This is a genomic window from Polaribacter sp. WD7, assembly GCF_003335085.1.
Classification (GTDB): domain Bacteria; phylum Bacteroidota; class Bacteroidia; order Flavobacteriales; family Flavobacteriaceae; genus Polaribacter.
Map to the genome: position 1 here is coordinate 57672 of NZ_QPEJ01000012.1, position 56302 is coordinate 113973.

Annotated in this window: 50 protein-coding genes (1 of these 50 running past the window's edge); 27 read left to right on the forward strand and 23 right to left on the reverse strand. The window is 31.2% G+C overall.

Annotated features, from left to right (window positions below):
• Positions 1 to 2105, reverse strand: partial view of a TonB-dependent receptor gene (locus DUT90_RS00870; protein WP_114424826.1) — the 5' portion only. 511 nt of this gene lie to the left of the window's left edge; only the first 2105 of its 2616 coding nucleotides appear in the window; the start codon lies at positions 2103 to 2105; its stop codon lies off the left edge, out of view.
• A 177-nt stretch (positions 2106 to 2282) separates the two neighbouring features.
• Between DUT90_RS00870 and DUT90_RS00875 the strand changes: the two genes are divergently transcribed.
• The 3 genes from DUT90_RS00875 to moaD all read left to right on the forward strand — a co-directional run bounded on the left by DUT90_RS00875 (position 2283) and on the right by moaD (position 6162).
• Positions 2283 to 3299 carry a LacI family DNA-binding transcriptional regulator gene (locus DUT90_RS00875; RefSeq protein WP_114424827.1) on the forward strand — a complete coding sequence of 339 codons (1017 nt, stop codon included), beginning with the start codon at positions 2283 to 2285 and terminating at the stop codon, positions 3297 to 3299.
• A 136-nt stretch (positions 3300 to 3435) separates the two neighbouring features.
• Positions 3436 to 5910, forward strand: a complete 2475-nt coding sequence (locus DUT90_RS00880) for a DUF5686 and carboxypeptidase regulatory-like domain-containing protein (RefSeq protein WP_114424828.1) — start codon at positions 3436 to 3438, stop codon at positions 5908 to 5910.
• 9 nt (positions 5911 to 5919) lie between these two features.
• On the forward strand, positions 5920 to 6162 hold the full coding sequence (moaD, locus tag DUT90_RS00885; RefSeq protein WP_114424829.1) for a molybdopterin converting factor subunit 1: 243 nt from the start codon (positions 5920 to 5922) through the stop codon (positions 6160 to 6162).
• Positions 6163 to 6165: 3 nt separating this feature from the next.
• Here moaD and DUT90_RS00890 read toward each other — a convergent pair whose 3' ends face one another.
• Complete coding sequence (locus DUT90_RS00890; protein ID WP_114424830.1) at positions 6166 to 6438, reverse strand: DUF3817 domain-containing protein; 273 nt, start codon at positions 6436 to 6438, stop codon at positions 6166 to 6168.
• Between the two features lie 62 nt (positions 6439 to 6500).
• Between DUT90_RS00890 and DUT90_RS00895 the strand changes: the two genes are divergently transcribed.
• A complete protein-coding gene (locus tag DUT90_RS00895) occupies positions 6501 to 6923 on the forward strand; it encodes a molybdenum cofactor biosynthesis protein MoaE (RefSeq protein ID WP_114424831.1) in 423 nt (140 codons plus the stop codon).
• A gap of 159 nt (positions 6924 to 7082) precedes the next feature.
• Here DUT90_RS00895 and DUT90_RS00900 read toward each other — a convergent pair whose 3' ends face one another.
• The 5 genes from DUT90_RS00900 to DUT90_RS00920 form a co-directional block, all read right to left on the reverse strand.
• Positions 7083 to 8576: a thioredoxin-like domain-containing protein gene (locus DUT90_RS00900; RefSeq protein ID WP_181858115.1), complete on the reverse strand. Its 1494-nt coding sequence runs from the start codon at positions 8574 to 8576 to the stop codon at positions 7083 to 7085.
• Between the two features lie 120 nt (positions 8577 to 8696).
• Positions 8697 to 9200: a TlpA disulfide reductase family protein gene (locus tag DUT90_RS00905; protein ID WP_114424833.1), complete on the reverse strand. Its 504-nt coding sequence runs from the start codon at positions 9198 to 9200 to the stop codon at positions 8697 to 8699.
• An 89-nt stretch (positions 9201 to 9289) separates the two neighbouring features.
• Complete coding sequence (locus DUT90_RS00910; protein ID WP_114424834.1) at positions 9290 to 9763, reverse strand: DUF4369 domain-containing protein; 474 nt, start codon at positions 9761 to 9763, stop codon at positions 9290 to 9292.
• A gap of 235 nt (positions 9764 to 9998) precedes the next feature.
• On the reverse strand, positions 9999 to 11018 hold the full coding sequence (locus DUT90_RS00915) for a heme A synthase (RefSeq protein WP_114424835.1): 1020 nt from the start codon (positions 11016 to 11018) through the stop codon (positions 9999 to 10001).
• Between the two features lie 96 nt (positions 11019 to 11114).
• On the reverse strand, positions 11115 to 11306 hold the full coding sequence (locus DUT90_RS00920; RefSeq protein ID WP_114424836.1) for a cold-shock protein: 192 nt from the start codon (positions 11304 to 11306) through the stop codon (positions 11115 to 11117).
• Between the two features lie 393 nt (positions 11307 to 11699).
• Here DUT90_RS00920 and DUT90_RS00925 point away from each other — a divergent pair, with 393 nt between their 5' ends.
• The 3 genes from DUT90_RS00925 to DUT90_RS00935 all read left to right on the forward strand — a co-directional run bounded on the left by DUT90_RS00925 (position 11700) and on the right by DUT90_RS00935 (position 16398).
• A complete protein-coding gene (locus DUT90_RS00925) occupies positions 11700 to 12974 on the forward strand; it encodes a ribonucleotide-diphosphate reductase subunit beta (protein ID WP_114424837.1) in 1275 nt (424 codons plus the stop codon).
• A gap of 3 nt (positions 12975 to 12977) precedes the next feature.
• Positions 12978 to 14762, forward strand: a complete 1785-nt coding sequence (locus DUT90_RS00930; RefSeq protein WP_114424838.1) for a ribonucleoside-diphosphate reductase subunit alpha — start codon at positions 12978 to 12980, stop codon at positions 14760 to 14762.
• Between the two features lie 298 nt (positions 14763 to 15060).
• Entirely contained in the window at positions 15061 to 16398 is a 1338-nt protein-coding gene (locus DUT90_RS00935) for a deoxyguanosinetriphosphate triphosphohydrolase (protein WP_114424839.1), read from the forward strand.
• 24 nt (positions 16399 to 16422) lie between these two features.
• On the opposite strand, the gene DUT90_RS00940 is transcribed toward DUT90_RS00935, so the two are convergent.
• Both DUT90_RS00940 and DUT90_RS00945 read right to left on the reverse strand, forming a co-directional pair.
• Entirely contained in the window at positions 16423 to 16887 is a 465-nt protein-coding gene (locus DUT90_RS00940; protein ID WP_114424840.1) for a hypothetical protein, read from the reverse strand.
• A gap of 55 nt (positions 16888 to 16942) precedes the next feature.
• On the reverse strand, positions 16943 to 21655 hold the full coding sequence (locus tag DUT90_RS00945; protein WP_114424841.1) for an Ig-like domain-containing protein: 4713 nt from the start codon (positions 21653 to 21655) through the stop codon (positions 16943 to 16945).
• A 339-nt stretch (positions 21656 to 21994) separates the two neighbouring features.
• Between DUT90_RS00945 and DUT90_RS00950 the strand changes: the two genes are divergently transcribed.
• A complete protein-coding gene (locus DUT90_RS00950) occupies positions 21995 to 24772 on the forward strand; it encodes a T9SS type A sorting domain-containing protein (protein WP_114424842.1) in 2778 nt (925 codons plus the stop codon).
• Positions 24773 to 24820: 48 nt separating this feature from the next.
• On the opposite strand, the gene dxs is transcribed toward DUT90_RS00950, so the two are convergent.
• Positions 24821 to 26593, reverse strand: a complete 1773-nt coding sequence (gene dxs / locus DUT90_RS00955) for a 1-deoxy-D-xylulose-5-phosphate synthase (protein WP_114424843.1) — start codon at positions 26591 to 26593, stop codon at positions 24821 to 24823.
• A 56-nt stretch (positions 26594 to 26649) separates the two neighbouring features.
• Here dxs and DUT90_RS00960 point away from each other — a divergent pair, with 56 nt between their 5' ends.
• Positions 26650 to 27099 (forward strand): nucleoside deaminase, encoded by a 450-nt coding sequence (locus DUT90_RS00960; RefSeq protein WP_114424844.1) that lies wholly within the window; start codon positions 26650 to 26652, stop codon positions 27097 to 27099.
• Here the strand turns inward: DUT90_RS00960 and DUT90_RS00965 are convergent.
• The 4 genes from DUT90_RS00965 to DUT90_RS00980 are packed head-to-tail and all read right to left on the reverse strand — an operon-like array spanning position 27096 to position 29756.
• The gene (locus DUT90_RS00965; RefSeq protein ID WP_114424876.1) at positions 27096 to 27530 is read right to left on the reverse strand and encodes a LexA family transcriptional regulator; all 435 of its coding nucleotides are present in this window, start codon (positions 27528 to 27530) and stop codon (positions 27096 to 27098) included. The two genes, DUT90_RS00960 and DUT90_RS00965, sit on opposite strands and share 4 nt — an antisense overlap.
• A 10-nt stretch (positions 27531 to 27540) precedes the next feature.
• A complete protein-coding gene (gene bioD, locus DUT90_RS00970; protein WP_114424845.1) occupies positions 27541 to 28149 on the reverse strand; it encodes a dethiobiotin synthase in 609 nt (202 codons plus the stop codon).
• 1 nt (position 28150) lies between these two features.
• The gene (locus tag DUT90_RS00975; protein ID WP_114424846.1) at positions 28151 to 28555 is read right to left on the reverse strand and encodes a DUF2007 domain-containing protein; all 405 of its coding nucleotides are present in this window, start codon (positions 28553 to 28555) and stop codon (positions 28151 to 28153) included.
• 1 nt (position 28556) lies between these two features.
• On the reverse strand, positions 28557 to 29756 hold the full coding sequence (locus DUT90_RS00980) for a pyridoxal phosphate-dependent aminotransferase family protein (RefSeq protein WP_114424847.1): 1200 nt from the start codon (positions 29754 to 29756) through the stop codon (positions 28557 to 28559).
• A 37-nt stretch (positions 29757 to 29793) separates the two neighbouring features.
• Here DUT90_RS00980 and DUT90_RS00985 point away from each other — a divergent pair, with 37 nt between their 5' ends.
• The 7 genes from DUT90_RS00985 to DUT90_RS01015 all read left to right on the forward strand — a co-directional run bounded on the left by DUT90_RS00985 (position 29794) and on the right by DUT90_RS01015 (position 36596).
• Entirely contained in the window at positions 29794 to 31053 is a 1260-nt protein-coding gene (locus DUT90_RS00985; RefSeq protein WP_114424848.1) for a Y-family DNA polymerase, read from the forward strand.
• Positions 31054 to 31099: 46 nt separating this feature from the next.
• Positions 31100 to 31198, forward strand: a complete 99-nt coding sequence (locus tag DUT90_RS13545; protein ID WP_408962300.1) for a GIY-YIG nuclease family protein — start codon at positions 31100 to 31102, stop codon at positions 31196 to 31198.
• 299 nt (positions 31199 to 31497) lie between these two features.
• The gene (gene bioA / locus DUT90_RS00995; protein WP_114424849.1) at positions 31498 to 32763 is read left to right on the forward strand and encodes an adenosylmethionine--8-amino-7-oxononanoate transaminase; all 1266 of its coding nucleotides are present in this window, start codon (positions 31498 to 31500) and stop codon (positions 32761 to 32763) included.
• 177 nt (positions 32764 to 32940) lie between these two features.
• A complete protein-coding gene (locus DUT90_RS01000) occupies positions 32941 to 33222 on the forward strand; it encodes a GIY-YIG nuclease family protein (RefSeq protein ID WP_114424850.1) in 282 nt (93 codons plus the stop codon).
• A gap of 42 nt (positions 33223 to 33264) precedes the next feature.
• Positions 33265 to 34470 carry a beta-ketoacyl synthase N-terminal-like domain-containing protein gene (locus DUT90_RS01005; protein WP_114424851.1) on the forward strand — a complete coding sequence of 402 codons (1206 nt, stop codon included), beginning with the start codon at positions 33265 to 33267 and terminating at the stop codon, positions 34468 to 34470.
• A 49-nt stretch (positions 34471 to 34519) separates the two neighbouring features.
• Positions 34520 to 35617: a biotin synthase BioB gene (gene bioB, locus DUT90_RS01010; RefSeq protein WP_114424852.1), complete on the forward strand. Its 1098-nt coding sequence runs from the start codon at positions 34520 to 34522 to the stop codon at positions 35615 to 35617.
• 112 nt (positions 35618 to 35729) lie between these two features.
• Complete coding sequence (locus DUT90_RS01015) at positions 35730 to 36596, forward strand: cupin-like domain-containing protein (protein ID WP_114424853.1); 867 nt, start codon at positions 35730 to 35732, stop codon at positions 36594 to 36596.
• Positions 36597 to 37129: 533 nt separating this feature from the next.
• On the opposite strand, the gene lpdA is transcribed toward DUT90_RS01015, so the two are convergent.
• Entirely contained in the window at positions 37130 to 38530 is a 1401-nt protein-coding gene (gene lpdA, locus DUT90_RS01020; RefSeq protein ID WP_114424854.1) for a dihydrolipoyl dehydrogenase, read from the reverse strand.
• A gap of 135 nt (positions 38531 to 38665) precedes the next feature.
• On the opposite strand from lpdA, the gene DUT90_RS01025 reads away from it, so the two are divergent.
• Together DUT90_RS01025 and DUT90_RS01030 are read left to right on the forward strand one after the other, a co-directional pair.
• Complete coding sequence (locus DUT90_RS01025; protein ID WP_114424855.1) at positions 38666 to 39136, forward strand: heme-binding domain-containing protein; 471 nt, start codon at positions 38666 to 38668, stop codon at positions 39134 to 39136.
• On the forward strand, positions 39137 to 40375 hold the full coding sequence (locus DUT90_RS01030; RefSeq protein ID WP_114424856.1) for a glycosyltransferase: 1239 nt from the start codon (positions 39137 to 39139) through the stop codon (positions 40373 to 40375).
• A gap of 149 nt (positions 40376 to 40524) precedes the next feature.
• Here the strand turns inward: DUT90_RS01030 and DUT90_RS01035 are convergent, their stop codons facing one another.
• Entirely contained in the window at positions 40525 to 40992 is a 468-nt protein-coding gene (locus DUT90_RS01035; RefSeq protein ID WP_114424857.1) for a GNAT family N-acetyltransferase, read from the reverse strand.
• An 18-nt stretch (positions 40993 to 41010) separates the two neighbouring features.
• Positions 41011 to 43026: a M3 family metallopeptidase gene (locus DUT90_RS01040; RefSeq protein WP_114424858.1), complete on the reverse strand. Its 2016-nt coding sequence runs from the start codon at positions 43024 to 43026 to the stop codon at positions 41011 to 41013.
• Between the two features lie 295 nt (positions 43027 to 43321).
• On the opposite strand from DUT90_RS01040, the gene DUT90_RS01045 reads away from it, so the two are divergent.
• The 3 genes from DUT90_RS01045 to DUT90_RS01055 all read left to right on the forward strand — a co-directional run bounded on the left by DUT90_RS01045 (position 43322) and on the right by DUT90_RS01055 (position 48857).
• A complete protein-coding gene (locus tag DUT90_RS01045; RefSeq protein ID WP_114424859.1) occupies positions 43322 to 45799 on the forward strand; it encodes a LamG-like jellyroll fold domain-containing protein in 2478 nt (825 codons plus the stop codon).
• A gap of 179 nt (positions 45800 to 45978) precedes the next feature.
• Complete coding sequence (locus DUT90_RS01050; protein ID WP_114424860.1) at positions 45979 to 47910, forward strand: T9SS type A sorting domain-containing protein; 1932 nt, start codon at positions 45979 to 45981, stop codon at positions 47908 to 47910.
• A 107-nt stretch (positions 47911 to 48017) separates the two neighbouring features.
• Positions 48018 to 48857 (forward strand): T9SS type A sorting domain-containing protein, encoded by an 840-nt coding sequence (locus DUT90_RS01055; RefSeq protein WP_258848475.1) that lies wholly within the window; start codon positions 48018 to 48020, stop codon positions 48855 to 48857.
• A gap of 21 nt (positions 48858 to 48878) precedes the next feature.
• Here DUT90_RS01055 and purE read toward each other — a convergent pair whose 3' ends face one another.
• From purE to DUT90_RS01070, 3 genes are read right to left on the reverse strand one after another with little or no spacing between them, the layout of a single operon-like run.
• On the reverse strand, positions 48879 to 49358 hold the full coding sequence (gene purE / locus DUT90_RS01060) for a 5-(carboxyamino)imidazole ribonucleotide mutase (protein ID WP_114424862.1): 480 nt from the start codon (positions 49356 to 49358) through the stop codon (positions 48879 to 48881).
• A 46-nt stretch (positions 49359 to 49404) separates the two neighbouring features.
• Positions 49405 to 50568 (reverse strand): 5-(carboxyamino)imidazole ribonucleotide synthase, encoded by a 1164-nt coding sequence (locus DUT90_RS01065; protein ID WP_114424877.1) that lies wholly within the window; start codon positions 50566 to 50568, stop codon positions 49405 to 49407.
• A 53-nt stretch (positions 50569 to 50621) separates the two neighbouring features.
• On the reverse strand, positions 50622 to 51047 hold the full coding sequence (locus DUT90_RS01070; protein WP_114424863.1) for a phosphoribosylaminoimidazole carboxylase: 426 nt from the start codon (positions 51045 to 51047) through the stop codon (positions 50622 to 50624).
• A 111-nt stretch (positions 51048 to 51158) separates the two neighbouring features.
• On the opposite strand from DUT90_RS01070, the gene greA reads away from it, so the two are divergent.
• The 3 genes from greA (at position 51159) to DUT90_RS01085 (ending at position 52376) form a co-directional block, all read left to right on the forward strand.
• Positions 51159 to 51632 carry a transcription elongation factor GreA gene (greA, locus tag DUT90_RS01075; protein ID WP_114424864.1) on the forward strand — a complete coding sequence of 158 codons (474 nt, stop codon included), beginning with the start codon at positions 51159 to 51161 and terminating at the stop codon, positions 51630 to 51632.
• A 161-nt stretch (positions 51633 to 51793) separates the two neighbouring features.
• Entirely contained in the window at positions 51794 to 52183 is a 390-nt protein-coding gene (locus DUT90_RS01080; protein ID WP_114424865.1) for an HIT family protein, read from the forward strand.
• A 1-nt stretch (position 52184) separates the two neighbouring features.
• Positions 52185 to 52376, forward strand: coding sequence for a hypothetical protein (locus DUT90_RS01085; RefSeq protein WP_114424866.1), 192 nt, complete (start codon positions 52185 to 52187; stop codon positions 52374 to 52376).
• Here the strand turns inward: DUT90_RS01085 and DUT90_RS01090 are convergent.
• Positions 52373 to 53524: a HAMP domain-containing sensor histidine kinase gene (locus DUT90_RS01090; RefSeq protein WP_114424867.1), complete on the reverse strand. Its 1152-nt coding sequence runs from the start codon at positions 53522 to 53524 to the stop codon at positions 52373 to 52375. The genes DUT90_RS01085 and DUT90_RS01090 overlap by 4 nt on opposite strands.
• Positions 53525 to 53602: 78 nt before the next feature.
• Here DUT90_RS01090 and DUT90_RS01095 point away from each other — a divergent pair, with 78 nt between their 5' ends.
• Together DUT90_RS01095 and DUT90_RS01100 are read left to right on the forward strand one after the other, a co-directional pair.
• The gene (locus DUT90_RS01095) at positions 53603 to 54463 is read left to right on the forward strand and encodes a flavin reductase family protein (RefSeq protein ID WP_114424868.1); all 861 of its coding nucleotides are present in this window, start codon (positions 53603 to 53605) and stop codon (positions 54461 to 54463) included.
• Positions 54464 to 54468: 5 nt separating this feature from the next.
• Positions 54469 to 54837 carry a DUF3127 domain-containing protein gene (locus tag DUT90_RS01100; protein WP_114424878.1) on the forward strand — a complete coding sequence of 123 codons (369 nt, stop codon included), beginning with the start codon at positions 54469 to 54471 and terminating at the stop codon, positions 54835 to 54837.
• Positions 54838 to 54948: 111 nt separating this feature from the next.
• Here the strand turns inward: DUT90_RS01100 and DUT90_RS01105 are convergent, their stop codons facing one another.
• Both DUT90_RS01105 and DUT90_RS01110 read right to left on the reverse strand, forming a co-directional pair.
• On the reverse strand, positions 54949 to 55188 hold the full coding sequence (locus DUT90_RS01105; protein WP_114424869.1) for a DUF1456 family protein: 240 nt from the start codon (positions 55186 to 55188) through the stop codon (positions 54949 to 54951).
• Between the two features lie 20 nt (positions 55189 to 55208).
• Entirely contained in the window at positions 55209 to 55832 is a 624-nt protein-coding gene (locus DUT90_RS01110) for a YqaA family protein (protein WP_114424870.1), read from the reverse strand.
• A gap of 122 nt (positions 55833 to 55954) precedes the next feature.
• Between DUT90_RS01110 and DUT90_RS01115 the strand changes: the two genes are divergently transcribed.
• Positions 55955 to 56203, forward strand: coding sequence for a hypothetical protein (locus DUT90_RS01115; RefSeq protein WP_114424871.1), 249 nt, complete (start codon positions 55955 to 55957; stop codon positions 56201 to 56203).
• Positions 56204 to 56302: the final 99 nt, after the last annotated feature.

Here is a 56302-nt window from a genome sequence, read left to right on the forward strand (position 1 = left end):
GTGTTTGCAAAAAATACTGTAGCATATAAAGAACCTTTATCAAATCCTCTCTTATAACCAAATTCTGCTTGAGTAATAAAATCTAGTGCGTTTATAGTATTGCTATTGGTGTAGTCTAAACCAGAAAATAAAATTCTGTCTGCTTTAGCAGCTGCTCCTCTACTTAATCTACCAAAAACGGCTTGTCTGTCTGCCAATTTGTAGTTAAGCCCTAATGAGTATGAAAAGTAATTATAATCATAGTTAACAGTAGTGGCATTTGCATTGTCTATTGCAAAAACATTTTGTTCAGGTACAGAGATTACACCATCATTGTTTATATCAAATTCTCTAGACGTACCTCCAGCAAAAGAACCATCAACTTTTCCGCTATCAAAACGAATACTTGCATCTATGTTAAATGTTTCTGATGCTTCTATAGCTATACTTGCGTAAGGTGCAGATACATTGTATTTAGTGTCATAGTTTCTATGCAGATTTCCCCAAAAAGGTGTTCCGTATGCGTATAAACCATTTTCACTTAGAGGAGTATTAGCTGCATCAAAAACATCAATTAAACGAGCGTTGTTATCAGAAACTTCTTGCAAGTAAGAGTTCCATAACCAAGACATAGATACGTTTTGTATCGATTTAAAATAACCTACAGTAACGTCTACGTTGTCAAAAGATTTTGATAATTTAAAGTCATTCATAAAGTTATTGAAGTTGTTTAGTTCTACATCAAACATATGTATTCTAGATACTAAACTATTAGTTGGTACAACACCTCCTGTTGTATACTCTAAAGTAGCACCAGCACCAAAAGAGTTGGCAATATCTGAAGCTGTTGCCACTTGCGCAGGAAATGGTGAAACAAAACTACCACTGTTTAAAGAAAATCTACCATTGTTTTTAATTTTCCATCCTTCTGCTAAATCAAAAGAAGCTTCTAAACCAATAGATCTAGATACTGGATTCATACCATCTGAAACATTAGATCTTCTTAATTGACCATCTGCACCCAAACCAACATTTTGTGTTAAAAATGGAGTATGAGAAGTACCTCTTGTTGCACTAAAATTTGGAGCATTTCCCCAAGTAGGGTTGCTGTTTGTTCCAGAAACTTGAATAGGCATTGGTAAATAAGCAACGGCTCTATCATTTAAAAGTTTTGCGTTTAATCTAACATATCCGTTTTTAAATTCTTTGGTTAAATTAAATTTAAATTGACCACCGTTGTTAGCTGTAAAACCAGTTTCTCTTAAGCCTTCTCCAACTCTATAAAATCCGCCTGCATGAAAATACAATCCTTCAGCTATAGGAGCTCCATAATTAAAATCGGTTCTAAAAGAATCATAGTCTAAACCAAAAGTTGTACCTATTGCACCACCTTCTACCTTGCCAGTTTTACTAATTAGGTTGATGATAGCTCCTGGCGAGTTTGACGATACTGTAGAAGCAGAACCACCTCTAATAGCTTCTATTCTACCAATATTATTATCAAATCTTGTAAAGATATCTGCTGTGGCAAAAGACATATCACCAAACAATAAAACAGGTAAACCGTCTTCTTGTAGTTGAATGTATTTAGATCCTCCAGAAGATACAGGAACCCCTCTTACGGCAATGTTAGAATTACCCTCTCCTCCAGAAGATTCTGAACGAATACCAGGTATTGTTCTAAAAATTTCAGCTGTTGTTCTTGGTGCAGATTGTGCAATAACACTTGGTTTAATAGTAGTTATAGAAACACTAGATTCTATTTTAGATCTTGGATTAGCAACACCTGTTACAATAATCTCATCTAAAGACTCTGCATTTTCTTTAATGACAATATTCAATTTAAGGTTGCCGTTTACTGTAATTTCTTTAGTAAAATTGTCATACCCAATATAAGAAGCTATAATGGTGTAAGAACCATTAGCAACATTTGCAATTTCGTATACACCATCAAAATCTGTGTTGGCACCCTGAGTTGTTCCTTTTAAAAAAATATTAACACCAGGAATTAAATTACCGTTTGTATCTTTTACAATACCTGAAATTGTTGATTGCGCAACAAGTCCTGTTGATGATAGCATAACTAGTATCAACAGTAGATTTTTAAAGTTTAATTTTTTGTTCATTTTATGTGAATTTGATAAAAAAGTTAATTGTTTTTTGTCAAATATATTTTTATATGCAATTGAAATGTTAATTAAATAAATCGAAAACGTTTTCGATTTAACGAAAACGTTTTCGATTTGATGAATTTATGTATATTTATGTTAAATTTTAGCATTCAATTTTTTAAAATTAATTAAATTTTGGTAACACTTAAACAAATAGCAGAAGAATTAGGAATTTCTATTACAACCGTTTCTAAGGCACTAAAAGATTATCCTGATGTAAGCAAAAAAACAAGAAAATTGGTTAGAGAAACAGCGTCTTTGCTAAACTATAAACCCAATGCTTTTGCTGTAAATTTAAGAACTAAAGAATCAAAAACTATAGGTTTAATAATTCCAGAAATTGTACATCATTTTTTTTCTAGTGTAATTAAAGGTATTATTTCTCAAGCAGAAAAGAAGGGGTATTTGGTAATTACGCTTCAATCTAATGAGTCTTACGAATTAGAAAAGAAACAAATAGATTTATTACTAAATAAAAGAGTAGATGGTATTTTAATTTCTTTAGCAAATGGTACAGGAGATTTTAAGCATTTAACAGAAGTTGCAGAAAATGATGTGCCTCTTGTTATGTTTGATAAGATTGCTAAAGTTGTCAAATGTTCTAAAGTGATTATAGATGATAGAAAAGCAGCTTACAAGGCAACAGAATATTTAATAAAAATTGGATGCAAAAGAATAGCTCATTTTAGAGGTCCGTTATTGCCTCAAAATTCAATAGATAGATTTTTAGGATATAAAGAAGCACTAGCCAATTACAATATTGCTTATGACAGTAGTTTGGTTTATCTTTTAGATAAAATGAGTTTTGAAGAAGGAAAGTTTTTTGCCAAAAAATTGATAGAAGATCATAAAGATGTAGATGGAGTTTTTATAAACACAGATTTGGTGGCTATTGGTGCAATAGCAGAATTTAATAACCAAGGTATACAAATACCAGAAGCGTTAAATATTGTTGGTTTTAGCAATTGGTTTATGTCTTCTGTCATTTCTCCCTCATTAACTACAGTTGATCAGCCAGGGTTTGAAATGGGAAAAAAAGCTTTTAAATTGTTATATAAAGAAATAAAAGATAGAAAAAAGAATAAAACAATTACGTTTAAAAAAGTGGTTTTAGATACAGACTTAATTCTAAGAGATTCTACAAAATAATCCATATAAACGTGCAACCTTTTGTATTTTTGATGCGTCTTATAAATTAAGATTTTATTATATCTTGTTTAACATATTTTAAAGCACTGTTTTTAACAGAAGTTTTAAGTTTGTCAGCATCAACCAACAACAACTTATGAAAAGAATACCTTTCTTAATTTTATTATGTATCTCGTCTATACAGATTGCTCAAGTAACAGGTAAAATTACAAATCAAAAAAACGAACCACTTCCTTTTGTAAGTGTGTATTTAGATAAAGCTGCTATTGGTACTACTTCTAATAATAATGGAGATTATATTTTAGACATAAAAGACAAAGGAAATTATAGTCTTGTATATCAATTTTTGGGTTACAAAACTGTAAAAAAGCAAATAAAAATTACCAATTTCCCATATGTTTTAAACATTACTTTAGAAGAAGAAAAAATAGAATTAGACGGTATTTCTATCTCTACTAATGACAACCCTGCAAATAATATCATTAGAAAAACCATAGATAATAAGGATAAAAATACAGATAAATATGCAAATTTTACGGCAAAATTTTATTCGAGAGGATTAACCAAAATTAAAAATGCTCCAAAAAAATTTTTGGGACAAAGCACAGGAGATTTTGGAGGAGGCTTAGATTCTACAAGAAGCGGTATTGTGTATTTATCTGAAACATTTTCAAAAATTGCTTTTCAGAAAAAGCCCAACAGGTTTAAAGAAAAAATTGTAGCATCAAAAGTTTCAGGACAAGATAATGGGGTTAGTTTTAATAGAGCAGAACAATCTAATATAAACTTATACGACAATAGTGTTGCAACATTTAACGATTTGATTTCTCCAATATCTACAAATGCCTTTGCTTATTATAGGTATAAATTAGAAGGTACTTTTTACGACACCAATGGTAAACTTATTAATAAAATAAAACTGAATCCTAAACGCAAAAATGATCGAGTTTTTGAAGGTTTCATTTACGTTGTAGAAGATGATTGGGCTTTATATGGTGCAGATTTAACTACTTCTGGCGCTCAAGTCAATTTACCTTTTGTAAATACTTTGGTTTTAAAACAAACTTACATTTATAATACTAGTGTTGATGCTTGGATTTTGTCTACACAAAGCATAGATTTTGATATTAATTTTTTAGGCTTTAAACCAAGAGGTCGTTTTTCTTATGTGTATTCAGATTATGATTTTAAACCAGATTTTACAGAGAAAACATTTACAAACGAGGTATTGTCTTTTGAGGAAAATGCCACTAAAAAAGACTCTGTGTATTGGAATACTTTAAGACCTGTACCGCTAACAAAAGAAGAAATTAAAGATTATCTTTTTAAAGATAGTTTAAAAGTAGTTAGAAAATCTAAAAAATATTTAGACTCTGTAGATCGTAAAGGCAATAAATTTGGTTGGTCAGATCCACTCATAGGGTATTCATATAACAACTCTTATAAGAAAAAAACATTTTCTTATCAAGGTCCACTTTTAAACACAAGTTTTAATACTATACAAGGGTTTCATACAAATGTAGGAATCAACTTTTTTGAAAGATTAAATGATGATGGAAAATGGTGGAATGCAGGTGCTAATGTTAGTTACGGATTTTCTGAAAAACGTGTAAGACCTACTTTTTATGTTACTAAAAAATGGAACAACACCAACAAAAGAAGACTTTCTGTTTTTGGGGGAGTTACCACAGCACAATTTAATGATAGAAACCCAATAACCAATTTAGATAATTTAATACGCTCTTTACTTAGAAGAGAAAATTATTTAAAAATTTATGAAAAAGAATTCGCATCAATTCGTTACGCAGAAGAAATTAAAAATGGTATCTACTTTTCTTCTTCATTAGAATATGCCAATAGAAAACCACTTTTTAATACAAGTAATTATTCTTTTGTAAGCGAAAGCAATAGTGAGCAACCCTATACGTCAAATAATCCTTTAGATCCTACAGATTTTACAAATCCGGCATTTACAGCACATAAAATAGCTACATTAAATATAGGAGCAACGTTTACTTTTAATCAAAAATATTTATCTTACCCAAATAGTAAGGTAAACTTAGGAAACGATAAGTATCCTACGCTAAATCTTCAATACAGAAAACGATTTGGAGCAACCAATAATGAACTAAACTCAGATGTATTTATAGCTAATATTAGGCAAAATATTAGTGCAGGAAACTATGGTGATTTTGGTTACAACTTTAGAGGAGGTATTTTTCTAAAAAAGAAAAACATTGCTTTTATGGACAATTTGCAGGCCAACGGAAATCAGTTGTTTTTTGTAACGAGTGATAAATCTTTAAGTAGGTTTAATTTGCTAGATTATTATCAGTATTATACAAACGACAGGTATGCAGAGGGGCATTTAGAACATAATTTTAGAGGGGCTCTTTTAGGTAAAATTCCGTTATTAAATAAATTAAATTTTCATTTAATAATAGGAGGTAAAGGTTTGGTTATGGCAGATAGAAACCCTTATACAGAATATTCTGTAGGTCTTGGAAACTTAGGTTTTGGTAAATGGCGTTTTTTACGAATAGATTACATTAGCGCAAGATATAGTAATGTAAATCAAAGAGGATTTGTTTTAAGGCTTAACCTTCCATAATTTTGTAAGATGATTATTAAGATACTTTTTTTTGGAATTACTGCAGATTTAGTTCACACAACTCATCTTACTTTAGATATTGATAAAGATGTAAAAGTAGCAAGTTTTAAAGCTGTTTTAGAAAGCAAATATCCTCAATTAAAGAATGTAAACTCTTATGCAATAGCTGTAAATGAGGCATATGCAAGTGATGATTTAATTTTAAAAGAAAATGATACTGTTGCTATCATTCCACCTGTAAGTGGAGGATAATTTTTAGCGTAAATACTTCCAATCTACATAAAAAGTTCCAAAAGGAATAATAGAACCAAGCAACACTATACCCAAAGTTTTATTGCTCCATTGCATTTCTTTTTTAATCAAAAAAGCCAAAATAATGTAGAGCATAAAAAGCAATCCATGAGGCATTCCAAAGAGTTTTACAAAACTAGGGTCATTTAAAACATATTTATAATACAAGCCCAAACTCATTAAAAGTAGGTAAGAAATGCCCTCTAAAAAACTTACAATTCTAAAGATATTTTTCATCTTACAAAGTATTGATAATTCAATAACAAAGATAAGGTTTGAATTAGTATTTTTGTTACGTAATGAAAAGAACTTCTATAAAAATTACATCAGAAAAATTAGATTTACAAGCATGTTATCGTTTTGTAGAAGATGATGCCTGTGGTGGTATTACCGCATTTATAGGTACCGTTAGAAACGATACCCAAGGAAAAGAAGTACATCAGCTAGATTTTTCTACCTACAAACCTATGGCAATTAAAGAAATGCAAAAAATTGCAGACACAGCCTTAGCCAAATTTGATATCAAAAAAATAGCCATTCATCATGCAGAAGGAATGTTACAAATTAGAGACATTCCAGTAATTATTACTGCATCTGCAAAACATAGAAAAGCTGCTTTTGAGGCCTGTGAATTTGCTATTGATACCTTAAAAGAAACGGTACCTATTTGGAAAAAAGAATACTTTTCTGATGGTGAGGTTTGGGTAAATGCACATCCGTAGATAGATTCGTTTAACGGTTTTATGTATTGAATGTTTCGGCTTTGTGAACGAGGAATTTCCTATGGAAATTCAGGAGTTTGCAAAGAAATAACAAGTTTTAGTTTAGCCAAATACAGCAATATTTAATACACGGTGTTGGCAACTGTAATTTTTTAATTCCTAATTTTTATCATATATTTTATCAATAATTCCTTCAAAAGTTTCTTTATCATATGGAGAAGGTGCGCTATTTAATACTATTTTATTGTTTTTGTTAAAAATAATATATCGTGGAATCTCTTTAATATTAAAGGAACTTGATAATGCAGATTTAAATCCTTTTAATAGAAAAAAAGAATTATTGAAATTTAAAACGTGTTCAAATTTCTTATTTGTTTCTAACCATTTTCCGTAATCTTTTTCTGGTGAAATGTAAATCCATTCAACATTGTTTTCAACCTGAAGTCTATCTTTAAAAGGTTTCCCCTCCTTAATTTGTTTTATACATGGAGGGCACCAGGTTGCCCAAAAATCAATAACCTTTATTCTATTTTTTGAACGAGCAAAAATTTTCATTAGCGATAAGGTGTCTCCATTCATATTAATAAATTTGGAATTTATAGCAGATTCTGATATCTCAAAATTATACGATTTTAAATCTTCTTTTATATCATTCATAAACTCTATATAAGATGGCTTTGTGAATTTATCTTCATATTCATCAATTGATTTTTTTAGGAGTTCAATAGTGTTCATACTTTTACCAAACCCTTTTAAATGATAGTCCCGAAACATTCTAGCCATGGCATAATTTTCTATTTCACCTTCAAAATTGTTTTGAATAAATTCTTTTTCTGCTAAAAATTTTTCTTTAGAATACGCTAAATATTTAGAATCGAGAAAATAATACCTTATATATGGGTTAATATTATCTTTAAAATAAACGCTATTATATAGACCATTTACATTTTTGAATTCTTCAATAGATATATTTCCAAAATAGTTAGGTAAATCAATAATAAGCTCAGAGTCTTTAGCCGCTTCTTTTTGAATTATTGGCATTAAACCATCAATATCTCCAACATAAATATCGTTAAATCCTGATTTTAAATTTTTTGGTGAGACAAGTGCCGCTAAATACTCTTGTTTTATATGAGTTTTAAAGGTGTTAATAAATAATTCAGATTGAATATTATTGTCTTTCACGTATTGATCTAAAAAAGCAACTTTTTTATTATAGATAGATGCTACATTTTTTTTATACAGATTTATATTTCCTAAATATGGGTTTTTACCATAGGCAGGTGTGTACTTATCCATTTCAGACCAAAAATTATTTTTAATTGCATTTTTGCCCAAAAACTTCATTGCACCATCTTTTATTTTAATACTTATAGTATCTCCTGGAATTAGAAAGGCATACCCTTGGTAAAAGGCTTTACTAGCGGTAATAATCTGGGAGAATAATGGTTTCTCGATTGAATTTAAAACAATATGTATTGAATCAGAAATAGTCTCTTTTGTAAAATCTAGATGAGGTCTTCCAAATAAATAAGTATTATTTATAATATTTAAAACTTTAAACGCAGGTATATCATCAGTTGTGCCAGTTATAACAACTTTATTTAATTTAGGGCTATCATCTTTTTTTTCAATAATGCTAATTGCTTTCATTTGATGAAGTGAATTATTTGTTGTCTTTTTGCAAGAAGAAAATACTATTATAAATAGTAAAATTATTTTTTTCATAGTGTTGCAATTTCTATTTTTAATTATACATGGTGTTACCACCTCTTATTTTTTTAATTTTTCCGATAATAATTCACTCAATTCCTTAGGCTTAATATTTATTTTAATAATTTTTCCACTTGAATCTAGTAAAATGTTATAAGGAACTCCTTTTAGTAGAAATTTTTCAGCACTTGTATTTAAAGAATCAATTACTTGAATCCAATCTAAATCATCCTCATTAATTGCTTTTTTCCATTTTTCAATATCTTTATCAATGGAAATTCCTAATATTTCAAAATTTTTATTTTTAAATTCATTGTATAAATTTTTAAATTCAGGGTTAGTTTGCCTACAAGGAACACACCAAGAAGCCCAAAATTCAAATAAAACATATTTTGATTTTATAGTTCTGCTATCAATTAATTTATTGTTTTGATTTGGAAGAATAATATTAGGTGGAATCTTTCCTATATTTAATAATTTTATTCTTTTTATTATATATTTAATAGTGGTCAAATCTTTTTTGGATTGATAATTTGTATCAATTAATTTATATAAATTCTCCATTTGATTACTGTCTAAATATCCGTAAAAGCTATTTAAAGAAGCAAGGTTATTTCCACTTAACGCTGATTTTGGGTTAGTTTCAATAAATTCTAACAGGTTTTCATAAAGGAGTTTTTTTTAATACTTTCTTCTTTTTCATTATGAAAAGTACTTTTCATTTTTGAATTAAAAGCTACACTTAATTCTTGACTTTTTGACCCTGAAATACTATCTAGTTTTAAAAAATCAGTTAACTCTCCTCTATAATCAGACTGGTCATTTTTTAACGAAATAAAAATCTTATTATTTTCTAGCATAAATGATACTACTCCCATCATTTTTTTTGAATTAGGAGAGGAAGGGTAAAATGTAGCTTCAACAGGATTTTCATTTTCTCCTACAAATGAGAATTCATTATCTTCAACTAATGTACTATCTATATTGTCATTGTATTTTAGGTAGATATATTTTTCAAAATTACCCTCAATTTTTCCTTTTATTTTAAATCCTTCATTTTCTTTCTTTGTACAATTGATTAAAAGTATTGAACTAAATATAGTTAATATATAATTAGAAATTTTCATAGGTATTAAGATTTCTTATTGTTGCCAACTTGTTATATCCGAACATTTAATTCTCCTATCAAGATGAATTAAATGAAGTATGTAATTTTTTAATTAAGGTTGAGGTCAAAATTACCTCTAAAAACATAGCGTGTCAATCCCCGAAAATAGTATATTTTTTTATAACAGAAAATAGTAAAAGGACTCACGGTTATCCGTTAATCCAAAATGGAAAGTTTAAGAGAACGAAAAAAAATTAACGGTTAACGGTTTTTCTACTTTGTAACCACAAATAAAATTGAAATCCAAATAATAATGCACCAGCCATTAAATGTATGGATTGTGTACCAAAAGGGATTTCTGCATAATACATTAAAATTCCGGTTATAGTTTCTAAAAATAGTAAGAAAACAATCCAATTCACCAATTTGTAGCCCAAATTTTTCGTTTGATTGATATAAAACAAACCTAGGTTTACCAAAACAATGGCAATTGTAAAAGATCTATGAAAGTAAAATTTAAGGCTAGGGTTCATTAAGCTATAGTTCTTATTTTCAAAACCAAACAGTTTTACTTGTTCGTCTATAAATTGTCTTACTTGGGTTCCCATGGCAATTTGTATCAAAGAAAAAAGTACAGAAACAATCAGTAATTTGTTAAACAAAGAATTATAAGGGTAAGTTTTGGTTTTAGAAACAATATATTTTAACCCTAATAAAAGAGCAATAATTATTAGACCAACCACCATATGAATGGTAATTTTTGTTGGAGATAAATTAGAATCTACAACGGTTTTGCCTAACCAAGCTTCAAACAATAATAAAAAGAATGCTAAAAAAGCTAAAATAGGAATACGTTTGTCTGTTTTTCTGAGTTTAAAAGCACCATAAATTAAAAAGAGAAAAACAAAACCAGCTAGCACAGAAACAAGTCTGTTAATATACTCCGTCCAAGTGTGGTATTTGTTAAATACATTGTAATTGTGTTTCGTATAAGGTGTCCAATAATCAGCATTAAAAGTCGATGCAGTTTTTAAATCTTGTTGAGCCACAAATAAAGCTTCATCTTTAATAATAATAAAGCCCTTTTTAAATTCAGTATTAGGTTTCCAAGTAATTTGATCTTCAGAAGTTGGTGGTATATAATATCCAAAACATTTTGGCCAATCAGGACATCCCATTCCAGACCCAGTCATTCTAACTACAGAGCCTGCTAAAAATATTAAATAAATAGAAATAATAGCAATTTGAACAATTTTAGGAAACTTAGCTTTCATTTAATTTAAATCTTTACACAAAAATACGGCAAAAAAAAAGTCGCTTAAAATATTTAAGCGACTTGTTACTATGTAAAAAAATTCTAAATAATATAATTAGATAACTCTAACGTCTACCGCGTTTAAACCTTTTCTACCTTCTTTAAGATCAAATTCTACTGCATCACCTTCTCTAATCTCGTCTACTAATCCAGATACATGCACAAAGTGCTCTGTTTTTGAACCATCTTCAACTATAAATCCAAATCCTTTTGATTCGTTGAAGAATTTTACTGTTCCGTTTTTCACTATAATATAAATAAATGTTAATAATACCGCAAAGGTACACTTATATATGCTTGGTTTTACAAAAGATATTTTTTTAACAGTTTTGTTTAACGTTTTTATTGCTCAAAAATTGAATTTTGATTGTTTTTTTAAGAGAAAATACTACAAATAAAAATTTTTGAAAAGCGGGTTTTAAGAATCTCAATAAAAATAAAGGTTGTAGCGTTTTCTTAATTGTAAATAACTGATAAACAATTTATTAAAAAAATAATTTTTATACTTAAAAAATGATAAAATCACAAATTTGTTAAAAACTTCAGGGGTTTTGTGAATAAGTAGGTCTTTCATTTTGAAACAAAAATTACAATCTTTGTTAGGCTGGAAAATTAACATTAACTTAATACTTATTAGATCGTGGAAATAACTCATATTATAAAAAGAGACTATCAAACAACACCTTTTGAATTAGAAAAAATAACAAATGCCATAGAAAAAGCAATGCAAACCGTAAACAACGGTACAAGACAAGATGCTGTTGCTATTTCTAATATAGTTAATGGTGCATTGTTAGAAAGGAAGTTGAATGAACCTTTATATATACCAACGGTAGAACAAGTACAAGATATTGTAGAGGTAAAATTGATGGACAGCCCTTTTCGTGATGTTGCCAAGGCATACATCTTATACAGAAATGAGCAAGCCAGAAATAGAAAAACAAATATTTTTGAAAAACGAGTTAATTTAAAGCCTTACGAATATCCAAATTTATATGAGTATGTAGATGCCATTAGGCACTCATATTGGATCCACACCGAGTTTAATTTTACCAGCGATATCCAAGATTTTAAGACGCATCTTTCTGAAACAGAAAGACACGCTATTAAAAATACCATGTTAGCAATTTCTCAAATAGAAGTAGCTGTAAAATCTTTTTGGGGAGATATTTATAAGAAAATGCCCAAACCAGAAATAGGTTCTGTAGGCTCTACATTTGCAGAGAGTGAGGTACGTCATCATGATGCCTATTCACATTTATTAGAAGTTTTAGGATTAAACAACGAGTTTGAAAATCTAAAAAAGAACCCTGTAATGATGCGTCGTGTTAATTATTTAGAATTGGCATTGCAAAACTCTAAAAGTAAAGACAATAAAGAATTCTCTGAGTCTGTATTGTTATTTTCATTATTTATAGAACACGTTTCTTTATTTTCTCAGTTTTTAATCATAATGGCATTTAATAAGTTTAAAAATGCTCTAAAAGGAATTTCTAATGTAGTAGAAGCAACTTCTAAAGAAGAACAAATTCATGGAGATTTTGGTATAGATATTATCAAAATTATTAAAGATGAAAATCCAGATTGGTTTGATGAAGATTACACCTTAATGATACAAGAAATGTGTAATGAAGCATTTTACGCAGAAAGCAAAATTATCGATTGGATTTTCGAAAAAGGAGAATTAGACTTTTTACCTAAAAAGGTAATTAATGAATTTATAAAGAACAGATTCAATAAATCTTTAGAAAGCATTGGGGTGCCTAAGATATTTGATATTGATGAAGATTTACTTTCTGAAACAGAATGGTTTGATGATGAAATTATTGGAACCAAACACGGAGATTTCTTTGTAAAAAGATCAATAAACTACAGCAAAAGAACAAAAAGTATAACTAGCGACGATTTATTTTAAACTATGAACTCAAACACAACAAATCAAACCACACAATCTAAGACAGACCACGAAAAGATTATTGAAGCAAGAAACTCATCTAGAAAAGAGATTCTTGACAAAATGAATACACCAAATTATACATGGTTAACAGAAAATAGTCGTAAATTCTTAGAATCTGGATACTTAACAGAAGGCGTTACACCAGAAGGAAGAATAAGAGAGATTGCAGAAAATGCAGAAAAAATTCTTAACAAACCTGGTTTTGCAGACAAGTTTGAAAACTATATGGCAGCAGGGTTTTATTCTTTAGCGTCTCCAGTTTGGTCAAATTTTGGAAAAAGAAGAGGTTTGCCAATTAGTTGTTTTGGTTCGCACGTTGCAGATGATATGGGAGATATTTTGTTTTCGCAGTCAGAAGTGGGTATGATGTCTAAATTAGGAGGTGGTACTTCTGGTTATTTCGGAAAACTACGTCCAAGAGGAGCAGAAGTAAAAAATAATGGGTCGTCTTCTGGTTCTGTGCACATTATGCAATTGTTCGAAAAAATGGTTGATGTGGTTAGTCAAGGTTCTGTAAGAAGAGGAAGATTTTCTCCGTATTTGCCAATAGATCACCCAGATATTAAAGAGTTTTTAGAAATTGGTACAGAAGGAAACCCAATACAAGAGTTAACACATGGGGTAACTGTGGGTAGCCAATGGATGGAAGAAATGATAGAAGGTGATGTAGAAAAAAGAAGTATCTGGGCAAAAGTTTTACAATCTAGAGGAGAAATTGGGTATCCTTATATTTTATTTAGAGATAATGCAAACAACGGAACTGTAGATGTATATAAAGACAAAAAACTAGAAATATACGCTAGTAATTTATGTACAGAAATAATGTTACCATCTAATGATGAGTGGTCTTTTGTTTGTTGTTTATCATCCATAAACCTTTTGCATTACGACAAGTGGAAAGATACAGACGCGGTAGAAACACTAACGTACTTCTTAGATGCAGTTATGGAAGAGTTTATTACCAAATTAGAAGTGTATAGAGATTCTGAAAACAGAGACGATCAGTTTACATTCCGTTTTATGGAAAAAGCATACAACTTTGCAAAATCAAATAGAGCTTTAGGTTTAGGAGCCTTAGGTTGGCACTCTTTGTTACAATCTAGAATGTTAGCTTTTGATAGTCAAGAAGCTTACAATTTAAACAATGAAATCTTTAAATTAATTAAAGAGAAATCATATGCAGCCTCAGAAGCAATGGCTAAAGAATACGGAGAGCCAGCAATTTTAAAAGGTTATGGTAGAAGAAATACTACTTTAAATGCAATTGCACCAACAACCTCTTCTGCATTTATTTTAGGGCAAGTTTCTCAAGGTATAGAACCAATCTGGTCTAATGTATATGTAAAAGATATTGCTAAGATTAAAACCACAATAAAAAACCCAATCTTAGAAGTGTTATTAGAAGAAAAAGGGAAAAGTACACCAGAAGTTTGGAGAAGCATTAGAGACAACGATGGTTCTGTACAACACTTAGACTTTTTAACAGAAGAAGAAAAAGATGTATTTAAAACCTATTCAGAAATAGACCAAAACGTAATTGTATATCAAGCAGCAAACCGTCAAAATTATATAGATCAAGGACAATCCATCAACATTATGGTGCATCCAGATATGCCAATTAAAGACGTAAACAAAGTTTACGTTAACGCATGGAAATTAGGTGTAAAATCTATGTATTACCAACACAGTATGAATGCAGCACAGAAATTTAAGCAGAAAAAAGAATGTGCTTCTTGTGAAGGATAATATTAAAATAAAAATTAGTGCAAAGAGAAGTCGAAAGATTTCTCTTTTTTTTTGAAGCTATTTCCAGCTTTCCATTATATCTTTTTTTGCCATAAACGGAAGCAAAAAAAGGATGCCATTTCAATCTGGGCTAAACCTATTTGTTAGCGTTTTGCTTACCGTTATTTATTTAAACTCAAAATGCTTTTTAGAAGTCAATAAAATGAAGATTCTTTTTGTATTTTCGAACTTTCGTCATTCTGAACATGTTTCAGCATAACATCTAAAAAAATAATTACCGCACTAAATTTAGCATAACATGAACTGGCAACAACTTCTTTCTTTAAAACGATTTGGAGATACGCAAAAACGTCCAAGAATAGCACAAGATGAAACACGTTTGGGTTTTGACGTAGATTTTGATAGAATCATATTTTCGTCAGCGTTTAGAAGTTTACAAGACAAAACACAGGTAATTCCGCTTTCTGAGACCGATTTTGTGCATACCAGACTCACCCACAGTTTAGAAGTTTCTGTAGTAGGCAGAACATTAGGAAGAAGAGTAGGAAAAGTACTGTTAGAACGTCACCCTCACTTAAAAGAATTAGGCTATACCTTTAATGATTTTGGAGCTATTGTAGCAGCTGCGTCAGTAATGCATGATATTGGAAATCCTCCTTTTGGGCATTCCGGAGAAAAAGCGATTGGAGAGTATTTTAAAACAGGAAAAGGCTTACAATACAAAGAAGAACTTTCTGCAAAAGAATATCAAGACTTAATAGATTTTGAAGGAAATGCCAACGGATTTAAAATTTTAACAGAAAGTAGGCAAGGTATTTCTGGCGGTTTACGCTTAAGTTATGCTACATTAGGTGCCTTTTTAAAATATCCTAAAGAAAGTTTACCCAAACAACCTACCAAACATATTGTAGATAAAAAATATGGTTTTTTTCAAGGCGATAAAGCGGCTTTTTTGGATGTAGTAGAAGACTTAGGTATGTTGTCTAAATCGTCTACAGATATTTCTTTTTACAGACATCCTTTGGCGTATTTAGTAGAAGCAGCAGATGATATTTGTTACACTATAATCGATTTTGAAGATGGCATTAACCTTGGTTTAATAGAAGAAGAATTTGCCTTAGAATACATGATAAAATTGGTAAAAGATACCATAGATATCAAAAAATACCATTCTTTACAGCATAAAACAGACAGAGTAAGTTATTTAAGAGCCTTGGCTATTGGTGTTTTAATAAACGAAGTGGTAACAATATTTTTAGACAATGAACAAGAAATTTTAAAAGGTGCTTTTGAGAAACCTTTACTAGACAGGTGTAAATATGAAGCTCAAATTAAAGACATCATAAACATAAGCATAGACAAAATATACCATAGCAAAGAAGTTATAGAGAAAGAAGTAGCAGGATATAGAATAATTGCAGATTTACTAGACGTCTTTGTAACTGCTTTAAACAATAAGTTTAGTGGAAATCTATCTAATTTTGACAAACTTATCTTGAATTTATTACCTAAAGAGTACCACACTAAAACAGATAATTTGTATCACAGAATTATGCAAGTGTGTAGTTATGTTTCTAGAATGTCTGATAGTTACGCTATAAGAATGCATAAAAAAATAAACGGTCAGATTCTTTAGAAGTATAAAGAATAAGAAATCATATTAGATTTCAAACTCTACAACTAGTTTTTCAAAAGTACGTACGTTTTCTGATGCACCGTAATTAAAGATAACCCTATAACGTCCAGATTCCATTGGTGTACTTATTTGCTTACCACTTGTACAACTTATAATGTTCTTATTCCATGTAAAAGAATGGCTGTTATTTGGTAAAATACTCATGGTTTCTGGCGGTGGTGGACAACTACCACAAGGGCAATAGGCAACTCCTGTTTTTACCCATTGTTCACCATCAAATTTTTCAATTTTCTTTAAAAAAGGATCAAAAATTACAAGGTTAGTTTTTGTGTTATTTACAAGTTGAATGTTAACTTTATCTGTATTTAAATAACTTTTTTCTGATGTTATAGACCAATCTGAGTCTTGAGTAGTTGTATTTTCTTTCACTTGTTTATTGGCTTTACAACCAAGAAATGCTATTATTACTAAAATTGAGAGGTATTTCATTCTTATTCATTTAAAAAAACGGGCAATTGCAAAATTACCCGTTTTTTATAATTATTTACTCTTTTATAAGTTTAAATGTTTTGGTTTTGCCTTCACCTAAGATTTTCATAAGGTATATTCCACTAGAACTGTTTTGTAAATCAATAGAAAAACGAGACTGACTTGCTTCTACAGATTGGTTTAAAATCATTCTACCTGTAACATCATAAACCTCTATGCTTAGGTTATCATTAAATACAGAACCTAACTGAACTTCAAATAATCCGTTAGTAGGATTTGCAAGAAGTTTTAGTTCGCTATCATTAAAACTAGCAGTGCTTAATACTTGCTTGCTTTCACCATCTAAACTAAAAATTAATGCTCCGTTGTTTCCACTGATTTCCCATGTAGCAGCCCAAGCACCAGCAAGTAATTGACCAGGATCTTGTCTAGCATAGTCTTCTGTTGGCGTTGATGTCGCGTAAGACCAAACCCATTGATTATTTCCAGGACTGAATGCTTGAGATGTTTGTACAGAAATCCAGTATGTACCTGAAGATAATGTTGTTGGCACATCAAGCGTAAGCCTAAAATCTGAACTGTCATTTGTAGGTTCTACAGTTAAATTTCCTGAATTGTATATTTCATTACCAGGTAATCCATTGTTGTCTTCATAAATTTTAAAAAATGCCAATTGCGGAGCACCATTTGTAATTGTTCCTACAACATTAACTCTAAATAAATCCCAATCTTCTCCGCCAGGAACAATAAAGTTATCTGCAGACTCTAAGCTAGCTCCAAAATCTGGGAACAATTGAGACGGACTCCCTTGTACAGCAGTATCTATTTGAGCAAACAACTCTTCAAGAACACTTACGTTAAAAGAATCTTCTATACTTAAACCGTTAGAAGTAGCTCTAATGGTAATTTCTGAACTACCAAAACTAGTAAAGTCTAAAGATAGATTTTGTTCAGATATTGTAGCAGCAACAACAGAAGAGTTTGTATTACTAACAATTTCTAAAGTTATCAAACTATCATCATTATCTGAATCTGTAAATGTTGATGATAAATCTATTATCATTGGATTTGGATCAGGAATATCAGACAACTCTATATCTGCAATAGGATTTGCTATTTCTGGGGCAGCGTCTGTAATAACAGCACTACCATCAACAGTAAATAAAAGTTCAAATCCTTCTGCGGTGAAAGTTCCAGAACCATTACCAGCATGACTATTTCCAGGGTTTGCACTAGTAGACCATGCATACAGTGCAGTAGTAGCATCAGTTCCAAAATTTACATTAAATGTTGGAAAAATACTAACCCAATAAATACCAGATGTTAAGTTAACAGTATTATTTAGCCTTACTGTTAGGGAAGCATTACCTGTTTCTCCTCCAATAATTTGTCCTTGATCAGCAAGAACAGATTGTTGTTGCACAATATCTCCTGGAGCACCATCATTATCGTTATAAATGATAACATTTACATTTTGTAAATCTAAATCTGCTTGTCCTAAAGAAAATGCTTGAGTAGTAACTGTAGAAACAGTCCATTCTTGTCCGCCAGGAACAATAAAATCTTCAGCATTTTGGTTAGCACCATTAACATAAGTTCCTTCTAATCTTCCAGATCTATTACTTGGTCCTGGTTGGTCAAAAAGTACAGTTGCAGTACTGTTAACGGTTACATTAAATGCATCGTCTACTGTTTTTCCGTTTGAGGTAGCTCTAACTACTATTTGAGAAGTTCCAATTCTATCATCTAGAAAGTCTAAGGTTAAATTGCTATCTACTAATGTAGCATCTACAACTGCAGTAGTACTATTGCTAACTATATTAAAAGTAATAGCGCTGTTGTCATTATCTACATCATTAAAAACAGTAGCCAAATCAATCACTATATTATCAGAATTTTCAGCAATACTAAGGTCAGATATTGGAACGTTTACAATAGGAGGTGTATCTCCATCAAAAGTGGTGAAATTCCATGTAGCACTATCTGTAATTCCTGCAAAATCATTACTAAAATTATCTGTAAATGCACCTGCATCTATTTGAACATAGTATGCTGTTTGCGCAATTAAATCATTAGCAGCATTAATAACTACTCTAGTTCCAGAAATATTTACTTGATTGCTACCTACAGCAATACTCTCTACTAAAGAATCATCAGAAGCTAAAAAGATGCTAATATTTCCTGTACCAACTTTTACAGGTTCGTTAAATTGAATTTCTAAATTAAGATCTAAAGGTGTTGCCACAGTTTCATCATCAGTAGGAGTTAAAGCAACTACTGCAGGTGCATCTGTATCATCAGTAGAAAAGATATTAGAGGTAAAAAATCCTCTACCATGTGTAGCAACTACAATCATTCCGTCAGCAGCTCTGTATTGAATCATGTCACACCTTACATTTGCTAAACCTTCATTACTTGGTTCCCAACCTGGGTTTGCAGCAGTAATATCATTAGAAGACCATACACCTAACTCTGTTGCTAGTAATACTTGTTGCGTGTTGTTTGGGTTAAATAGTGCCCATCTTATTGGTATGTTTGGTAAACCGTGAGATGCTTCATCTTTGTTAATCCATGTAGCACCTGCATCTATAGAGTACCAAACTGAAGGTACACCAAAGTTAGAGTAGGTTGCTATAAGCTCCATATCACTAGAACCTATGTCTATAGAAGAAACATTACCAGCAGCAGTAATATTATTTGTAATTTCAGTTACGGTACGTGTATCTGCATTAGCATCATCAATTCTAAAAATTCTACCTCCTTCAGTTCCTACAAATAACCTATTTGGCGTATTTGCATTGGCTCTAAATGCAGAAACTTGTCTTCCTCCTAAATTAACACTTACAGCAACTTCTGCACTTGGGTTGGCAGATTTTACGTTTGTAATTAATGCAATTTCATCATTACCTGCGGTACTGTATAAAATACCAGAGGCATTGTCATAATCACTTTGGTTGATAAAATTACCTGTACCTAAAGTTTGTAAACGAGTAAAAGAAGCACCTCCATTAGAAGAATGGGCTGATCTACCAAACTGAGAAGCAGTTAACTGAAAAGTACGATCTAGTTGATCTACATGTGCAAAAGCACCATCACCACCCAATACTTCTACAGCAGAAAGATTAAGATCACTCCTTAATTGTAAACTACCATTATCTTGCGTTCCTCCTATATAATAATCAGATCCATCGACATTATCTGTAGCAACAGCATAAAATTGTGTAGTTGTATAATTTTTATCTCTAGTTTCAAAAGTTGGCGTTGTTGCAATACCAATATTTGGAGAGTAATAAATACCTCCATCATTTCCAAATAAAGCCTCATTAGGATGTCCTGGTCTAAATACGATAGCATGTTGATCTGCATGTACATCTTCTATACCACTACAGTTTAACCACTCAGATATTTGGGTCCAAGTTTGTCCTCCATCATCAGTTCTTGCTAAGTCTACACCTCCTGCAATTACCACATCAGGATTGGTTGGGCTAACGGCTAAAATTAAATCGTACCAAGCTTGTGTTCTAGTAACATCAGTTGCAGTTGCTGCACAACCATCATTATGTTGTGGTATTGCTATGTTTGTCCAAGTAGCTCCTGCATCAGTAGATTTTTGTATCCAATCTAAAGTATTGTCACTACGATCATGAGCCATTGCATAAATAATACTAGCGTTAGAAGGTGCTATAGCAATTTCTATTCTTGCAGGGTTATTACCACCTGGAGGAGTTACATCAATCCAGTTTACACCTTCATCAGTAGATTTAAAAATTGTACCAGTGCTAAAAATACCTCTAGAAGCATAAATATCTCCGTTAGAAGCTATTTCTATATCTGCACCTCTTGTATTTAAAACTCTTGTAAAAGTTGCACCATCATCTGTAGACCTAAAAATACCACCACTTTGTGTATCAACTGCTCTAGTAGCGGCTATAATTGTTCCAGAAGGCGTAATTTCTATTTTTTGAACAAATGCAAATTCTTGACCTGTTGTACTAGAAAGTAAACTCCATGTTTTACCGGCATCTGTAGATTTAAAAATACCAATACCTCTTACAGCACTACTATTAAACCAACCTTCACCCGTACCTGCATAAAATATTTGAGGATTGTTAGGATCTGCTACAATATTATTTACAGCAATAGATGTTAAAAAGTCATTAATTGCTCTCCAAGAAGAATTTGGATCAAGTACATTATCATTAACCCAAATACCACCTGTAACACCGGCAGCAAATACTCTTCTATTAGTTGGGTCGTTAGGATCCCATAAAATGGCTCTTGTTCTACCACCAACGTTATCTGGACCTCTTTCTTTCCATACTACAGGATTACCACCTACAGTAATAGCTTCTGAAAATTCTGAAGATTCTTGAAAGAAAGAAGTTCCACTATTTTGAATAGAATTATTATTTTGTTGAAAAACAGTCTTAGACTGGTTTATTTGTTTCAATCTTTTGCTTGTATAATCAAAAGCAGTAGCAACTTCTTCATAAGGTACAGTCAAAGAATTAGGGTCTACCATCATAAGGTAGTTTTGTTCTGCGGCTAAATCTGGTCTGTCTTTTTTAGATATTTTTACATATTCATCATGAGTAATATTTCTATTACTATAAGGATGTTCATCTAAAAATTTATTGAATTTTTCTCGCTTTTCATTGATGAGAGAACTTTTAGTTTCTGACTTGTTTAAGTTTTGATAACCTATATAACTGCAAGCAAGCAGTAACGTCGGAATAACAATTTTTTTAAAGGGTAATTTTTTTTTCATTTTTAAATAGTTTTGATTTAGCCAAGTTATAAAAATAAATCAATGTTTTTAACGTTACTTTTTTTTGAGAATGTTAAATTTTTTTTGAAATTCACATATTTAGTTTAATTTAAAACATAAAATACTGTAAATCAATTGTGTATGATTCTGTTTTAACATACTTTCTTATATGGCGTTGACAGTCAGGGTATTAATTTTAACATTTTTAGATTAATACAGGTACTTATTTTTTGGTAAATCAATGATAAAAGAGGATTTAAATTTAAAAGAATTAACAACTTAGTTTGTGTAGAACTAAATATTTTATATAAATTGTGAAGCTATACAATACATTAAATAATGAAAAGAAAAATACGATTATCTATTATTTTATTAGGGACTTCTTTATTTCTATTATGCTTATTTTTTTTAGATGCAGATAGCAGTAAGTTAGATGAACTAAAAGAGAAACATGCTTATTTTTTAAAGAACAGTCCATTTAAAAATACAAAAAATCTAGCTAAAAAAGACAGAAAATCTCTAGGTTTACCACCTAATGCTTACTACGAAAGATTATGGGAATTAACTTTTGACCCTAATACGGGGCGCCCTATGCCAGAGAATATTGTAGAAATTAGAAAGACTTTAAAAGAGAAAAGAAAATTTTTAGCAAAATCTCCTGGGCAAGAAACTAACCAATGGACAGATCGTGGACCCAATAATATTGGAGGAAGAACAAGAGGCATTATGTTTGATCCAAACGATTCTACCAATAGAAGAGTTTTTGCAGGAGGTGTAAGTGGAGGATTATGGGTGAACCAAGATATTACAAATCCTAATTCTTCGTGGACCTTAGTTCCTAACATTGGAGCAAATATTTCTGTAACTTCTATAATATATGATCCTAATAATACCAACGTATTTTACATTGGATCTGGAGAATCATACGTTAGTGGTAATGCAGTTGGTAGAGGTGTTTGGAAATCTATAGATGGAGGAACAACATGGAATAATATATTTGGTGGGGCAGAAGGAAGACTCTCTTTGAATAATCAATCTGTAAATGGAATCTTTTATGTTAACGATATTGTTGCCAGAGATGTAGGTAGTACTACAGAATTGTATGCAGCTATTGCAGGTGCTTTTTATGGAGATTCTAGCAATCCAAATCAATTTTTAGGTATTCAAGAACAAGGTTTATATAGATCTACTAATGGAGGAAGTAGTTGGACACGAATTAATTTAAGAGAAGCAAATAATACTTTTATAAACCCTAATGATATTGAAATAGATTTAAACAACAATATATGGGTGACAACAACTAGAAGTAGTTTTGGGCAAAACGGAGGTAGAATTTACAGATCTACCAACGGCACTATATTTAATTTGATAAGAACCATACCAAACGCTGCTAGAACAGAATTAGAAGTTTCAAGCACAGACCCCAATAAATTTTGGGTTGCTGTTAATGTACCTAATAACAATGCACAACAAGCAGATTTATTTTTTACTGACAATGCATTTTCAACTTTAACACCTTTAAACGAACCTAATGATGCAGATAATGATATTTCTGCAACAGACTACACTAGAGGTCAAGCTTTTTATAACTTACCAATAGAGGTAGATCAAAATGATAATCTTTTTATTGGTGGAATAGATTTATTTCGCTCTACTAACAACGGTACTAGTTGGACTCAGATATCTAAGTGGTCAAATAATAATAATTTAAGAAACCTAAATGTTCCTTTAGTTCACGCAGATCATCATGCTATTGTATTTAGACCTGGGGCAGGAAATGAGAATCAAGCCGTATTTGGTACTGATGGAGGAGTGTATTATACGCCCAATATTAATCAAAGTCAAACAAGTATTAATATTACATCAAGAAATACAAACTACAACGTTACTCAATTCTATTATGGAGCTATAGATGAGGTAGATTTTTCTAATGGAGATGATATTTTTGGTGGAACACAAGATAATGGTACACCAGGGTCTATAAATTCATTGGGTGGTGCCAATTCTTATCAAGATTTTTTTGGTGGAGATGGAGGTTTTACCGAAATAGATGATAGTGGTCAGTACATGATACAGTCTTTTCCATTTAACACACATAGATGGATAAATTATCCACAACTTACGCAAGCAGAAACAATTTCTACATCAGAAGATGATGATGAAAATAACTTAGGTAGTTTTATCAATACAGCAGTATTAGATAAAAACTTAGATATTTTTTATTCAAATGCAAGTTTTGAGACTACTTTTCAAATCGAAAGAGTTAAAGGTTTTCTTCCAGGAGAAGTTCAATCAAATGATTTTTTACAATCGTCTTTAATTGATCAAGAACCAACAGCATTTCAGGTTTCGCCTTTTACAACTACATCAACTAAACTTTATGTTGGTTTAGCAAACGGAAAAGTTGTAAGAATAACAAACGCAAATACTTCACCAATATTTACAGATATTTCAAATGGAATTATAACAGGAAGTATATCAGACATAGAATTTGGAGAGACAGAGAATGATATATTCGTTACTGTTCATAATTATGGAGTTACTAGTATTTGGTTTACAAATAACGGAGGAGGTTCTTGGAGAGGAATAGAAGGTAATTTACCAGATTTACCCGTTAAATGTATTTTACAAGATCCTTTAAATAGAAGAGAGTTAATTATAGGAACAGAATTAGGTGTATGGAGAACGTTAGATTTTACAGTTACTAGTCCTGTTTGGGAACAATCTTTTAACGGTATGAGTGATGTTACTGTTGTAGATTTAGATTTAAGAACATCAGATAATACGGTGTTAGCATCTACACACGGTAGAGGAATGTTTACAGGTAAATTTGAATCTGCTGTAGCTTCTGTTGATGAGGTTTTGGCGAATAATAAGTCGTTTACAATCTTTCCAACCATCTCCGACGGAAATTTTACAGTATATGGAAATACAGCGTTAGGTAAGGGTGAAATGGGTATATACACCATTTCTGGGAAGCAGGTATATCGTCAAAATATTGATTTTGAATTGAATGAACAGAAGGCGATTTCTGTAAATTTAAGCACAGGGGTCTATATTGTAAACATTATTGACGGTAATCAAAATAAATTCTCTAACAAAATTATTATTGAGTAATGCTTTTATCTATATAGTAAAAAAAGACGCTTTAAATAGCGTCTTTTTTTATAAGTAAAACTCAAATGTATTGAGCAAAGAATTTACATCTAGGCCGTATTTAAGTTGCAATCTTTCAGGTGATCCATGTTCTATAAAATGATCAGGAATTCCTAAAAGTTTAATCTTATTTTTATATTGATGTTTTGCAGCAAACTCCAAAATAGAAGTGCCAAATCCACCAGAGATTACACCATCTTCTAGAGTTAAAATAGTAGAATGTTTCTTAAAAATTTTATGCAGTAATTGTTGGTCCAGCGGTTTTACAAAACGTAAATCATAGTGCGCAAATTCATCTTTTTTGATAGATTTCTGAATAGCTTCATTTGCACTATTAGTAATACTACCAAGAGATAAGATAGCAACAGATTTTCCTTCTCGCAAACAAACTCCTTTTCCAATTTCTACAGTATTAAAAGGTTGTTGCCAATCTTTGATGCTTCCATATCCTCTGGGATAGCGAATAGCAATAGGGTGCTGTAATCCTTTTTGAGCAGTAAATAATATATTTCTAAGTTCAATTTCATTTCTTGGTGCGCAAATAATTAAATTAGGAATACATCGTAAATAAGCCAAATCAAAAACTCCATGATGTGTAGCACCATCATTTCCCACCAAACCAGCTCTATCAATACAAAAAATAACAGGCAAGTTTTGTAAAGCAACATCATGAATTACTTGATCGTAAGCGCGTTGTAAAAATGTAGAGTAGATTGCACAAAACGGAACCAATCCTTGAGTTGCCATACCAGCAGCTAAAGTTACTGCATGTTGTTCTGCAATACCCACATCAAAGGTACGCTCAGGAAATTTTTTCATCAAAAACTTTAGAGAGCTACCTGTTAGCATTGCAGGGGTGATTCCTACAATTTTATCATTTTTTTCTGCTAACTCAACAATCGTTTTTCCAAAAACATCTTGATATTTAGTATATAGATTGCTTTCTTTTTTTATTCTTTCCCCAGAAATTTTATCAAATTTTCCAGGAGCATGATAGGTTACTTGATCTTCTTCTGCTTTTTGCAAACCTTTACCTTTTGTAGTAATAATATGTAAAAATTTAGGTCCTTTTATAGATTGTAAACGTTTTAATTCTGATAAAAGTTTGGGTAAATCATGACCATCAATAGGGCCTGAATAATCAAAATTTAAAGCTTTAATAATATTGTTTTGAGCAGCAAGTTTTCTATCGTTTTTCACCTTGGTTAAATACTCTTTAACAGCACCAACAGCGGGATCTATACCAATGGCATTATCATTTAAAATAATAAGTATGTTTGCTTTAGAAACACCAGCATGATTTAAAGCCTCAAATGCCATTCCACTCGCTATAGAAGCATCTCCAATTACTGCAATATGATGTTTGTTAAGGTTTCCATTTAGGCGAGACGCAATGGCCATACCCAAAACTGCAGAAATAGAGGTAGAAGAGTGGCCAACACCAAAAGCGTCAAATTCACTTTCAGTTCTCAGAGGAAAACCAGCAATTCCTCCAAATTGTCTATTGGTATGAAAAACCTCTTTTCTACCCGTTAAAATTTTGTGGCCATAGGCTTGGTGTCCCACATCCCAAACCAATAAATCATTAGGAGTGTCAAACAAATAATGCAATGCAATGGTAAGTTCTACAACGCCTAAACTTGCACCCAAATGTCCTTCCTTTGTGGCAACAATGTCAATGATAAACTCTCTCAATTCTTTGGCGAGTTGAGGTAGTTGTTCTGAATTTAATTTTCTTAAATCAGTAGGATTAGAGATGTTGTTTAACAAATTTTTTGACATTCTACAAAAATACAATAATCCTTTTTTGTAATATTGATTTTTATAATTCTTTACGAATGATACAGCCCTTTGACGACGAATATTTTATGAGAAAAGCTTTACAAGAGGCACAAACGGCCTTTGATAAAGGAGAAGTTCCTGTTGGAGCCATTATTGTTTTAAACAACCAAATTATTGCAAGAGCATATAATTTAACAGAAACTTTAAACGATGTAACTGCGCATGCAGAAATGCAAGCATTTACAGCTGCTGCAGATTTTTTAGGAGGTAAGTATTTAAAAGATTGTGTGCTATATGTAACTTTAGAACCTTGTCAAATGTGTGCAGGTGCAAGTTATTGGGCACAAATCGGCAAAATAGTATTTGGGGCTTCAGAACCCGAAAGAGGTTTTAAAAACTTAAAAACCACCTTACATCCAAAGACAAAAGTAATACCCAATATTTTAGAACATGAATGTTCGCAACTTTTAAAACGTTTTTTTATCGAAAAAAGGAATTTGAATTAAACTTTTTTAATCACATTAGTTACAATACCCCAAATCACAAAATCGTTATCTTCTGTAATATTAATAATAGGATAATTAGGATTTTCTGGTTGTAACCATACTTCATTTTTTTCTACACGCAAACGCTTAACTGTAAATTCACCATCTAAAAAACAAACAGCAATTTTATTGTTGGCAGGTTCTAAACTTCTATCAATTACCAATAAATCGTTGTCATCTAAACCAGCATCAATCATAGATTGTCCTTTTACTTTAGCAAAAAAAGTAGCGTCTTTATTTTGAATTAATTCATCATCTAAAGAAATTCTTGTTTCTCTAAAATCATCTGCAGGCGATGGAAATCCAGCTGAAATTCCTGTATCAATAAAAACAGCACCATTTCCTGATGAAGCCTTTGGAGTGAAAAAAGTAAGGTTTTGTGAAGCAATCATAGTTTGCAAATTACAATTTTTCTCTGAATTTATTTGCATATTCTGCGATCACATTTTTATCAAAATAAGGCTCTTCATCAATTCTACCAATAATATCTACATTGGTCATTTTTTTAATAATATTTTCTGTAGTAGGATGCTCATCACCAGAAAAAACAATAGCAACTTCAAATCCTTTTTCTTGTAATAACTTTACCGTTAATAAAGTATGATTGATGCTGCCTAAATAATGACGAGAAACCACAATCACCTTATAATCAGGTTTTATCAAATCTAAAATAGTATCCTTATTATTTAAAGGAACTAGCAAACCTCCAGCGCCTTCAATAACCAAATGATTGTCTGTTTTTGGTGCTGTGATAGCGTTTAAATCGATATTGATTCCATCAATTTCAGCAGCTGCATGCGGACTCATAGGAGTGTTTAAAGCAAATGCATTTTTATGAAAAACAGACTTTGTATTTGAGACAAATCGTTCAACTTTATGTGTATCAGAATTATCTAAATCTCCTGCCTGAATAGGTTTCCAGTAATCTGCTTCTAGAGCCTCAGTTACAATTGCTGATGCTACTGTTTTGCCAACTTCTGTGGATATTCCTGTAATAAAATATGTTTTCATTTTAAAATTCTATTTTACAATTTTCACATCGATATTTGTACTTAGTATAAAAAGGAAGCGTAAAAAATACAAGACCTAAAAGGTAAATAATTAGGGATTTAAAATCCTTAATTGTAGAGAGGAAACCTGCTTTTTCATTTCCACATTTTGGACATTTAATAGGGTTCCCTTCATCATCTAAAGAATATTTACTAATGGTTTTTAAAACTTCTCTAGCTTTTTTTTCTTGCGCTTTCGATACCTTTAATTTAACACCACCAATTGCATGACTCATTAAAGGGTCTGTGTCTATAGTGATGTCATCAGCCATATAAACTTTGATTTTTTCTGATTCTAATTTACCTCTAATTATATGAGCTTCAGAAGAGTATTTAAAAGTTGCTATAGTTACAAAAGTATCTTTCATGTTACACAAAAATACGCATCAACTCTAATACGTCACTAATTTCTATTGTAGAATTATAACTATGCAAACAAAAACGCAAACGCTCTTTACCTTCTGGAACTGTAGGCGACAAAATTGCCTTTACATCAAAACCTTTTTGATGTAACTTTTCTGAGATTGATTTTACATTTTTATTTCCTGAAACAATACAACAATGAACTGCAGAACAACTTGGGATAAAACTTAAATTCAATCTTTTTACTTCTTTTAAAAAGTGATGAATGTTTTGCTGAAGTTTCTGCTTTTGAGATTTCTCGTTTTCACTCGTAATGACAAGTTGCTGATAAGAAGTTAATATTGTAGCCAAAGAATGCGGAGAAAGCCCAGTTGTATAAATAAAACTTCGTGCAAAATTGACTAAATACTGTTGTAGTTGTTTACTTCCTAAAATAGCTGCACCATGACAACCCATAGCTTTTCCGAAAGTGATGATTCTTGCAAAAATTTCATTTTGTAAATTCAATTTCTGAATCAAACCTTCTCTGAAAACACCAACAGCATGCGCTTCATCAACAATAAAAAAGGCATTGTGTTTTTTAATTATGTGTGACATTTTTTCTAAATCAGGAGAATCACCATCCATAGAAAAAACAGACTCTGTAGCAACGTATATTGTTTGATGTGATTCTGAATCAAGTTCAGAATGACGCTCTCTGTCATTTTGAGCTTGTCGAAAAACCTCATTTTTATCAATAAAATGAAGCAATTTCTTTTCTAAATCCTCTACATCATTATGCAAAAACTTAAATGCTTTGGCATTGCTTAATTTTATACCATCACGAATGGAAGCATGAATAAACTCATCATACAAAATAATATCTCCACGTTGTGGAATTGAAGAAAAAAAACCAATATTGGCATCATAACCAGAATTGAAAATTGTAGTAGATTCAGACTGATGAAACTCGCTTAAAAATGTTTCAACATCATCATATAGTAGATGATTTCCAGACAATAACCTACTGCCTGTAGCACCATTTTGTTTGATGTCTTTATCAACCAAAAATTGATGTGTTTGCTTAAAAATAGCTTCAGATTTTGCAAAACCTAAATAATCATTAGAAGAAAAATCGACCAAACTAGAAGGTGTTTTTAATTTTCGTAAAGAATTGGTTTCCTCACGAGATTTTAGTTGTATTGTTAATTTCTTTGGTAGATTCATCATCACAAAAATAACAAATTTCTATACCTTTACTCTTATGTTTGCATTAGTAGATTGTAATAATTTTTATGCGTCTTGTGAGCGGGTTTTTAACCCTAATTTACAAAACAAACCTGTTGCTATTTTAAGTAATAATGATGGTTGTGTGATTTCTATGAGCGATGAAGCTAAGAAAATAGGACTGCCTTTTGGTGCGCCCATTTTTAAATGGGAACAGTTTTGTAAAGACCACAACATTACAGTTTTATCATCTAATTATCCGTTGTATGGAGATATGAGCGCAAGAGTAATGAGTATTTTGTCTGATTTTTCTCCAGATATTGAGGTGTATTCTATTGATGAATCATTTTTAGAATTCAAAGGTTTTGAGAATTATGATTTTGAAGCATATGCTACTAAAATTAGAAACAGAATTTTAAAATGGACAGGAATACCAACCTGTGTAGGAATTGCGCCCACAAAAGGGTTGAGTAAAGTTGCCAATAAAATTGCACGTTCTAATTTGAAACAGTCTAAAGGAATTTGTGTTATAGATTCTGATGAAAAAAGAATTAAAGCGCTAAAATGGACTCAGATTGAAAAAGTTTGGGGAATTGGCAAAGGTTTGCAAAAAAGGTTACAAGCAAAAGGATGTGTAACTGCTTATGATTTTACGCAGCTTTCAAGTGATTGGGTACGCAAGGAATTGTCCATAGTAGGGTGGCGTTTGCAAAAGGATTTACAAGGTATTTCTAAAATTCCTTTAGAAGAGATTGTGCCATCTAAAAAGATGATTGCAACTACTCGAAGTTTCGAAAATACGTACTCAGATATTGATAATATTAAAGAGCGTATTTCAACTTTTGCAACAAGTTGTGCCAAAAAGCTAAGAGAGCAACGCTCTAGTTGTCATACTATTTATGTGTTTTTACGCAGTAATAAATTTGACAAAAGTCAACAATATCAAAAAGAAAATACAACTGTTATATTGTCTTACCCAACAGACTCTACTTTAACTATCGCTAAAGCTGCGGTTACTGCCGTAGAAAGTATTTTTAAAAAAGGTATACAATATAAAAAAGCAGGGGTAATTATTTCTGGTTTAGTACCCAACGATAATTATCAGCTCAATTTATTTACACACGAAAACCCAAAACACAAACTGTTAATGGCAGCTATAGATGGTTTGAATAAAAAATATAAAGCAGATAAGATAAAATTAGGAAACCAAGATTTAAGACGTACTTGGAAAATGCGTCAAGAACGATTATCACCAAAATACACCACCAATATTAATGAAGTTTTGGAGATAAAATAAAATTGAAATACGTCACCCTGAACTTGTTTCAGGGTCACATCATTAAATGAAAAAGAGCTTTGTTTACATATTGACTAATACCTATAGAACGATTTTTTATATTGGAGTTACTACGAACTTGTCTAAAAAATTATATAAGCATTAGGATGAAACAGTGTTAGTATTTATCAAAAAATATAACCTAAAAGGTTTGATTTATTTTGAAGAGTTTACAGATATAAACAAAGTTATTGCGAGAGAAACGTAATTAAATAATTGGCATAAAGAATGGAATTTGAATTCAATTCAAAAAGTAATTCAAACTTTAAAAATAAAAGATTACCGATAATAGATATGCGTTATTCTGAACTTGTTTCAGAATCACACAAGAATAAATAATAAGATTCCGAAAATACTGAACTGAATTCAGTACAAGCAAGTTCGGAATGACGAAAGAGGATAAGTATGACACTACAAGAGAGAGATAAAAAACACCTTTGGCATCCGTTAAAACAACATCAACTAAACCCTGATAGTTTGGCAATTGTAAAAGCCAAAGGGTGCATACTAACAGACGAAAATGGTAACGAATATATAGATGCAGTTTCATCTTGGTACACCTGTATGTTTGGGCATTGTAATGACTATATTACTGGTAGTGTTTACCAGCAAATGCAAACGCTAGATCAAATAATGTTTAGCGATTTTACGCACGAACCTGCCATAGAATTATCAGAAAAATTAATCAATATTTTACCCAAAAATCAAAATCGATTTTTTTTTAATGATAATGGTTCAACAGCAGTAGAAGCAGCCATAAAAATGGCATTGCAATACTACTTTAATTTAGATGAGAAACGCACCACATTTATTGCTTTCGAAAACGGTTTTCATGGAGATACATTTGGTGCCATGTCAGTTTCAGGATTGTCTGTGTATAACGGACCTTTTGAAGATTTTCTCATGGATATTAAAAGAATTCCTGTACCTGATGGAAAAAATACAGCAAAGATTTTACAGCAAATACAGCAAATAACTTCAGAAAACAAAGTAGCAGGTTTTGTGTACGAACCCATTATTCAAGGAGCAGCAGGTATGAAAATTCACGATGCAAAGGGTTTAAACGAAATTTTAAAATGCTGTAAAGCCCATGATATTCTTACCATTGCAGATGAGGTTATGACAGGTTTTGGTAAAACAGGACGTAATTTTGCATCCGATTTTATCGAAACAAAACCTGATATTATTTGCTTAAGCAAAGCCTTAACCGCAGGTTTGGTACCTATGGCAATAACCTCTTGTACAGAAAAAATTTACACTGCTTTTTTAAGTAATCAAATTGCAAAAGGCTTTTTTCACTGCCATACCTATTCTGCAAACCCAATAGCCTGTGCTGCTGCAAATGCTGCTATAGACTTACTACAAACAGATGAAATTCAGCAAAATATTGCAGCAATTTCTAAGTCACACCAAGTATTTCAACAGCAAATAAGTAAGCATCCAAAAGTTAAAACGGCACGTTCTCAAGGTGTAATTTTTGCCTTAGATTTAGATACAAAAATGGAACGTTACGGAAGTTTGCGAGACAAATTACTCGCTTTTTTTATGAACAAAGGCGTTTTTTTACGTCCTTTAGGCAATACCATTTACATTCAAGTTCCGTATATCATTACCAAAAAAGAATTGCAAAAAGTGTACAATACAATTGAAGCATCTTTAGAAATTATTTAGGGCGTTCAGTGGTTTGCATAAATGCAACAAACCACTGCAGGCTTTCGGCAGTCGCTATTTTTTTCGCAAACTCAAAAAATGAGCTCCAACAATGCCTCAATCCTTAACGCTAAAGTTTATCTTTGTATCCAGAAATTGTAACGTCACCCTGAACTTGTTTCAGGGTCACACAACAACATGAAAAAAAGTTTTGTTTACATATTAACAAATACCTATAGAACTACTTTTTATATTGGAGTAACAGTAAATTTATCAAAAAGACTATATGAACATTATGATGAAACTGCATCCTTATTTACTAAAAAGTATAATCTTAAAGACTTAATTTATTTAGAAGAGTTTTCAGATATCAATCAAGCAATTGCAAGAGAAAAACAATTAAAGAACTGGCATAAAGAGTGGAAACTAAATTTAGTTAAAAGAGTAAATCCAAATTTAAAAACATCAGATTATCAATAATGATGTGAAACTGAAACAAGTTCAGTATGACGCAAGTTTAATATGAATCAACCCATATCCATAACATCCTTAGCCTCCATTTCTGCGTTGGGAAACAACCCACAAGAAGTCTGGAAAAATTATTTGTCTGATAATCATTTTTTGATTGAAAAGATTCTTCATCAAACTAAGAATGACAATTCAAAGAATACTAATGAAAGTGTTTTTGTTGGGCAATTATCTCTAGAAAATCAAAAAAAAATAAATGACCTAAGAAATTCCGATTCAAAATATAAGAATTTAGATGATACGGTTTTATTTGCTATCTATGTTTCAAGAATAGCTATAAAAAATGCAAATTGGAAATCTAATGAAAATTTTGGAGTTAATTTTGGTTCTTCAAGAGGAGCCACCAAATTGTTTGAAAAATACCATCAAGAGTTTTTAGAAACTCAACAATCATCTACCTTAAGTTCGCCAACCACAACTTTAGGAAACATTTCTTCTTGGGTAGCGCATGATTTGCAAACTTCTGGTCCAGAAATATCGCATTCTATTACATGCTCTACAGCATTACATTCTTTATTAAATGGTATTGCTTGGATCAATTCTGGGATGTCAGATAAGTTTATAGTAGGCGGTAGTGAAGCCCCTTTAACCCATTTTACCATTGCGCAAATGCAAGCTTTAAAAGTCTATGCAAAGCACAATTCTAACCTTAATTCAAAAAATTATCCCTGTAGGGCATTAGACCTAAACAAAACAAAAAACACCATGGTTTTAGGCGAAGGTGCAGCTGTAATCTGTTTAGAAAAAGGAGAAGTAGAACATGCAATAGCTATGATTTCTGGAGTAGGATATGCTACAGAAATTTTACAACACAATACATCTGTTACAGCAAATGCAGACTGTTTTCAGAAATCAATGAAAATGGCTTTAGGAACTATTTCTCCAGATGAAATTGATGCCATTGTTATGCATGCACCTGGTACAATTAGAGGAGATCAATCAGAAATAAATGCAATTTCTAAAGTATTTTGTAGCAAAATTCCCTTTCTGACTACTAATAAATGGAAACTCGGACATACTTTTGGGGCATCAGGTTTGCTAAGTATAGAATTGGCTATCTTAATGTTACAACATCAAAAAGTAGTAGCAGTTCCTTTTATCAGTCATCAGTCAAAACCCAAATCATTAAAAAAAATATTGGTAAATGCTGTTGGTTTTGGCGGAAATGCTGTTTCTGTTTTATTGACTAAAAAGTTGTAAATTACAATTCATAATTCCTATTTTTGAATTATCAAATTAGTAAACATCTATGAGCGAAGTAAGACATAATTGGACGAAAGAAGAAGTACTAGAAATCTATAACAAACCTTTAATGGATTTGTTGTATGAGGCTGCTACAATTCATAGAAAACAGCATGACCCCAATGTTGTACAAGTCTCTACTTTGTTATCTATTAAAACAGGTGGATGTTCTGAAGACTGCGGTTATTGTCCGCAAGCGGCAAGATATCATACCAACGTAGAGGGTAATGATTTAATGACTGTAAACCAAGTAAAAGCACAAGCTTTACGAGCTAAAGAAAGCGGAAGCTCTCGTGTTTGTATGGGTGCAGCTTGGAGAAATGTAAAAGATGGTGAAGAGTTTGACCAAGTACTAGAAATGGTAAGAACCATTAACAAGCTAGATATGGAAGTTTGTTGCACTCTTGGTATGGTTACAGAAAATCAAGCACAACGTTTGGCAGAAGCTGGTTTGTATGCTTACAATCATAATTTAGATTCGTCAGAAGAATATTACAAAGAGGTAATTTCTACAAGAGGTTATCAAGATAGATTAGACACTATAGATAATGTACGCAAAACAAATGTAACGGTTTGTTCTGGTGGTATTATTGGTATGGGAGAATCTGCGGAAGATAGAGCAGGAATGTTGGTAGCGTTATCTACTTTAAATCCGCAACCAGAATCTACACCAATAAATGCTTTGGTTGCTGTAGAAGGTACACCTTTAGAAGATGAAAAACCGGTAGAAATTTGGGATATGATTCGTATGGTAGCAACAACAAGAATTGTTTTGCCAGAAACACAAGTACGATTATCTGCAGGAAGAACTCAAATGAGTAGAGAAGGACAAGCCATGTGTTTCTTTGCAGGAGCAAATTCTATTTTTGCAGGAGATAAGCTGTTAACAACACCCAATCCTGATGTAAATGAGGATATGAAAATGTTTAAGTTGTTAGGACTAAATCCGCAGAAACCTTTTACAAAAAAGGTTCAGCCTCAAACCGTAGAAGCAAAAGACTCTAAATTAGAAGCTTTAGGAGAAAAACCAAAATGGACGCGTCCAGATCATAAAATTGAAAGAAACGAAGCTGCCAAACAAAAAGGAAAGGCTTTAAAAGTATAAATAGTATTTATAAAATAAGCATGCCAAACCATCATTTTTTAAAGTGATGGTTTTCTTTTTAAAGACTTATTTATGTAACAATTTTTTAACTTTGTATTAAATTTTATAAGACATGGGCTTACACCTAACTCAAATAGATAGAGTAGAAACAATTTCAAAAAAAGACTTTATCAACAAGTATTTTAAACCACAAAAACCAGTGGTGATTGAACGTTTTATAGAAGATTGGCCAGCATATAAAAAATGGAGTTTGTCTTATATGAAAGAAGTTGCAGGTGATAAAATAGTACCTTTGTATGATGACAGACCTGTAAATTACAAAGACGGTTTTAATGAGCCACATGCCAAAATGAAAATGTCTGAGTACGTAGATTTGTTAAAAAAAGAGCCTACAAAGTTTCGTATTTTTCTATGGAACATTCTAAAAGAAGTGCCCATTTTACAAAGAGACTTTTCTTATCCAGATTTTGGCTTACGTTTAATGAAAGGGTTACCAATGCTTTTCTTTGGAGGCAGAGATTCATACACTTTTATGCATTATGATATAGATTTGGCTAATATTTTTCATTTTCATTTTGAAGGAAAAAAGAAATGTATTTTGTTTGATCAAAACCAGAATAAGCACTTATACAAAATACCCTATTCTTTAATTACAAGAGAAGATATTGATTTTAACGAACCCGATTTAAAAAAATGGCCTGCTCTACAATATGCAAAGGGTTATGTTACAGAATTAGAACACGGTAACGTATTGTATATGCCAGAAGGATATTGGCATTACATGCGATACATTACACCAGGGTTTTCTATGAGTTTAAGAGCCATAGCTCGTAAACCCAAAAATTTATCAAAAGCTATTTATAATGTTTTTATTATGCGTTCTTTAGATACTGTTATGAGAAGAATGAGAGGTCAAAAATGGATTGACTGGAAAAACGAACAGGCCATTACAAAGACCAATTGTAAATTAAATGAATAATAGGTATTGTTACGGGGTTTTATTTGTTTGATTATGACTAACTTGCGACTGTCTAAACAAATATATTTTATAATGAAAGCATGCCCTCGATGCAAATCTGTGTCTAGGCACAGAATGAAAAGAAAAGCGTTTGTTAAGCTAATACCAGGTGCAAAATCATATTCTTGTGATAAGTGTAATACAGAATACACTTGGTTCTCGTTTATCAATCGTACTATGAAAATTTGAGCAAGAAAACCTCGCATTTGCGAGGTTTTCTTGTTTACATGTTATTTTATCTTTTAAGAATGTTTGTAAATTCAAAAAAAATATTAAGTTGAATTATTTTAGTTTTAGTATTTCGATTTTTAGTAGATTGCTGAATCTAATCTAACTAAAGTATTTTTTAAATGAAGGCATGTCCCAAATGTAAATCAGAATCTAAACATAGAATGAAACGAAAGCCATTGGTAAGAATAATACCAGGTACAAAGGCTTACACATGCGATAAGTGTAATTCAAATTATACCTGGTTTCCTTTTTTGAATATTTCTTTAAGCATTTAGCGGTTTACCATCCCAAGCAGCTTTTGCAGCTTCTTTTACAGCTTCAGAATAGGTAGGATGCCCATGACAAATTCTAGCCAAGTCTTCTGCAGAAGCTCTATACTCCATAGCAACAGCAGCTTCCATAATTAAGTCAGCAACTCTAGCACCAACCATATGTACGCCTAAAACTTCATCCGTAGTTTTATCAGCTAAAACTTTAACAAATCCGTCAATATCTCCACTTGCTCGAGATCTACCCAAGGCACGCATAGAAAATTTACCAGCTTTATAAGCAATACCAGCATCTTTTAATTCATCCTCTGTTTTACCAACCGCGGCAACTTCTGGCCAAGTGTAAACTATACCTGGAATCAAATTATAATCTATATGTGGTTTTTCTCCAGCTAAATACTCTGCAACAACAACACCTTCTTCTTCAGCTTTATGCGCTAACATTGCACCTTTAACCACATCACCAATTGCATAAATATTAGAAACATTGGTTTGTAAATGATTATTTACAGCTACTTGTCCGCGTTCGTTAACTTCAACACCAACTTTTTCTAAGCCTAATCCGTCTGTATAAGCCCTTCTTCCTACAGCAACTAAACAGTAATCACCTTTAAACTCAACTTCAACTCCCTTTTTATTGGTAGCTTTAACAGTTACCTCGTCGCCATTTCTTTCTACAGCAGTAACACCATGACTTACGTTAAATTTAACGCCTTGTTTTTTTAATACCTTTTGTAATTCTTTAGAAACATCAGCATCCATAGTAGGTGTTATCTTTGGTGCATACTCTAAAACAGAAACATCAGCACCTAGTCGTTTATATACAGACCCAAGCTCTAACCCAATTACACCACCACCAATAACAATTAAATGTTTGGGTACTTCTTTTAATTTTAAAGCTTCTGTAGAGGTAATAATTCGCTCTTTATCAATATCAATAAAAGGTAAAGTAGAGGGTTTTGAACCTGTAGCAATTATGATGTTTGTTCCTTCAATCACCTCAGAAGAACCGTCATTTTTGGTAACTTTTACATGTGTTGCATCTTCAAAAGATCCTAAACCTTCATAAACATCAATGTTATTTTTATCCATCAAATATTTGATACCACCAGTAGTTGTTTCTACTACTTTGGCTTTTCTTTCTACCATTTTACCAAAATCAAAAGATGGTTTTTCTACAGAAATACCATGCTCTTCAAAATGATGTACAGCGTCATAATAATGATGAGATGAATCTAATAAAGCCTTTGATGGTATACAACCAACATTCAAACAAGTTCCTCCTAATGTTGCATATTTTTCTATAATGGCAACTTTTTTACCCAATTGAGATGCTCTAACTGCAGCAATATAACCTCCAGGACCAGAACCAATAACAATGATATCGTATTTCATCAGTGATTTTATTTTAAGAAACCTGTAGCAGATTTCGTGAAATTTAACTTTACAACACAAAAATACACATATTTTTATAGATTCATCTGAGAATTTAGTAGTTTTACTAGCTAGGAATAATATAAAACACATTCAATGAAAATAGTTAAAAAAATAGGCTACATTTTAATCATAGCTCTTGTTGTAGCGCAGTTTTTTAGACCAGAAAAGAATGACGGAAATATGAATATTGATGCTTTTATTTCAGAAACTAATCCGCCAGCAGCTGTTCATAAAATTTTAAAAGAAACTTGTTTTGATTGCCATTCTAACAAGACAACTTATCCATGGTATAATGCAGTTACCCCAGTAAATTATTGGCTAGCAGAACATATTGAAGATGGAAAAAAACATTTGAATTTTTCTAACTGGAGTTCTTATTCTTTAAAGAAAAAAGAACACAAGATGGACGAGTTGCATGAAGAGGTAGAAGAAAAAGAAATGCCTTTAAGTTCTTATACTTATACGCATAGCGATGCCAACTTAACTCCAGAAGAAATTGAAGCTGTTGTGGTTTGGGGAAAAAAAGTACAAGCAGATTACAAACAACAATTACAAATAAAATAATTGGTAAAACAATCGGTTTTAGTAATTGGTTATGTTTGGGTTGCACCAAAATCTTCTGCTGCTGGAGGAAGAATGTTACAATTAATAGAGCAGTTTCTACAAAAAAAATGGAAAGTAACTTTTGCTTCTCCTTCTCAAAAAAATCTACATGATTATGATTTAACGACCATAGGTGTTGATGAAGTTTCTATAGCACTTAACAATACTTCTTTTGATGAATTTTTAAAACAATTGCAACCCACTATTGTTGTTTTTGATCGGTTTATGATGGAAGAACAATTTGGTTGGAGGGTTGCTGAAAATTGTCCTGAAGCATTGCGAATTTTAGATACTGAAGATTTACATTTTTTACGAAAAGTAAGACATCAACAGTATAAAAAAGGAGAAGTATTTACCAATGAGGTTTTATTAAATTCTGATGATACTAAACGAGAAATTGCTTCCATTTTACGTTGCGATTTGTCTTTAATCATTTCTGATTTTGAGATGAACTTATTGCAATCTACCTTCAAAATTGATAAAAGTTTGCTGTTGTATTTGCCTTTTTTATTAGATAAAATTGATAAAAAACAAACTACGGAGTGGAAATCTTTTGACAAAAGAAACGATTTTGTATTTATTGGTAATTTTTTTCATAAGCCTAACGTTGACGCTGTATTGACCCTAAAAAAATACATTTGGAAAACTATAAAGGATACATTACCAAATGCTAAAATGTATGTTTACGGAGATTATGCAAATCAGCAAATAAAAGATTTACACAACACCAAAGAAGGATTTATAATAAAAGGATTTGCAGAAAATGCAGAGGAAGTTATAGAAAATGCAAAAGTACTTTTAGCGCCTTTAAACTTTGGCGCGGGCATTAAAGGAAAACTAACAGAAGCAATGGTTTGTGGTACACCTTCTGTAACTACTACAATTGGGGCAGAAGGAATGCATAAAAATTTGCCTTGGAGTGGTTATGTAGCTTCTAATTATAATGAGTTTTCTAAAAAGGCGATTACTTTATACACTGATGAAAAAAGTTGGAAAATAGCTCAGGAAAATGGAATTGAAATCATCAATAATATTTATGACAAAGTGAAAATTGGTGAACTTTTTATCAATAAAATTGAAGAACTTCAGCAAGACCTAGAAATTCACAGAACTCAGAATTTTTTAGGAAGTTTATTGCAACACCAAACGCTACAAGTTACAAAGTATATGAGTAAATGGATAGAAGAGAAAAATAAATAGCAAATTAGATTTTAGTAAGGTTTATTTTATTTCAATATTATACTTAACCAAGTAAACAAGAGTTATTTCAAAATGATTTCTAGCACTTATTTAAATTTTTATAAGGAAATATAAAAGCGTTTTACTTGGTACCGTTTTAACATAATATTTTATGAGTCAGCGGTTTTAGTTCTTTTTTGATACACATTAGGGTTGTGTTTCTCCATATAAAATTCAGGATTTGGTACTTCTGTAAATCCAAATTTTTTGTAAAGCCATTCTGCTGTATTGGTTAATAAAATCCAACGTCTTAATCCTTGAAGGTTAGGGTGCTCCATTATTTCATTTATCAACCACTTACTCAATCCTTTCCCTCTATACTCTTTTAGAATGTATACATCTCCTAAATATGCTATGGTTGAAAAATCAGAAATTATTCTGGCAAAACCAATTTGTTTATCTTTATAATAAACTCCAAAATTTAAAGAGTTTTCAATTGATGTTTTTAATGTGTTAATTGGAATCCCGTTTGCCCAATCAGTTTCGTTTGCAAGAAATTTGTGTATACTTAAAATATCTAATTTATCCTTGTCAGTTGAAATGGTATATCTATTTCTATGTATTTCTCTTATTTTCATTTTTCAATTACTATTAATCTATAGTAAACCAGCTCTTTTTAACAAAGCATCTGGTTTAGGCTCTTTTCCTCTAAAATGTTTATATAATTCCATCGGTTTTACAGTGCCGCCTTTAGATAAAACAGTTTCTTTAAATTTAGTAGCTACTTCTTTGTCAAAAATTCCTTTTTCTAGAAAATATTCAAAAGCATCTGCATCTAAAACTTCTGCCCATTTGTAAGAGTAATACCCTGCAGAATAACCTCCTTGAAAAATATGGGAAAAAGAAGTACTCATACAATTTTCTGCCACATCTGGGTACAAATTAGTTTCTGAAAAAGCCTCAATTTCAAACTCTTTTATAGATGTTATTTCTGAAGGATTTTCACTATGCCATTTCATATCTAACAAACCAAAACTTAATTGGCGTAGCGTTTGCATACCTTCATGAAAACTAGCAGATTCTTTGATTTTTTCTACATATTTCATAGGAATAACTTCACCTGTCTCATAATGTTTTGCAAATAATTCTAGCGCTTCTTTTTCATAACACCAATTTTCTAAAACCTGACTTGGTAGTTCTACAAAATCCCAAGAAACAGACGTTCCAGACAAACTATTATAAGTTGTGTTGGCTAACATTCCGTGCAATGCGTGCCCAAACTCATGAAATAAGGTAGTAACTTCATTAAAAGTTAATAAAGAAGGTTTTGTAGGAGTGGGTTTTGTAAAATTACAAACAATAGATATATGAGGACGTTCGTTAACCTCGTTTTTTATCTGTTGCGGTTTATAGGATGTCATCCAAGCACCATTACGTTTACCCGATCTCGGGTGAAAATCTGCATACAAATAAGATACAAATTTACCATTGGAATCGGTAACATTATAGGTTTTTACATCTTCATGATATTTGTCTATGGTAAAAATTTCTTCGAAATTTAAATCAAACAAACGATTTGAAATTTCAAAAACTCCGTAAATTACATTTTCTAGTTTAAAATAAGGTTTTAACAATTCTTGATCTAAATCAAAAATTTCTTTTTTTAATTTTTCTGAATAGTAGGCACCATCCCATTTTTGAAGTAAGTCTATACCATCTAGTTTTTTTGCAAAGTTTTCTAAGTTTTTAAATTCTCTTAAAGCTGCAGGTTTTGCTTTTTTTAGAAGATTGTTTGAAAATTCGATTACTTTTTCTGGAGTTTCTGCCATTCGTTCTTCCAAAACAAAATGAGCATGAGTTTTATAACCTAATAAATTTGCTCTTTTATGGCGCAGTTTTACAATATCTAAAACAATTTGTTCGTTATTGTTTTTATTATCTTGAAAACCTTTTGCACCAAAGGCAACAGACATTTTTTTACGTAATTCTCTATGATCTGCATATGTCATAAAAGGTACATAACTTGGGTAGTCCAATGTAAAAATCCAACCGTCTTTTCCTTTTTCTTTTGCAAGCTGATGAGCAGTTTCTTTTGCAGATTCTGGTATGCCTGAAACCTCATTCTCATTAGTAATATGAAGTTCAAAAGCATTAGTTTCTGCTAGTACGTTTTCTCCAAACTGTAAAGATAATTTAGAAAGTTTGGTATCTATGTCTCTTAAAATGCCCTTATCTTCATTGTTTAGATTTGCTCCATTTCTAGAAAAACTCTTGTATTGCTTATCCAAAAGCATTTTTTGTTCAGGAGTTAATTCTAGTTTTTCTTTAGCATCAAAAACAAATTTTACTCTTTCAAACAAGGTTTCATTAAGAGTGATATCGTTTCTAAATTCACTTAACCAAGGAGAAATTTCTTGCGCTATTTTTTGAATATCTTCATTGGTTTCAGCAGAATTAAGGTTAAAAAAAATAGAGGTAATTCTATTTAATTTTTCGCCAGTAAAATCTAAAGCTTCAGTAGTATTTTTAAAAGAAGGAGTTTCAGGGCTTTTTACAATAGCATCAATCTCACCCTTTGCAATTTCAATTGCTTTTTTTATAGCTGGTTTGTAATGGTTATTAGAAATTTTTAAAAAAGGAGCGGTATTAAAATTGTCTAACAGTGGATTCATATTTTTTTATTTAAGAGTTAGCAAAGATAATTATTAAAAGAACAGATGAAAACCCCAACTAGCGTAAATATCTACTTAACGATAAAATCTTTTCATTTAACTAAAAAATATTATGCACGCATAGTAAAAAGTTAATTTTGGTGTATAGAATACTGACTTTAAAAGAAAAAGTTTCATTAAACGACAAGAGAGAACAATTCATAGAGTTTGTATGGCAAGTAAACGATTTTAAGGATATAAAGAGTGACTTTAAAGGAAAATCTTAGTCATATATAATAGAAAAGAGATTAGAATTATGAAAAAAATTAAAAATTACATCCCGCTTTTAGTAATATTTATTACAAATATAATTGTTGCTCAAATACCTTGTAGTAGTGGTTACAATTTAAATGGATCAAGTGATTTTATAACCATACCTAATACAGATGCTATAAACTTACAAAATACAAGAAATAGAACTATAGAATTTTGGTTTAGACCAGATGATATAACATCTAGACAGGTTATTTATGAAGAAGGTGCTCAAGTAAATACTCTGTTCTTTTTTATAGAAGCAGGTCGAATTTATGCTGGAGGGTATAGAAATAACGCGGGTAATAATGCAGATAGACGAATGTTTAGATCTGCAGCAGGTGATATAGCAGTGGGGCAATGGACTCATGTAGCATTAACTTTAGAAGATACTACTTCACCTGACTTAACATTTAAATTTTATTTGAATGGAGAATTAAAAGATACTCAAGCAGGGTTACAAATTAATACACACTCTGGAAACAATAGTATTGGTAGAAACGGTGGAGGTCTAAGATTTCCTACAAGCATAACTACTAATTGGAATGCAAGTGCTGTTGCTGGCTCTTCTACAGAAACTTATAACTCTACTTTTACAGACCGTATAAATAGTGCTTATAGTTTTGAAGGAAATATAGCTATTTTTAGAATTTGGAATGTTGCTAGAACAGAAACTCAGATAAATGATAATAAATCTACAATTTTAGCATCAGGTACAAGCTTGGTAGCGTATCAAGAAGGAGATCAGATAAATTATGAAGCTAACAATAGTTCTACAATAGGAGCTACTGCAAATGCTAATGGAAGCGGTACGACTTACTCTTGGTTAGGTAATACATCTACAACTTATTTTGATGATGCAAACTGGGATGGTTCTGCACCAGATCCAATAAGAACTCAAGAAGTTATCATTAATACTGGTACAAATCATCCAATAATAACGTCAGAAATAAATATTGGTAGGTTAACGCTTAATACAGGTGCAGAAATTACCGTTCAAAACGGAGCAACTTTAAATGTTTATTATTCTTTAACTAATAACGGTAAGATAATTGTGGAAGATGGAGGATCTTTAATATACCATGCTTGTGGAACACCTATAATTGGGTCAGGTACATTTGATATACAAAGAGCTACACCTAGTTATACAGAGCAATATTTTTATTCTTATTGGAGCTCTCCTGTAGTAGAAACAGACGCAACTCCGGGTCAAATTTTTTCTAATGCTCCTGTAATTTATTCTTTTCAAGCTAGTGCAGCAAATTCTGACTGGGCTTATAATGGAACTACAAATTTAAAACCTGGAGTAGGGTATGCAGTTAGAAGCGAAACCACAGGAGGTGAGTTGAGAACTTTTTCAGGAAAAATTATTGAAGGAGAAGTAAATGTTGATGTATTTTTTAGTTCTAACTTAGCAAGTACAGACCCAGACAATGTTTGGTCTACAGCAGGAGATAATTTAGTTGGTAATCCTTATACTTCTGCAATTGATTGGGATTTGGTTATTGCAGATTCTGACAATGCTGATATAGAAGGTACAATTTATCTTTGGAATCAAAACACTACAGAAGTAGGAGAAAACAATGTGTCAGATTATTTACAATATAATCCAACAGGAGGAAGTTCTAGTGAAGCTTCAGGAAAAATTGGAACAGCACAAGGTTTTTTTGTAAGAACTACAAAAAATAGTAGTATAACCTTTAAAACTACTCATCAAGTTGCTGCAAATAACAATCAATTCTTTAAAAGTGGTGTTAACAAAACTCCAAAAAAAGAAGGAAGATCTTGGTTTACATTTAGCAGAGGTAACCAAACTAATACTTTATTGGTTGGATTTTTAGACGGAGCAACCAATAGATATGATAGAATGTATGACTCACCTTTTAATGTCAATCAACAATCACTAGGGTTTTATTCGTTAGTTAAAGGAAATCAAAAAGTAGCTATACAAGGTTTACCTAAATTAAAAAAGGATAAAAAAGTAGTAAAATTAGGTTATACTGTTGATGTAGTTGGAGAATATTCAATAGGTATTCAAGAAGAATATATAGATGATAACTACTACATCTATTTGCGTGATACAGAGAAAAAAGTGACCACAGATTTAAGAAAAAGAAAATATACATTTACTATAGACTCTTTAGGAGAAAACACAACAAGGTTTAAATTGGTTTATACTAAAAAGAGAAGAAAAGCTTCTAATTTAAAATCAAATGTAAAAGAATCTTTATTTGTAGAAGAAATTGATTCTGAAGATTTCTCTGCTTATGTAGATTCTGCTAAAGAACTAATAGTAACATATGATTTTGATGAAGACAATATTAATACAGTTGCTTTGTATAACATCCAAGGAAAAAAAGTGGTTTCGTTTCAAGGAAATCAAATAAAAAATATATCTAATTTAACTTCAGGAGTGTATATAGTGAATGCAATTTTAATTGATGGTAGAAAAATAAATAAGAAAATAGTAATTGCCAATTAGGTAATTACTATTTTCTTATAAGTTTAAATATTAACTTTTTTAAGAATTAAGTGTTTTTTTAAACATGTATTGTAATAGATTCGTTTTTCTAACGACTTAGGTTTTATTAATCATATCTTAAAGATTCTTTTTCTTTTACCAAAGAAAATGGCATTTTAAAAACTTAACTAGTTACAAACATGAATAAAACTACTTTTTCAAAAACTTTCAATATTTTCAAAATATTAATTTTCACCGTTTGTCTCACTCAAGCTCAAACAGATTTTCCATATGATCCATTGCCTTTGTCTGACGGGGCTTTTAACAATACACTTACTATAAATACTTCTACAGAGTCTAACGCTTTTAATAATTTGCTATTAGGTAGTAATGTAGATTTTAATACTTCAATAGCAAGAATTTTGTTATCAAGAGCACCTTTATTTACTTCAGATGGCACATTAGTTAATGCTAGAGCAGCAAACCAAGGGTTTAATTCTTTAGAAGGTCAAGAATTTATTGCAGATAATGATCCTGTAGTACTTCGTTTTCCTCAAGGAGTTTTTGCAAATACGTATCATTGGGAGCCTGTATTTAATGACGAAGAAGAAGAAATTGCAGCGGCAGATTCTAGGCATATTACAGATCCTTTTGTTGTTGGAACAAGAGTAATATCTCAACACGATAGCCCTACAAGTGTTCGTATAGGTTACCCTTCTCTTAGAAAAATTTTTGACACAGCCGCTAGTAATGGTAAACCATTAGATTTACTAACTGTTTTAAGTATTATTGGAAACGATGCAGATTCTAACGGAAGAAGGTGGCAGTCTATGATAGAGGATGGACATAATGTTAGAGATATGGAGCTAGGAAACGAATTTTTCTTTAGAAGTCAAAGATCAGGAACAATAAATACTGAGGCACAATGGGTAGCAAGAGCAAGAGAAGTTGTAGCAAATATTAAAAATAGAGCAAACCAGGAAAATAGAGAAGTAAGATTTGCAATTCCAATTTCTTTTAGAGGAGGAGATCCTGCTCAAAGTACAACAACTAGAAATTTTCATCAAAGATATAATGATGCTATTACTGTAGATGAAAGCTTTTTTGATGCCATAGTTGTACACAGGTATGTAAATGCACAAAGAGAAAGTGGCAACAGACCAGAAAATTTAACAGAACAATCCTTAAGAGATTTAGTTTCTGCAAGTAGAATAATGGATCAATCATTAACCTATTCTAAAACTCAAGTATCAGAAGATAAAGATGCAATTTGGTTAACAGAATGGGGAGTTGCGGGTAGCGAAGAAGATGGTATTGGAGCAAGCTTTTTGGGTGCTGCAGATATTTATTCTCATATCATAAATAATAATGATCGTTTAGAAGTAGAAAGAATCAACTGGTTTTCTACAGTAGGGTTAAACGCTCAATATACTGTTAGTGGAAGTAGAGGAAATATACAAATAGGAACTACGGGTTACGGAGACGTGTACAGAGTTTTAAGAGATAACTTAAGAGATTCAGAATTGTTCAATAGTTCATCTTTAGAATCTCCTGAACTAAAAATTGAAAACAATACTCAAGAAGACAAACCGCTTCACGTTATTGCTGTAAGAAGACCAGATGGAAAACCTCGTTTACTTGTAACAAATAAAACAGATGTAAATGCTAGAATTTTTATTAATAGAGATGGTAATAGCGAAGATGTTGTAAACTATGCAGTAGATGGTATAAGATGGGGAAATTTAGCATCAACAACAACAATAGCATATTCAGACGCTCAAACTAGCGTAGATGCAATTATAATACCTCCATATTCATTAGTAAAAGTAGATGTTAGTTTTGGAGAAGGTGTTTCTGTACTATCTGTTGATGATTCTAGCATTGTAAATAATAGTAAATCTATTCAGGTATATCCAAACCCTGCCTCAAACAGATTCAATATTGCTCTTAATGGATTTGAAACAGCAAACATTGTTATTAGAGATGTACTGGGTAAAATAGTACTGCAAACAAAAACAGATGAAGAGAATTTACAATTAGATGTTAATGGAGTATTTGGTACAGGAGTATATTTTGTTACCGTCTTAGACGAAAATAGAAATTCTTACTTTAAAAGATTAATTGTAGAATAAGGTTATAGTTTATGAAAATATAAAACTAAGAAGGAAAATCTATGTCGATTTTTTTTCTTAGTTTTATATGTACATACAAGGTAGATTTGATAAAAACAGTATTCTTGATGCTCACTCTTGGTGCAAATATTCTATTTGCTCAAATCTCATATTTAAGAAATGTAACTACCATAAAAATAAAAGCTACTCATCAAATTAAAGGCGAAAATACTTCTGCAACTTTTTATAAATCTACTAAGAAAAAAGAAATTACAGATAAAGATAAATGCAGATCTTGGTTTAGATTAAAAAGAGGAAATACTTTTAGTTCAATTTTAATAGGATTTGTTAAAGGCGCTACAAACGAATATGATAGAATTTATGATGGACCTTTTAATATTAATGAAAAATCTTTAGGTTTTTACTCTTTAATTGAAGGAACCAAAAAAGCTACCATTCAAGGTTTACCCTTGTTAGTTGAGGATGAAAAAATTGTTTCATTAGGTTTTATAGTAGATCAAGTAGGGGACTATAGTATTAAACTTCAAGAAGAATTTATAGAAGATATCTATTACATTTATTTGGAAGACACAGAATTGGGTGTTTTTGTAGATTTAAATCAGCAAGAAGAATACCCTTTTACAATAGATACTGTGGGGGAAAACAATACTAGATTTAGAATTATTTATACTAAAGAAAAGAAAGAAATATTATCTAGAGAAGATGCTTTTTTTAACGACAATAATTTATCAGTATTTGTAAACTTAGAAAAAGAACTAATTGTAAAATATCCAAGATCTAAAGAGATAAATAAAATTACCTTGTATACCCTTTTAGGAAGAATGGTAAAAGTGTTTGAAACCAATAAAAACAAGTCTATTTCTGATTTACAAACAGGTGTTTATTTAGTTAAAATAGATATGAAAAGAGGTAATTCTATCACAAAAAAAATAGTGATTGTCAATTAAATTAACAATCACTATCGGGTTTTATTTTCTTACGCGTTCAGAAGCTTTTTCAACTTTTAATTTCAAGCCCTCTTTGTAAGTAATAATCTTATCTAAAACGCATTTGTCTGAAGCTCCGATAATTTGAGCTGCTAAAATTCCTGCATTTTTTGCACCATCTAAGGCTACTGTTGCAACAGGTACACCTCCAGGCATTTGTAAAATAGACAAAACAGAATCCCAACCATCAATAGAGTTTCTACTTTTTACAGGTACACCAATTACTGGTAAAGGACTCATAGAGGCTACCATTCCTGGTAAATGCGCTGCACCTCCAGCACCAGCAATAATTACTTTAATACCTCTGGTATGCGCATTTTTTGAATAGTCAAATAATTTTTCTGGAGTTCTATGAGCAGAAACAATATCTACTTCAATTTGAATATCCATACTTTCTAAAATATCAATTGCATCTTGCATTATTGGAAGATCAGAATCGCTTCCCATTATTATTCCTACCATATATTTTTTAGTTATCAATTGTCAACTTAAAAGCAATATATTATTGTTAATTGTTCTTACTAATTACTTTAATTGTTTCTTTTACCTGTTGTGCAATTACTCTTGCTGTATCAACATCTTTATTTACAATAGTAACATGCCCCATTTTTCTAAAAGGTCGTGTTTCTTTTTTTCCATAAATATGAGGTGTTACTCCATCTATCTGTAAGATATCATTTAAATTTTTGTAAATGACCTTACCAGAAAAACCATCAGCGCCTACTAAATTTACCATAATTCCTGCAACTTTACTTTCTGTGTTGCCTAAAGGAAGGTTTAAAATACTACGCAGATGTTGCTCAAATTGATTGGTGTAACTTGCTTCAATAGAATAATGTCCAGAGTTATGAGGTCTTGGCGCAACTTCATTTACTAAAATATCATCATTTTTAGTTTGAAACATCTCTACAGCTAATAATCCTATAAAATCTAAGTTTTTAACCACTTTAAGAGCTATAGCTCTAGCGTTTTCAGCAACTTTACTATTTATTCTTGCAGGACAAATAACATACTCTACTTGGTTGGCTTCTGGATGAAATTCCATTTCAACAACAGGATATGTTGTTGTTTCTCCATCTTTATTTCTGGCTACAATTACAGCTAATTCGTTTTTAAACGGAATTAACTGTTCAGTAATACATTCTACATTGGGTAAACCGTTTAAATCTTCTAGATTTCTAACAATTTTCACACCATTTCCATCATAACCAAAACGAGCTGCTTTCCAAACAAAAGGAAAATCGATAATACTATTTTCCAGAGCATGTTTCAACTCCTCTAAATAAGCATAATGAGCAAAAGGAGCAGTAGGAATGTGATGGTCTTTATAAAAGTTTTTCTGTCTTGCCTTACTTTGAATAATTCTAAGATCTTCTGGTTTTGGGTAAATAGACAAACCTTCTGCTTCTAGTTTATCTAAAGCATCTAGGTTAACATTTTCAATTTCTATAGTTAACAGGTCTACTGTTTTACCAAAATTATAAACGGCATCAAAATCTAATAAGTCTCCAACTACAAATGTGTTGCAAATTTTTGCGCACGGTGCATTTTTATTACTATCTAAAATAGAAGTGTGAATGTCAAATTTTTGAGTTTCTGCCAATAACATTCGTCCTAACTGTCCGCCACCTAAAACTCCTAATTTAAAATCTGAAGAAAAATAATTTTTCACGTTTGCTACAATTGTGTTTTGGCAAAAATACACAACTTAAATTTTCTATACTATTAAAAATTTGTGATTCGAAGTACAGCACCATTTTTAATGACGTTGTATTCTATTGCAGGACAAATAAAACCTTCGGTTTGAGGCTGTCCTCCTATACCAAAACCAACTCCATATTCACTGCCATCACAAGGGCATTTTAAAACAAGCCCTCGTTCAAAAGTCATAGGTTCATTGCAATTACCAGAAGGACACAATCTGTCGTAAGCAACAAAATCATTTCCGTTTACGTTTTGTAAAAGAATACCGTTGGTGCCTCCATTTAGCAGCACAAAACCCCCAGGTACTAAGGCGTTAATTAATTCTGGATTGTTTAAATTTACAGTTCTACTTAAGGGTAATTCCTGAATACAATTGTCTAAATTTTCATTGGTAGTACAGTTTACTAAAGCTAATAGAGTGATTATAAGGAGTGTTTTTTTAATCATAAGTCATGTTCGTTTCTATAAAAACGATGACAAGTTACAAATATTTTGTACATTTGTTTTTAATCTCATTCCTTTTAGGCGATGAGATTTTTATTTTAAATAGAACACATTATGAGCAACATATCGTATTATTCTGAAGAAGGATTAAAGAAACTGAAAGATGAATTGGTACAGCTTGAACAAGTAGAAAGACCAAGAGTAACACAAGAAATTGCAGATGCAAGAGACAAAGGAGATTTGAGTGAAAATGCAGAATATCATGCAGCTAAAGAAGAACAATCTCATTTAGAAACTAAGATTGCAAAATTGAAAAATGTAATTGCCAATGCACGTATTTTAGATGAATCTCAGTTAGATACTTCTAAAATATTAATTCATTCTAAAGTAAAATTAAAAAATACTACTAACGGAATGGTGTTTGACTATATTTTGGTGGCAGATTCTGAAACTGATGTAAGAAATGGCAAATTATCGGTAAATTCTCCTATTGGGAAAGGATTATTAGGTAAAAAAGTAGGTGAAATTGCTGAGATTAAAGTACCTAATGGAATCATGACTTTTGAAATTGTTGAAATTTCTAGATAAGTTCTTTTAGAAAAGATATTCAAAATAACTTTTGTAAACGTAAAATTCAGGTTTTGGCACTGCTAAAACCTGAATTCTTTTTTTATATTTACTAACCACTAACCACTAACCACTAACCACTAACCACTAACCACTAACCACTAACCACTAATCACTAACCAATGAGCATATTTACAAAAATAATTAACGGAGAAATACCGTCTTACAAAGTAGCAGAAAATGATGATTTTTTTGCCTTTTTAGATATCAATCCGAATACTAAAGGACATACTCTAGTAGTACCTAAAAAAGAAGAAAATAAGATTTTTGATTTATCTAAACAAAACTATCTGTCTTTAATGGACTTTTCTTATAAAGTAGCCAAAGCTATAGAAAAAGCAGTACCTTGTAAGAGAGTTAGTATGAGTGTTATTGGTCTAGAAGTACCTCATGTTCATGTACATTTAATTCCTTTGCAAGGTATGGTAGACGCACAATTTGTTAATAAAGTAAAGTTATCTGAAGAAGAATTTATTGCTACAGCAAAACGTATTGCCTCCTATTTTGAATAATATGAAATTATGGATAAAAAATGGTTTGGGTTGGGGTATTTGGATGTTTATTGCTATGACTTTTGTTTGGCCATTAATAGAAGGAGAAATTATTACTTTAAAATTAGTAATTGTAAAATTTATTTTTTGGATGCTAGCAGGTTTGATTTTTGGTTATATAATGACAAAGTTTCAAAAACAAAGAAAGCCCTAAACTTTATCCAATAAAATCTCAAACGTAGTTCCTTTATTGAGTTCAGATTTTTGTACAATTATTTTGCCTTTATGATAATCTTCAATAATTCTTTTAGAGAGTGATAAACCAAGACCCCAACCACGTTTTTTAGTGGTAAAACCAGGTTTAAATATTTGTTTAAATAATTTTTTAGGCATTCCTTTTCCGGTATCAGAAACTGTAATTTTTACCCTTTTAGACGTATTTTCTATATGTAATTTCAATTCCCCTTTACCTAACATAGCGTCAATTGCGTTTTTGATGAGGTTTTCTATGACCCAACCAAATAATTCTGTGTTCATATTGGTATAAATTTCATTATCAGTAGTTAAAAATGAAAATGAAATTTGTTTAGAACTACGAGATTCTAAATAATCGAAAGCGTGTTTAGAAATAGTAACAATATTTTCTTTTTTTAGTTCAGGTACAGAGCCAATTTTAGAAAAACGATTGGCAATGGTATTTAATCTATGTACATCTTTTTCAATTTCTTGAATATAAGTTTCATCTACTTTTTCCATTTTTAAAATAGAAATCCAACCTAATAAAGAAGACAATGGAGTACCAATTTGATGGGCTGTTTCTTTAGCCATTCCTGTCCATAGTTTATTGGTTTCAGAAGCTTTGTTAGAACTGTAAAACAAATATACTACAGACAAAAAGAGCATTAGAATTAACACCAATGCTAACGGATAATAGGTTAATTTATTGAGCAAATCAGAATCTCCGTAATAAACATATTGTTTATTATTTTCTAAAAAATTAATTTCAATAGGCTTGTTCTGATTTTTCATAGATAAAAGCCTTTCTTTTAAGTAGTTTCTATTCTTGGCTTTAAGAGAGTCTATATTTCTAGAATCTATAATTACCCCGTTTTCATCTGTCAAAATCATTGGGATATTTTTAATTTTCTCAAAAACTTTAGTTTCTAGATTAAAACTTGCATTTAAATCAGAATTTTCTGAGAATTCTTTAATAGCAGACGCCACAATCTCAATCTTTGCACGCTCATCAATCTTAAATCGCTTAAAAAAGATATAGGTGTTCCAAAGAATTAAAGAAACAATTACCAATGAAATAAAAATAGCTACTCGCTTAAAAAAAGTACTGTTTGTTAAAAAATTCATTAAAACAAATATAATGGTTTCAACTATATAACAAGTTTAAAGATTAGATAGTATCTTTAGAGAACAAAAAATTATACAATGCTTTCTATAGATCCAAAAGAAATATCAACAGGAAAATTACATGGGTACTTATTGGGTGCAATTGCTCCAAGACCAATTGCTTTTGCTAGTACTATTGATGCTGATGGAAACCCCAATTTGTCACCATTTAGCTTTTTTAATGTGTTTGGTTCCAATCCACCAATACTTATTTTTTCTCCTGCCAGAAGAGTTAGAGACAACACAACAAAGCATACTTTAGAAAACGCTTTAGCTACCAAAGAAGTAGTTATAAATGTAGTAAATTATACTATTGTACAACAAATGTCTTTAAGTTCTACAGAGTATCCTGAAGGAGTTAATGAGTTTGAAAAAGCAGGATTTACTATGTTGGCATCAGACATCATTAAACCGTTTAGAGTGGCAGAATCGCCAGTGCAATTTGAATGTAAAGTAAACGATGTTATCTTTACAGGTGATAAAGGAGGAGCAGGAAACCTTGTAGTGTGCGAAGTAGTAAAAATTCATATTGCAGATGATGTTTTAGATGAAAACGGAGCTATAGATCAGCACAGAATAGATTTAGTTGCAAGAGCAGGGGGTAGTTATTATTCGCGGGCAAGAGATGGTTTTTTTGAGATCCCTAAACCAATTAGCACTTTAGGAATTGGAGTAGATACAATTCCATCAGAAATTAGAAATAGTAGCATCTTGACAGGTAATAATTTAGGAATGCTCGGAAACGTATCACAACTGCCACCTAAAGAGGCTGTTAATAACTTTGGGAAAGAACACCCTGAATTTGTTGGATTAGAAACCACAAAAAAACATACATTTGCTCAAGACTATTTAAATAAGAACGATGTAGAAAGTGCTTGGAAAGTACTTTTATTAAATTAGAAATTATGGAAGTTATTGGTAAAATAAAATTAATTGGTGAGGTGCAAACTTTTGGTTCTAACGGATTTAGAAAAAGAGAATTAGTAGTTACTACAGATGAGCAGTATCCTCAAATGATAATGGTTGAGTTTGTACAAGATAAAACAGATTTGTTAAACAATTACAAAGTTGGTCAAGATGTTAAAGTTTCTATCAATTTAAGAGGTAGAGAGTGGATTAACCCTCAAGGTGAAGCTAAATATTTCAACTCTATTCAAGGATGGAGAATTGAAAGTTTATCACAACAAGGAGCACCAAGTAATTTGCCTCCTGTAGATCAATTTGAACCAGCATCTAATATTTCTGATGAAGAACCAGATGATTTGCCATTTTAAGAATCTAAATTTTTAGAAATACTATATAAAAAAAGAGAATTCACATTTTTTGAATTCTCTTTTTTTAGTTTCATAATAAAATGAATGACCTAAGATGTACTTTAAAATATCTTAACCTTCTTTTTTTGGCATTGGTCCACGCAAATGAATAACTAATCCGTTTAGAAAGTTTCGTAAAAACTGATCTCCACATTCTACATATTTTGGATGGTCTTCTTTCCTAAAAATAGCCCCCAGTTCACCTTTAGTTACTTTAAAATCTACCAGAGCACAAATATCAATAATATCTGTGTCGCGTAATTTATGTGCAACTCTTAGCTTTTTAAAAATATCGTTGTTTGTTAATCCCATAGAATGTAAATGTAGTAATTTTAAGTTACTACTTTAAAAATAGCCCAAGCATAAATTGCAAAACGAGCAAAACGAAATAATCCAAATAATACTACATTTTTAAACGGATATTTAATCATACCTGCAGCCATACACGAGATAGAAAAGGGTACAGGCAATAGTGCTCCAACTAAAATTAAAAAACCACCCCATTTTTTTGAATTTTTTAGATGTTTCGCCATTTTTACTTCTAGATAAGTTCTTAAAGAAGCTATTTTAAGTGTTAATTTTCCAATAAAATAAGATAGTAAACCACCTGCATAAGATAGTGTGGCTAATATAGACAGGTTTATAATAGGTTCTGGTGTTTTCTTAGTCCAAGCAATAAATATTTCAGGAGGTATTAGACCAAGTAATGTTTCAGAAGTAAAGAAGAATGTAAAAATACCAGGTCTAGAAAATGTATCTGTAATAGATTCTAGACCTTCATTAATATTGTATACGTATTCGTTAATTAAAAAAAGTGCAATAACAACAACTACAATAGGTATGAATGCTTTTTTTAAACTTTCCCAAATAAACATATAAAAACCAGTTCTAGAATAGTAAAAGTGCATTAATTTTGCCTTTTCAGTATTGGTTTTTATTCTCTTTTTTCTTGTCATTTAAGTTTCTATTAATTTTTGAAACGGTTTGCAAAAATAAGCACTTAAGAGAAATAAATATAAAAATAAATTTAGATTAACGCATTTTTATGAATTCATTAAATTCACATTAAAATTTATAGATGATTTGGCTTTCAGAACATATTGCTTTTCCTCCTTATGAATATACTACTGATGACGGAATTATTGCTTTGGGTGGTGATTTATCTGTAGCGCGTTTAATTCACGCATATGAAAACGGAATTTTTCCATGGTATTCTAATGATGAACCTATAGTTTGGTATTGCCCTCAGAAAAGGATGGTTTTATTTCCTAATGAATTGAAAATATCAAAATCTATGCAAAAAATAATTAACGTGAGTTCGACTTAACTTATATCTATATTAGGCAAAAATCTTTGAATTTTAATACTAGGTTTCTTGTCAAGGAAAGAGTAAGCTGTTAAACCTGCGATTAAATTCCCTAAAAAG

Excerpts from the sequence above, each read along its gene's own strand:
- DUT90_RS00880 (WP_114424828.1), top strand. The coding sequence starts at position 3,436 with ATGAAAAGAATACCTTTCTTAATTTTATTATGTATCTCGTCTATACAG.
- moaD (WP_114424829.1), top strand. The coding sequence starts at position 5,920 with ATGATTATTAAGATACTTTTTTTTGGAATTACTGCAGATTTAGTTCAC.
- DUT90_RS00890 (WP_114424830.1), bottom strand. The coding sequence starts at position 6,438 with ATGAAAAATATCTTTAGAATTGTAAGTTTTTTAGAGGGCATTTCTTAC.
- DUT90_RS00895 (WP_114424831.1), top strand. The coding sequence starts at position 6,501 with ATGAAAAGAACTTCTATAAAAATTACATCAGAAAAATTAGATTTACAA.
- DUT90_RS00900 (WP_181858115.1), bottom strand. The coding sequence starts at position 8,576 with ATGAAAGCAATTAGCATTATTGAAAAAAAAGATGATAGCCCTAAATTA.
- DUT90_RS00905 (WP_114424833.1), bottom strand. The coding sequence starts at position 9,200 with ATGGAGAATTTATATAAATTAATTGATACAAATTATCAATCCAAAAAA.
- DUT90_RS00910 (WP_114424834.1), bottom strand. The coding sequence starts at position 9,763 with ATGAAAATTTCTAATTATATATTAACTATATTTAGTTCAATACTTTTA.
- DUT90_RS00915 (WP_114424835.1), bottom strand. The coding sequence starts at position 11,018 with ATGAAAGCTAAGTTTCCTAAAATTGTTCAAATTGCTATTATTTCTATT.
- DUT90_RS00930 (WP_114424838.1), top strand. The coding sequence starts at position 12,978 with ATGAACTCAAACACAACAAATCAAACCACACAATCTAAGACAGACCAC.
- DUT90_RS00935 (WP_114424839.1), top strand. The coding sequence starts at position 15,061 with ATGAACTGGCAACAACTTCTTTCTTTAAAACGATTTGGAGATACGCAA.
- DUT90_RS00940 (WP_114424840.1), bottom strand. The coding sequence starts at position 16,887 with ATGAAATACCTCTCAATTTTAGTAATAATAGCATTTCTTGGTTGTAAA.
- DUT90_RS00945 (WP_114424841.1), bottom strand. The coding sequence starts at position 21,655 with ATGAAAAAAAAATTACCCTTTAAAAAAATTGTTATTCCGACGTTACTG.
- DUT90_RS00950 (WP_114424842.1), top strand. The coding sequence starts at position 21,995 with ATGAAAAGAAAAATACGATTATCTATTATTTTATTAGGGACTTCTTTA.
- dxs (WP_114424843.1), bottom strand. The coding sequence starts at position 26,593 with ATGTCAAAAAATTTGTTAAACAACATCTCTAATCCTACTGATTTAAGA.
- DUT90_RS00960 (WP_114424844.1), top strand. The coding sequence starts at position 26,650 with ATGATACAGCCCTTTGACGACGAATATTTTATGAGAAAAGCTTTACAA.
- DUT90_RS00965 (WP_114424876.1), bottom strand. The coding sequence starts at position 27,530 with ATGATTGCTTCACAAAACCTTACTTTTTTCACTCCAAAGGCTTCATCA.
- bioD (WP_114424845.1), bottom strand. The coding sequence starts at position 28,149 with ATGAAAACATATTTTATTACAGGAATATCCACAGAAGTTGGCAAAACA.
- DUT90_RS00975 (WP_114424846.1), bottom strand. The coding sequence starts at position 28,555 with ATGAAAGATACTTTTGTAACTATAGCAACTTTTAAATACTCTTCTGAA.
- DUT90_RS00980 (WP_114424847.1), bottom strand. The coding sequence starts at position 29,756 with ATGAATCTACCAAAGAAATTAACAATACAACTAAAATCTCGTGAGGAA.
- DUT90_RS00985 (WP_114424848.1), top strand. The coding sequence starts at position 29,794 with ATGTTTGCATTAGTAGATTGTAATAATTTTTATGCGTCTTGTGAGCGG.
- DUT90_RS13545 (WP_408962300.1), top strand. The coding sequence starts at position 31,100 with ATGAAAAAGAGCTTTGTTTACATATTGACTAATACCTATAGAACGATT.
- bioA (WP_114424849.1), top strand. The coding sequence starts at position 31,498 with ATGACACTACAAGAGAGAGATAAAAAACACCTTTGGCATCCGTTAAAA.
- DUT90_RS01000 (WP_114424850.1), top strand. The coding sequence starts at position 32,941 with ATGAAAAAAAGTTTTGTTTACATATTAACAAATACCTATAGAACTACT.
- DUT90_RS01005 (WP_114424851.1), top strand. The coding sequence starts at position 33,265 with ATGAATCAACCCATATCCATAACATCCTTAGCCTCCATTTCTGCGTTG.
- bioB (WP_114424852.1), top strand. The coding sequence starts at position 34,520 with ATGAGCGAAGTAAGACATAATTGGACGAAAGAAGAAGTACTAGAAATC.
- DUT90_RS01015 (WP_114424853.1), top strand. The coding sequence starts at position 35,730 with ATGGGCTTACACCTAACTCAAATAGATAGAGTAGAAACAATTTCAAAA.
- lpdA (WP_114424854.1), bottom strand. The coding sequence starts at position 38,530 with ATGAAATACGATATCATTGTTATTGGTTCTGGTCCTGGAGGTTATATT.
- DUT90_RS01025 (WP_114424855.1), top strand. The coding sequence starts at position 38,666 with ATGAAAATAGTTAAAAAAATAGGCTACATTTTAATCATAGCTCTTGTT.
- DUT90_RS01035 (WP_114424857.1), bottom strand. The coding sequence starts at position 40,992 with ATGAAAATAAGAGAAATACATAGAAATAGATATACCATTTCAACTGAC.
- DUT90_RS01040 (WP_114424858.1), bottom strand. The coding sequence starts at position 43,026 with ATGAATCCACTGTTAGACAATTTTAATACCGCTCCTTTTTTAAAAATT.
- DUT90_RS01045 (WP_114424859.1), top strand. The coding sequence starts at position 43,322 with ATGAAAAAAATTAAAAATTACATCCCGCTTTTAGTAATATTTATTACA.
- DUT90_RS01050 (WP_114424860.1), top strand. The coding sequence starts at position 45,979 with ATGAATAAAACTACTTTTTCAAAAACTTTCAATATTTTCAAAATATTA.
- DUT90_RS01055 (WP_258848475.1), top strand. The coding sequence starts at position 48,018 with ATGCTCACTCTTGGTGCAAATATTCTATTTGCTCAAATCTCATATTTA.
- purE (WP_114424862.1), bottom strand. The coding sequence starts at position 49,358 with ATGGTAGGAATAATAATGGGAAGCGATTCTGATCTTCCAATAATGCAA.
- DUT90_RS01070 (WP_114424863.1), bottom strand. The coding sequence starts at position 51,047 with ATGATTAAAAAAACACTCCTTATAATCACTCTATTAGCTTTAGTAAAC.
- greA (WP_114424864.1), top strand. The coding sequence starts at position 51,159 with ATGAGCAACATATCGTATTATTCTGAAGAAGGATTAAAGAAACTGAAA.
- DUT90_RS01080 (WP_114424865.1), top strand. The coding sequence starts at position 51,794 with ATGAGCATATTTACAAAAATAATTAACGGAGAAATACCGTCTTACAAA.
- DUT90_RS01085 (WP_114424866.1), top strand. The coding sequence starts at position 52,185 with ATGAAATTATGGATAAAAAATGGTTTGGGTTGGGGTATTTGGATGTTT.
- DUT90_RS01090 (WP_114424867.1), bottom strand. The coding sequence starts at position 53,524 with ATGAATTTTTTAACAAACAGTACTTTTTTTAAGCGAGTAGCTATTTTT.
- DUT90_RS01095 (WP_114424868.1), top strand. The coding sequence starts at position 53,603 with ATGCTTTCTATAGATCCAAAAGAAATATCAACAGGAAAATTACATGGG.
- DUT90_RS01100 (WP_114424878.1), top strand. The coding sequence starts at position 54,469 with ATGGAAGTTATTGGTAAAATAAAATTAATTGGTGAGGTGCAAACTTTT.
- DUT90_RS01105 (WP_114424869.1), bottom strand. The coding sequence starts at position 55,188 with ATGGGATTAACAAACAACGATATTTTTAAAAAGCTAAGAGTTGCACAT.
- DUT90_RS01110 (WP_114424870.1), bottom strand. The coding sequence starts at position 55,832 with ATGACAAGAAAAAAGAGAATAAAAACCAATACTGAAAAGGCAAAATTA.
- DUT90_RS01115 (WP_114424871.1), top strand. The coding sequence starts at position 55,955 with ATGATTTGGCTTTCAGAACATATTGCTTTTCCTCCTTATGAATATACT.